The following is a 56,862-nucleotide window of genomic DNA, read 5'->3' as shown; positions in this document are numbered from 1 at the left end:
GGCCTTGACGATGGTGCCCTTGCACACGCCGTTGCAGCCGCACACCTCGGCGTCGTCAGGCATGCCGGCGGCCACGTTGTTACCCTTGTGGCCCACATCGCCCAGGTGGGCGTTGCCGAAAACCAGGTGGTCGCGGATGTCGCTGATGTCCTGCTCGTCCCGCAGCAGCTGGAAGTACCAGGCGCCGTCCTTGGTGTCGCCGTAAAGCACGGCGCCGACCAGCTTGTCGTCCTTCAGCACGATGCGCTTGTAGATGCCCAGGCCCGGGTCGTGGAGCACGATGTCTTCGGCGCCATCGGCCCCGGAGAAGTCGCCGGCCGAGAACACGTCGATACCGGTGACCTTGAGCTTGGTGCTGGTCACCGAGCCCTGATAGCGGCCGATGCCCATTTCGGCCAGGTGGTTGGCGCACACCTTGGCCTGCTCGAACAAGGGCGCCACCAGGCCGTAGGCGGTGCCGCGGTGGTTGGCGCATTCGCCCACGGCGTAAACCCGCGGGTCGTAGGTCTGCAGGGTGTCGTTGACCACGATGCCCCGGTTGCAGTGGATGCCGGCCTTCTCGGCCAGTTCCACGTTGGGGCGGATGCCCGCGGCCACGCACACCAGATCGGCGGGGATGCTGTCGCCGTCCTTGAACTTCACGGCGGCCACGCGCCCCGATTCGCCGGCGACCAGCTCGGCGGTCTGGGCATTCATCCTGAACTGCATGCCCTTCTTTTCCAGCTCGGCCTGGAGCATCTTGCCGGCGGTACGGTCGAGCTGGCGCTCCATGATCCACTCGGAGTTATGCACCACGGTCACGGCCATGCCGCGCAGGGCCAAGCCGTTGGCGGCCTCCAGGCCCAGCAGGCCGGCACCGATGACCACCGCGTGCCGGTAGCGGGCGGCGGCGTCGATCATCTCGTCGGTGTCCTTGATGTCCCGGTAGGAGATCACCCCGGGCAGGTCCTTGCCGGGGAAAGGTGGCATGAAGGGCGTGGAACCGGTGGCAATCAGCAGGCGGTCGTAATCGACGGTGACGGTCTGGCCGTCCCTGTCGGTGGCGATCACCGAGCGGTTGCGGCGGTCGATCTCGGTGACCCGGGCACCCAGGTGCAGGGTGACGCCGTTGTCGGCGTACCACTGCAGGTCGTTCAGGATGATGTCCTGGATGGTCATCTCGCCGGCCAGCACCGGGGAGAGCAGGATACGGTTGTAGTTGGGGTGCGGTTCGGCGCCGAAGACCGTGATGTCGTACATGTCCGGCGCGATCTTCCGCAGCTCTTCGAGGGTGCGGACGCCTGCCATGCCATTGCCGACCATGACCAGTTTGAGTTTGCGCATGATTCCTCCGACGATTGATTCTCCCCGGCCGGTCGCACGGGGCGGCCGAAGCGGGCGGTGAGCCTTGGGCAGGAGAGATCGTCGTTGATCGTGGTCCGGGCCGCCGTTGGCCCGTCCACGTCGCTCCACAGGGGGAGCGCAAACACCTGGATTCAGGTTGTGCGCGGTGCAGCAAACTCTTTATTGCTGGCCGTGCTTTTGATGGAGGTGTTTAAGCAAGCGTTGTGCCATGCGGGGAGTGATGGCGGAAGGCTGGCCGGAGGCGGCTTGCGCGCCCCCTGGCAGGCCACGGGGCGGAGTTTCATGCACCCGGCTGGTGCGGCTTGCCCCGGGGTGGGGCGGTTTTCAGTAACCGGCTTTGCGGCGTTGCAGCAGGTAAACACCCAGGCTGACGAGGATGGTGGCGAAGACCAGGAAAGACCAGTTGGCGATGGTCAGCCCGAACAGGGTCCAGTCGATGGCCGAGCAGTCGCCGGCGCCGCGGAAGATCATCGGCAGGGCGGAGGACAGGGGGAAGCTCTCGAGCATGTACTCAAGCCCCGGACCGCATTCGGAGACGGCAGGCGGATACCACTGCATCCAAGACTGGCGGGCTGCCACGCCGGCCCCGGCAAGTGCCGATACCGCCAGCAGGCCGGAATACACCACCAGGCCCGTGCGCCCCGGATTGTGCAGCCCGGCAATCAGGCCCAGCAGGCCGCACACCAGCATGGCGTAGCGCTGCATGATGCACATGGGGCAAGGCTCGATGCCCTTGATGTGTTGAAGATAGAGGCCGACTGCCAGCAGGGCGGCACAGACGGCAAACAGGGCGAGGCCCAGGGTGCGGACGGGGATACGCGAGAACATCGGTGGACTGCACTGAAACGGAGGAGGCCCATTGTAGCGGGCTGGCTCTGCCTTGGCGGTATCCGCAGGGCTTTGTTTGCGCGATTCGAGAGGCAGGGCAGGGGCTGAAAGCACGAGAGGGCACCGTGTGGGGTGCCCTCTCGTCCGGATCGTACAGCAGCGCTTACTTGCTCTTGATCATCGTGCCGACGCCGTGGTCGGTGAGGATTTCCAGCAGCAGGCAGTGTTCGACGCGGCCATCAATGATGTGCACGCTCTTCACGCCGTTGCGGGCGGCGTCGAGGGCCGAGCCGATCTTGGGCAGCATGCCGCCGGACAGGGTGCCATCGGCAACCAGGTCGTCGATCTGGCGCGGGGTGAGGCCGGTGAGCAGATTGCCGGCCTTGTCGAGCACGCCCGGAGTGTTGGTGAGGAGGACGAGCTTCTCCGCCTTGAGGATCTCGGCCAGCTTGCCGGCCACCACGTCGGCGTTGATGTTGTAGCTTTCGCCCTGCTCGCCGACGCCGATGGGGGCGATCACGGGGATGAAGTCGCCCTTGTCGAGGAAGGAAATCAGGCTCGGATCGATCTGGGTGATGTCACCCACCTGGCCGATGTCGATCAGGTCGCCCGGTACGTCCTTGTTCTCCATCTTCAGCTTGGTGGCGCGGATGAAGCCGGAGTCCTTGCCGGTCAGGCCCACGGCCTTGCCGCCGGCCTGGTTGATCAGGCTGACGATCTCCTTGTTCACCTGGCCGCCCAGCACCATCTCGACCAGCTCCATGGTCTCGGCGTCGGTGACGCGCATGCCCTGGATGAACTCGCCCTTCTTGCCGACACGGGTGAGCATGGTCTCGATCTGCGGACCACCTCCATGGACCACCACCGGGTTGAAGCCCACCAGCTTGAGCAGCACCACGTCGCGGGCGAAGCATTCCTTGAGGCGCGGGTCGGTCATGGCGTTGCCGCCGTACTTGATGACCAGGGTCTTGTCCTGGAAGCGCCGGATGTAGGGCAGGGCCTCGGCGATGATGGCGGCCTTCTGGGCCGGAGAGGGATTTGCGGTGTTGATCGGGTCGCTCATGGTGGGCTTGTCGCGCAGGAGGTTTTGAAGTGTAGGCGCGATTGTAATGACCGGCCATGCAAACCAAAAGCGCGAACACGTTTCAGGCTGTTTGTACGGCCGTAATACACTCTGGCTTCGATAAGGGGGAAGCATGGATCAACAGAAGAACGAGCCAGCGACAAACATCTGCCCGGCCTGCGGGGCGGCATTTACCTGCAGCATGAATGCCGGGCTTGCGGAGTGCTGGTGTGCGAGCCTGCCGCCGGTGCTGGCAGTGCCGGAGGCCCATGTGGGTCAGTGCTATTGCCCTGCCTGCCTCCGGCAGAGGATTGATTCGGTGCTTACGCCGCCGCGATGAGGCGGCGGGCGATCAGCCGGATGGCGTCCCGGTTGGTCCAGGAGAAGACCCGTGCCGCCGCTTCCTGCCAAGGCAGCCAGCAGGCGGCGGTGTGCTCATCGGGGGCCAGGCTGGGGGCGATGGGCGCCGGCAGGCACAGGCTGAAGAGGTGCTCGGTGTTGTGGGTGACGCCCGGGGCGTAGCGCTGGCGCCAGCGGGGCAGGATCAGGAAGCGGTTGCTGAGCTGCCAGTCGGTGAGGTCGGCCGCTGTTGCGGTGATGCCGGTTTCTTCGGCGACTTCACGCAGGGCGGTGGTGACGGGGGCCTCGTCGCCTTCCCGGCTGCCGGTGACGGATTGCCAGAGTCCGGCGCCTCCGGCCCGTTCCATCACCAGGACTTCGAGCCCCGGGGTGTGGATCACCACCAGCACAGAGACAGGCTGCTTCGGGCCCTCACTCATTCCATGTCCTGCAGCCAGTCGGTGTGGGTGCCGCTGGTGCCGACCAGGGTCCAGAAGGGGATGCCGTCCTCGCGCCAGGTGTCGGCGGCGTCCTGGAAAACCGACAGGGCCATGGCGAAGTCGGCGGGGGCCGCTGCGGCGAAGGCGTCGCTGTGTTCAAGAATGATCACGTAACCGTCGGCAGCCATCCACGACAGGTCGGTGAGGCAGTCGGCCAGGGCGTCCCAGTTGTGCCCGTACCAGTCGGGGAAGTTCAAGGCCTTGCCGACGGTGTCGAGGAAGGCTTCCTTGTCGGTGACCTGGGCGAGATTGACCCGATGGAGCGGGTAGTCGAGGCTTTCGGCGGCTTCTTCAAGGGCGAGGTCGGAGGCAAATGGCATGCGATGGAGCCCGGCCTTTTCGGCCCGGGACAGAAGGGTGTGGAACTGGGGGGCGGTCATGCTCAGTCCTGGATCCGCCGGAAGCTGCGGTAGTGATCGTCGGAGTAGTAGAACACCGTGGGCGGCCGTCCGCCGCTGATGATGCGCCGGGCACCCCGGTCGCGGGAGCCGGGGGTGGTCACGGTGTATTCCCGGTAATGGCCGCGCTGGGCGTCGGGCAGACGGCCTTCACGGTTCTGGAAGGTGATGCCGTCCCGCCGGTAGGGAAAAGGGCCGCCCTGGCGGATCAGGGCAAGGGTCTCGCGGGCTTCCGGGGGGAGCGCCGACGCGGCAACGGTGGGGATCTCCGTACGATACCAGTCGAGGAAGTCACGGGCCTGGGCGCCGCCGGAACACAGCAGGAGCAGAAGAAAGGCAAGACGCAGGAAGCGGAGGTGCATGGCGACGCGGGGTGAAGGCAACGCTCGCCAGTTTAGCAGTCTGCCCCTCAGGGCTGAATCCCGTACTTCTTGAGGAGGGTGTAGTAGAAGGCGGTCAGGGCCGGCAGGCGGGCATTGCCGGGATCCTGCTTGCGGGCCCGTTCCATCAGGTCACGGGCCTGGGCGGCAAAACGCTCGTTCCAGCCGCAGCTCTCGATGTATTTGAGCAGGGCGAGGGTGGCGTTGAACAGCACGTGCACGTTGCCGGGCATCTTGCGGACGGCGCTGAGCATGAACTGCACGGCGCCCTCGTAGTCGCCGTCCTGGGCCTTGCGGGCGCCTTCGGCCACGAGGTCCTTGACCTCGGAGTCCATCTGCTTGACCAGTTGTTCACCGAGTTCGGCCTTGCCGGCTTCCTTCAGGAGTGACTGGGTACCGGCCAGGGTGCGTGCATCGGGGGCGTTGCGCATGATGTCGAGGATGACCTCGGCACCGTGGTTGTCGAGATTGGTTGCAAAGCAGGCCCGGGCGAGTTCACTCTTGAGCTTCAGGGACAGGGGCTGAGCATGGTCCTGGTCGGAAAACAGGGCCTTGATGGCTTCGCCGGCCTTCTCGGTATCGCCCTTCTTGACGTGCAGCAGGGCGCTCGACAGGTTGGTGCATGAGCGGGTCTTGGCGAGGCCGGCCATGGAGCGTTCCAGGTCACGGATGGTGGCCTCGGCCTGCGTCGTGTCCCCTTTGCCGAGCTGGGCCTGGAGCAGGCGCACGTGGTCTTCAGGGTCACGAAAGTCGGAGTATTTGCCTTTGCGCACCACCTCGGAAAGGACTTTTTCGGCGCCTTCGTGATCGCCGGTCTCGATGGACAGCTCGCCCAGCCGGCGCAGTCGTCCGACCCGGTGGGGGGAGAGGATGGTTGCGTTGAGCAGGATGCTGCGCGCGGATTCGAGCTCTCCGGCGGCTTCGCGGGTGCGCGACAGCCAGTCGTAGGCGTCCACGAAGAGCTCGTTCTCATTCACCAGGGACTGCAGGGTTTCCTCTGCTTCGGCGTAGCGTCTCTGCATGAACAGGGCCTTGGCCAGGCCCAGGCGGGCCCAGGGAATGCTGCGGCTTTCGAGAATCTTCTCGTAGAGATGGAGGGCTTCGTCGGCATTGCCGCTGGCGATGTGCAGCTCGGCGCGCAGGCGCATGAAATCGGTGGCCCACTGGGGGTGGGCCTCCTGGGCCTTGCTGCAGCTGGCAATGGCGTCGGGAACATTGCCCAGTTCGATCAGGCGATAGATGGGGAGAAAGGCTTCACGCTTGTCGAGGGCGCGCTCGATGCGATCGTGCAGGGTATCGGCAGCGAAGGGCTTGAGGATGTAGTCATTGGGGGCCAGTTCGGCGGCACTGACGACACGTTCGTACTGGCGTTCGCCGGTGACCATGATGAACAGGGTTGCCAGGGGAATGATGCTGTTGTGGCGCAGATCTTCAAGAAGGTGCTGGCCGTCCTGGCCGTCGCCGATGTGGTACTCGCAGAGGATCAGGTCGAAGCGGTTGTCGCGCAGCTTGCGGACCGCCACGCCGGCGGTCACGGCAAACTGGACCTTGCTGATCCCGCTCATGTTGAGCATGTTGCGAAGCTGCGTCCGCATCGACGGATTGGCTTCGACGATGAGGGCGGAGGTGGTGTCGAGATCAATCACGGGTAGCGGGGCGAGTAAGCACGGGAACACTCAGGCAAACGGCGCGGTGGCGGCAATCTTGAGGGGCGGCGTAAAAGAAAAAGGGCGAACGGCCTGGCCGTTCGCCCTGGGTGCGCAGATCCGGGAGGGTCAGCCGGCCGGGGTCTCCGTTGCCTTCTGACGCAGACGGATGTGCAGCTCACGGAGCTGCTTTTCATCCACCGGCGACGGGGCGTCGGTGAGCAGGCACTGGGCGCGCTGGGTCTTGGGGAAGGCGATCACGTCACGGATGGACTCGGCGCCGGTCATCATGGTGACGATGCGGTCGAGACCAAAGGCCAGGCCACCGTGGGGGGGCGCACCGTAGCGGAGGGCGTCGAGCAGGAAGCCGAACTTGGCACGCTGTTCGTCCGGACCGATGTTGAGGGCCGTGAAGACCTTCTCCTGGACCTCGGCACGGTGGATACGCACCGAGCCGCCGCCGATTTCCCAGCCGTTGAGGGCCAGGTCGTAGGCCTTGGCCAGGCACTTGCCGGGGTCGCTGGTGAGCAGCTCCAGGTGCTCGTCCTTGGGGCTGGTGAAGGGGTGGTGACAGGCCGTCCAGCGTTTGTCTTCCTCGTCGTATTCGAACATCGGGAAGTCCACGACCCACAGGGGTTCCCAGGCCTTGCCGTTGACGAAGCCCTTCTCGTGGCCGAGCTTGATGCGCAGGGCACCGAGGGCGTCATTGACCACCTTGGTCTTGTCGGCACCAAAGAAGATCAGGTCGCCCGACTGGGCGCCGGTGCGCTCGAGGATGGTGGAGAGGGCGGCTTCGTTGAGGTTCTTGACGATGGGCGACTGCAGACCGGTCTCGTTGACCTGGGTGACGTCGTTGACCTTGATGTAGGCCAGGCCCCGGGCGCCGTAGATACCCACGAACTTGGTGTATTCGTCGATCTCGCCGCGGGACAAGGTGGCTCCACCCGGGACACGCATCGCGGCCACCCGGCCGCCGGAAGTGGCGGGGCCGCTGAAGACCTTGAAGGCCACGTCCTTGACCGCGTCGGTGACGTCGGTGAGTTCGAGGGTGACACGCAGGTCGGGCTTGTCGGAGCCGAAGCGGTCCATGGCCTCGCCGTAGCTCATGCGCGGGAAGGGGTTGGGCAGCTCGACGGACAGCACTTCCTTGAAGATCGTGCGGATCATCTCCTCCATCATGGCCGTGATCTGGTCTTCGGTCAGGAAAGAGGTTTCGATATCGACCTGGGTGAATTCCGGCTGGCGGTCGGCGCGCAGGTCTTCGTCGCGGAAGCATTTGACGATCTGGTAGTAACGGTCGTAGCCGGCCACCATCAGCATCTGCTTGAAGAGCTGGGGCGACTGGGGCAGGGCGAAGAACTGGCCGTCATGCACGCGGGACGGCACCAGGTAGTCGCGGGCGCCTTCCGGGGTGCTCTTGGTGAGCATCGGGGTCTCGATGTCGATGAAGCCCTGGGCGTCGAGGAAGCGGCGAAAGGCCATGGCCGTGCGGTAGCGCAGGATCATGTTCTTCTGCATCTGCGGACGACGCAGGTCGATGACCCGGTGGGTCAGGCGGGTGGTCTCGGAGAGGTTTTCCTCGTCGAGCTGGAACGGGGGCGTGGCGGAGGTGTTGAGCACCTCGATGTCGTGACACAGGATTTCGATCTCGCCGGACACCAGGTTGGCGTTTTCGGTGCCGGCCGGGCGGCGGCGCACCTTGCCGGTGATCTTCAGCACGAACTCGCTGCGGATGGTCTCGGCCACGTGGAACATGTCGGCACGGTCGGGATCGCAGACCACCTGGACCAGGCCTTCCCGGTCACGCAGGTCGATGAAGATCACGCCACCGTGGTCGCGCCGACGATGGACCCAGCCGCACAGGGTGACGATCTGGTCGAGATAGGCGGCAGAGACAAGGCCGCAGTATTGAGTTCGCATGGTGGGGTCTTTATTCCTGGAAAAAACGGAACGCGGCCGGAAACAACCGCGTTTATTGATTCAGAAGGGCTGCAGCGGGCCGGGGCGCCGTTGTCCGGTGGGGCGGGGGGGCCACGACGCCCATGGAGATGATGTACTTGAGGGCTTCATCGACGCTCATGTCGAGTTCGATGGCGTCCTTGCGGGGCAGCATCAGAAAGAAGCCCGAGGTGGGGTTCGGCGTGGTGGGCACATAGACGCTGACGAAATCGCTGCCCAGGTGATGTGCTGCATCGCCACCCGGCGTGCCGGTCTGGAAGCCGATGGTCCACATGCCTTCCCGCGGGTACTGGATCAGAAGCGCTTTGCGAAAGGCCTGGCCGTTGCTGGACAGCAGGGTGTCTGAGACTTGCTTGACGCTGTAGTAGATCGACTTGACCACCGGGATGCGCGACAGCAGGCTCTCCCAGAAGCGGACCATGCGCTGGCCGACGAAGTTGGCGGCAGCCAGACCGGTGATCAGGATCAGTACCAAGGAGACAAGGACGCCGATTCCGGGGACGTGGAAACCGAAGAAGGCTTCCGGCCGGACTGTGGCCGGGACGAGGAGCAGGATCTGATCAAGGGTATTGACGATCCAGGCCAGCACCACGAAGGTGATGACCAGCGGAATCCAGATCAGCAGTCCGGTTACGAAATATTTTTTCATTCAGCCGATTACGCGCGCGTCGCCCTCAGTGGCACGCACAGCTGCCGCCACAGGGGGTGGCGGCAGGCGCTTCGGCCTTGGCGGGTTCGGAGCGAGGGCTGGCACTGCTGCCACCCTTGAAGTCGGTGGCGTACCAGCCGCTGCCCTTGAGCTGGAAGCCGGCGGCGGACAGCTGCTTGGCGTAGCTCTCGGCGCCACAGGCGGGACAGGTGGTGAGCGCGGGATCGCTCATTTTCTGAAGATGGTCTTTTTGGTGGCCGCAGGCGGCGCAACGATACTCGTAGATGGGCATGACGAGCTCCGGGAAGTCAATGGGACGAAGTTTAGCGCATCGCAACATCGGGCGAAACAGACCCTCTTCCGCGGAGATGGGGGCGGAAGCCGGTGTTTCAAGCGCAGTGGGTCAGAGCATGCCCAGGTAGGCCTCGGTCAGGGAGGGCCCCCAGTAGAGGGCGAGCAGCCCGGCGGCGGCAAGGTAGGGGCCGAAAGGGATGGGGGTCTCGCGTCCATGGCGACGGAAAACGATCAGCGCAATGCCGACAACGGCGCCGACCAGCGACGAGAGCAGGATGGTCAGGGGCAGGACCTGCCAGCCCAGCCAGGCGCCGACCGCGGCCAGCAGCTTGAAGTCGCCATAGCCCATGCCTTCCTTGCCGGTGGTGAGCTTGAACAGCCAGAAAACCGACCACAGGGTGAGATATCCGGCTGCGGCACCGGCCACGGCACTGGAAATGTCGGTGAAGGTGCCGGAAAGATTGAACAGCAGCCCGGCCCACAGCAAGGGCAGGGTGATGCTGTCCGGTAGCAACTGGGTGTCCAGGTCGATGAAGCACAGGGCGATGAGGGCCCACAGGAAGATCAGGGCCGCCGCGCCAGCCAGGCCGAAACCAAAGTGCCATGCGGTAAAGCCGGACAGCGCGGCACAGAGGATCTCGATGAGTGGATAGCGGATGCTGATCGGGCCGCTGCAGTGACGACAGCGTCCCCGCTGCAGCGCGTAGCTCAGGATGGGCAGATTCTCGAGGGCGCCGATGGGGTGGCCGCAGTGGGGGCAGCGTGAGCCCGGTGTGGCCAGATTGAAGCGTGGCGCCTGGGCGTCCGGCTCCTCGCCGCGCAGGGCTGCAGCCTCGGCCTGCCAGTCCCGCTCCATCATCAGCGGCAGGCGATGGATCACCACATTGAGAAAACTGCCCACGAACAGGCCGAGCAGCGTGCAGCCGATCGCGAATACGAGAGGGTCCTTGAATGCTTCCATCGGGCAGGGGGGCAGAGGTTTGTCAGCCGACGACGGCGCCGAGCTTGAAGATGGGGAGGTACATGGCAACCACCAGACCGCCGATCACCACCCCCAGGAAGACCATGATGATGGGCTCCAGCAGCTGGCTCAGGCCGGCGACAGCGTCGTCCACTTCCTGTTCGAAGAAGTCGGCGACCTTGCTGAGCATGGAGTCGAGTTGGCCGGACTCTTCACCGATGGACACCATCTGCACGACCATGGTCGGGAAGACCAACGCGTTTTGCATGGAAACGGTTAGGCTGGTGCCGGTACTGACATCGGCCTGGATCTGTCTCGTTGCGTTTTTATAAACTACGTTGCCTGCTGCCCCCCCTACCGAGTCGAGAGCCTCAACTAGCGGCACACCCGCCGCGAACATGGTGGAGAGGGTACGTGTCCAGCGGGCGATGGTGGCCTTGCGGATAACTTCGCCGATAACGGGGAATTGCAGGATCATCCTATCGACCGTTGCCTGCATGGCTGTTGATCGCCTGTAGGAATACCCGACCCCGATCACCGTACCGGCGATGATTCCGAACGCCAGATACCAGTAGGCGACGAAGAAGTCGGAAATGGCGATGACAAACAGTGTCGGCGCCGGTAGTTCTGCACCGAAGCTGGAGAAAACCTTCTTGAATTCAGGTACCACGAACAGCATCATCACCGACACCACCAAGGCCGCCACGACCACGACTGCGACGGGGTAGAACATGGCCGACTTGATCTTGCCCTTGATGGCAATGATCTTTTCCTTATAGGTCGCCAGGCGGTCGAGCAGAGAGTCGAGGATGCCGGCCTGTTCACCGGCCGCTACCAGGTTGCAGAAGAGGGCATCGAAATGCACCGGATGGCGCCGGAAAGCCTGGGAGAGGCTGCTGCCGGTTTCCACGTTGGCCCGCACGTCGTTGAGGAGACGGGCAAGCGAGGGATTGCCGCAGCCCTTGATGGCAATGTCGAAGGACTGCAGCAACGGGACGCCGGCACGCATCATGGTGGACAGCTGGCGGGTGAACAGCGCGATGTCCTTGTCGGTGATCTTGCGCCCGCGGGAGAAAGTCTGCTTGCGGATCTTCTGGGTCAGGATGCCCTGGCGGCGCAGTACTGTCTGGACGACGGTCTCTGTTGCTGCGCGCATTTCGCCGCGGATGATCTTGCCGGTCTTGTCCTTGCCTTCCCAGACGAACATGTATTCGCGCGCCGTGTTGGCGCTGCGGGACGGGGCTTTCTTGTTGGATGCTGTGGCCATCAGTTGTTTCCGCGTGAAGCAATCACTCGTTGGTGCAGGCGAGGACTTCGGTCAGGGAGGTGATCCCCTGCTTCACCTTGAGCAGACCGGACTGGCGAAGGTCACGGACGCCTTCGAGCTGGGCCTGGGCGGCGATGTCCATCGAGTTGCCGTTCGTCATGATTATACGTGCGATCTCTTCGGAGATCGGCATCACCTGGTAAATGCCTAGGCGTCCCTTGTAGCCACTGCCCTTGCACCGCTCGCAGCCCACCGGACCATAGGGCTGCCAGGTGCCATCCAGGTCGCTTTCGGTGAATCCCGCCGACATCAGGGCTTCGATCGGGATGTCGGTGGGCTTCTTGCACGAGCACAGGCGGCGGGCGAGCCGCTGGGCGGTGATCATGATGACCGATGATGCGATGTTAAACGGCGCCACGCCCATGTTCTTGAGGCGTTCGAGTGTTGAAGGGGCGTCGTTGGTGTGCAGGGTGGACAGTACGAGGTGGCCGGTCTGCGCTGCCTTGACGGAGATCTCGGCGGTTTCCAGGTCGCGGATTTCACCCACCATGATGACGTCCGGATCCTGGCGGAGAAAGGCCCGCAGGGCAAAGGCGAAGGTCAGGCCGGCTTTTTCATTGACGTTGACCTGGTTGATCCCCGGGAGATTGATTTCCGCCGGGTCTTCCGCGGTGCTGATGTTCACGCCCGGCTTGTTGAGGATGTTGAGGCAGGTATAAAGGGACACCGTCTTGCCGCTCCCTGTGGGGCCGGTGACGAGAATCATGCCGTAGGGGCGTTGTACGGCATCCATCAGTGCGGCCCGTTGGTCGGGCTCGTAGCCCAGGGCATCGACACCGAGCATGGCCGATGAGGGGTCGAGAATCCGCATCACGATCTTCTCGCCATACAGCGTTGGTAGCGTGGAGACGCGGAAGTCGATGGCCTTGTTTTTCGACAGCACCAGCTTCATCCGCCCGTCCTGGGGGATGCGCTTCTCGGAAATGTCGAGGCGCGAGATAACCTTGATGCGGGCGGCGATCTTCTCCTTCAGTACCAGCGGCGGCTGGGCGATCTCGCGCAGGATGCCGTCGGTACGGAAGCGGATGCGGTAGTACTTCTCGTAGGGTTCGAAGTGGATGTCCGATGCGCCTTCGTTGATGGCATCGATCAGGAGTTTCTGGATGAAACGCACCACGGGTGCGTCGTCCACTTCCGATGCACCCTCGTCCGGGGTGGCAGCCTGCTCTCCGCCGCTTTCCTGGCCGAGGAGGTCCATGTCGAACTCTTCGCCGGTCAGGTCCTGCAGTGTGGTTGCCGCGGACTCGGACAGCTGCTCGACCAGGGCCATCAGCTTGGGAACCTCGACCACCACCGGGTCGACGGCAAGACCTGTCTGGAAGCGGATCTCGTCGAGGATGCGCAGATTGGACGGGTCGGACAAGGCCAGGCTGAGCCGGTTGCCCCGACGCCCCAGGGCCACGACCTGATGCTTGATCATCAGCTTGCGGTCGATGGCGTCGGTGGGCAGGTGGGCGGTGTCGAAGGCTGCCAGATCGAGGCTGGGGGAACCGAAGGTCTCGGCGGCGAAGAGGGCGATGTCGGACGCGCTCATCAGCCCCCGGTTGATGACCTCGACGAGGAAATCGTTGGGATTGGCCGACGGCGACGAACAGGCGAGCGCCTCAGCCTCAAGGAGCCTGCCATGCTGGACGAAAGCGCGGGCGAGACCGCTCAGGGCGGCTTGGGAGGGAGAGGACATGCCGGAGCGTGGATAGAAGAGGTCGGCCTGAAATGCGTCTGGATCATGCCGTCAGGCGGAGGGCTTGTAAAGCCGCGAAACACTCTGTGGCGTTATCGGGGCGCTGCGGGACGGAAGATGCGAACCGTCTTGATGCGTCGGTCCTCGGCCTGGACCACTTCGATCGGCACGCCGGCGATCTTTACCGAGACCCCCGATTCGGGGATGTCCTGGAGGTGTTCCAGTACGAGACCATTGAGGGTCTTGGGGCCATCGACGGGCAGGTCGAGGCCGAGCTTGCGGTTGAGAGCCCGCAGATGCTGGCTCCCGTCGGCGATCACGCTGTTGTTCTTGTCCCAGCTCAGCTTCTCGGAGGAGTCCGGTGCGCTGGTGGTGAACTTGCCGATGAGTTCCTCGATGATGTCTTCCAGTGTGACCAGGCCCAGGAGTTCGCCGTATTCATCCACCACCAGTCCGAGGCGTTCGCGGTTTTCCTGGAAGAAGTGAAGCTGGGAATAGATCGGCGTGCTGGCCGGAATGAAGTAGGGCTTGGTCAGCATGTCCCGGATATCGGCGCTCTCCAGGCTGCGGTCCAGCGTCTGGGCGAGAATCCGGCGCACATGAAGCAGGCCGATGACTGCGTTCATCTCGCCGTCGAAGACCGGCAGGCGGGTGTGGTAGCAGGTGGCCAGGTGGCCCTGAATCACGTTGATGGGGTCGGAAATGTCGACTGCTTCAATCTGGTTGCGCGGCGTCATCACGTCTTCGACGGTGATGTCCTCGAGCTCAAAGAGATTGAGCAGGATGCTGCGGTGCTTGGGTGGAATGAAGGCCCCGGACTCCAGCACCATGGTGCGGAGCTCTTCGGTGGACAAGCTGTGTGCATCCGGGTTGTTGGAGCGCAGGCGGAGCAGCCTGAGCAGGCCGGCAACGAAGAGATTGACGAACCAGACAACGAAGTACAGCCCCTTGAGCAGCGCCGACAGGGGATAGCTGACGATGCAGGCGAGCCGGTTGGCGTGGTTGGCACCGACGACCTTCGGGGTGATCTCGGAGAACACCAGGATGAGAAAGGTGACGACCAGGGTGCTGACGCCGAGCACCCACTCCTCGCTGCCGAAGAGCTGGATGGTGATGACGCTCACCAGGGTGGCTGCGGCCGCGTTCACCAGGTTGTTGCACAGCAGGATGATGCCGAGCAGCTTGTCCGTCTTGCCGAGAAGCTCCAGGGCCAGGCGCGCGCCGCGTGACCCGAGATTGGCGGCAGAGCGGAGACGGTAGCGGTTCGCCGCCATCATGGATGTCTCGGCCATGGAGAAGAAGCCGGACAAGGCCAGCAGCGTGACGAGGACTGCCAGCTGGGCGGAGAGGGGGATGCTGTTCAAGTGATGTGGAGCGGGTAGCGTCGAACCAGTATTCAGTCCGGGTTCGGGCTTGTCAAGCTGGCCGGGAAAGCAGGACTTCCGCCACGAAGCGGCTGCCCACGTAGGCCAGCATCAGGGCCACAAAGCCGGAGAGCGTCCAGTACAGGGCCTTCTTGCCCCGCCAGCCCCAGGCGTGGCGCCCCACCAGCAGGCTGGCGAAGATGCACCACGAAATCAGGGCGAACACTGTTTTGTGGTCCAGCCGGAAGGCCTTGCCGAAGAGCGCCTCGGAAAACAGGATGCCCGAACCCACGGTGAGCGTGAGCAGCACGAAGGCAATCCCGATCAGCCGGAACAGCAGAGTCTCCATGGTCAGCAGCGGTGGCAGGGAGGCGAACGCGCGGGTCAGCCGGGCGCCGTGCAGGCGCCGTTCGGCCACGGCCATCAGGGTGGCGTGGAGCGCCGCCAGGGTGAACAGACTGTAGGCCAGCATGGCTACCACGAAGTGGGCACGGAACAGCGGCGAGTTGGCGTTGGTCAGCAGGTGCTGGTCTGGAAAGAAGGCCGGCAGCAGTGCGCAGATGGTGGCGGCGGGCATCGCCAGGGTCTGCAGGCCTTCGAGCCGGGCGTACAGGCTTTCGATCCAGTAGAACAGCATGGCCAGCCACAGCATCAGCGACAGGGCCAGGCTGAAACCGAAGTGAATGCCGTCGGAAGAGAAGAACACCCCATGCAGGGCGAAGCCGTGGGCCACCAGGGCCGCCAGCATCACGAGCCGTTCCCAGGGCAGCAGACCCTGGCGGGGTGCCCGGGTTGGCGCCAGCCAGCGGCTATGCCAGAAATGCACGCCGAGGATGGCATACAGGGAGGCGGGGAGGAGATGAAGTAGAATCGCGGCCATTCCTCAAGTTTACTCCAAGGCCTCGGTCCCGAACCATCATGCTGGATAACCTCACAACCCGCCTGGCTAAAGTCGTCAAGACCCTTCGGGGTCAGGCGCGCCTTACCGAAGAAAACATTCAGGACGCCCTGCGCGAAGTCCGCATGGCCCTCCTCGAAGCCGACGTGGCCCTGCCGGTGGTCAAGGACCTCATCGCCCGCGTCAAGGAAAAGGCGGTCGGCACCGAGGTGCTGAGCTCCCTGACCCCGGGCCAGACCCTGGTGGGCGTGGTGCACCAGGAACTGACCGAGCTGATGGGCGGCGCCCACAGCGGCCTCAACCTGGCCACCCAGCCGCCGGCCATCATCCTCATGGCGGGCCTGCAGGGCGCCGGCAAGACCACCACCACCGGCAAGCTCGGCAAGATGCTGGTCGAGCGGATGAAAAAGAAGGTGCTGGCCGTCTCCACCGACGTCTATCGCCCGGCCGCCATCGCTCAGCTGCAGACCGTGTCCCAGCAGGCCGGGATCGAGTTCTTCCCGTCCACGCCCGATCAGAAGCCGGTTGATATCGCCCGTGCCGCAGTGGATTACGCCCGTCGTCACTACATGGACGTGCTGCTGGTGGATACGGCGGGCCGGCTGGCCATCGATCAGGCCATGATGGAAGAGATCCAGGCCCTGCATGCGGCGGTCAATCCCATCGAAACCCTGTTCGTCGTCGACGCGATGCTCGGCCAGGATGCGGTCAACACCGCCCGGGCCTTCAACGAGGCCCTGCCCCTGACTGGCGTCGTCCTGACCAAGCTCGACGGCGATGCCCGTGGCGGTGCGGCGCTGTCGGTACGTCACGTCACCGGAAAGCCCCTCAAATTTGCTGGTGTCGGCGAAAAACTCGGTGGCCTCGAAGAGTTTCATCCCGAGCGGATGGCCAGCCGCATCCTCGGCATGGGCGACATCCTGTCCCTGGTCGAGGACGCCCGGCGTGGCGTGGATGAAGAGAAGGCCAAGGAGTTTGCCCAGAAGCTCAAGAGCGGCAAGGGCTTCGACCTCAACGACTTCAAGGAACAGCTAGGCCAGATGAAGAAGATGGGCGGGCTGTCCAGCCTGATGGACAAGCTCCCCGCCCAGTTTGCCCAGGCGGCGGGTCAGCTCCAGGGCGGGGTCGAGGAGAAGGCCGTCAAGCGGATCGAAGGCATCATCAACTCCATGACCCCCGCCGAGCGGGCCAAGCCGGAGATTCTCAAGGCCTCCCGCAAGCGCCGTATTGCGGCCGGCGCAGGGGTGACGGTACAGGAGGTCAACCGCCTGCTCGGCCAGTTTGAACAGACCCAGAAGATGATGAAGCAGTTCTCCAAGGGCGGCATGCAGAAGATGATGCGCGCCATGAAGGGCCTGATGCCCGGTGGCGGCCTGCGTTGAGTCAGCGGGGGGTGGGCCGCAGGGCCTGATACCCTCCGCTCCCATGGCGAAAACACAAGCTCCGGATCTTCAAACCCGTGCCCTTGAGGCGCTGATGGCCTGCGAGCCCGCCGTCAAGGCGGCGAAGGCCGACGCCCTGCTGGCCGACTGGCGGGCCGGGGCGTTTGACCTTCCTGTTGCCGGGCTGCAGTCCCCGGCGCTTGTCGACCCGGGGCGCCCGCCTCGCCCTGAACTCGTTCCCCACACCACGCTGCCACGGCGCAAGCCCGCCTCTCCGGAGGGGCATGCGGCGCTGCTGCACGCCATCGCCCATATCGAGTTCAATGCCATCAACCTGGCTCTCGATTGCGTCTACCGCTTCGCCGGCCTGCCTGGGGACTACTACACCGGCTGGCTCGAAGTGGCCGCCGAGGAGGCCTATCACTTCTCCCTCGTCGAGGCCCGGCTGCGTGATCTGGGCTATGCCTACGGCGATTTTCAGGCCCACAACGGCCTCTGGGAGATGGCCGTCAAGACGGCCGATGACCCCCTGGCCCGCATGGCCCTCGTGCCCCGGGTGCTCGAGGCGCGGGGGCTGGATGCCACTCCGCCCATCGTCGCAGCCCTGCGCCGCATCGGTGATGAGGCGACCATCGGCGTGCTGGACATCATCCTGCGCGACGAGATCGGGCACGTGGCCCTGGGCGACCGCTGGTTCCGGTATTTCTGCGCCGGGCGCGGGTTGGAGCCGGAAGCCACCTATCTGGCCCTGATGGCGCGCTTCGACGCCCCCTGGCCGCCGCGCCCCCTGAATGTCGAAGCCCGCCGGAAGGCGGGCTTCAGTGATGCGGAGATTGCCCGCCTGGAGGCCGGCAAGGCCGCCTTCCGGGCGGCCCGGCCGGATCAGAGCGAGCCGTAGGAGTGCAGGCCTGACAGGAACATGTTGACCCCGACAAACGCAAAGGCCGTGACCACCAGCCCGACAATCGCCCACCAGGCCAGCATGGGCCCGCGCAGGCCCTTGGTCAGGCGGATGTGCAGCCAGGTGGCGTAGTTGAGCCACACGATGAAGGCCCAGGTTTCTTTCGGGTCCCACTGCCAGTAGGTGCCCCAGGCCTCGGCTGCCCACAGGGCGCCCAGGATGGTGGCGATGGTGAAGAAGGCAAAGCCGATGGCGATGGCCTTGTACATCACGTCGTCCAGCACCTCGGCGGGCGGCAGACGGCTGGCCAGGATGCCCTTGCGCACCATCAGGTCGGCCACGCCGACCATTGCCGCCAGCGCGAAGGCGCCATAGCCGATGAAGTTGGCCGGTACATGCACCTTCATCCAGTAGCTCTGCAGGGCCGGGATCAGGGGCTGGATTTCCTGGGCCTCGCGGCTGAAGGTGTACCACAGCAAAAAGGCCACCGCCGCCGAGATCACCAGCAGCACGAAGGCGCCCATCCGGCGGGTGGCGTAGCGGCCCTCGTAGTACAGGTAGAGCAGGCCGGTCATCAGCGCAAACAGCACGAAGACTTCGTACAGATTGCTCAGGGGGATGTGGCCCACATCGGTGCCGATCAGGTAGCTCTCGTACCAGCGCACCATCAGCCCCGTGGTGCCCATGGTCACGGCGCACCAGGTGAGCGCCGAACCGGTGGCGTCGGCAAAGTCGGAGCGCGCCGCCAGGCCCAGTAGGAAGGCGCCGGTGGCGATGAAGAACAGGGCGCTCATCCACATGATCGCCGTCTGGCTGGATATCAGGTACTTCAGGAAGAACACCTGCTCGGCCCGGGCCAGGTCACCCTGGTAGAGGGCAATGCTGGCCAGTGCCAGGGCCGTGGCGGCCGCCAGGAAAACCCGGAAGGGCTTCCATGCAAACCCCATCGCAGCCAGGCCCGGCACCGTGAACAGCAGGATGGCCTTGTCGTAGATGTCCATGAAGCCCCCGTACTGGCGCAGGGCAAACAGGGCGCCGCCGGCAAGCGCCAGGGCGTACAGCCAGTCACCGGGGTTGAGGCGGCGCAGAAGGGCGGCGCTGTCCTTGTGGGCGATTTCCATGGCGAGACCTCGGGTCAGGGGCGGGGGGCGGGATTGAGCAGGGTGGCGAGGGCGTCCCGGTGGCGCCGGAAGCTCTCGTCCACATCCATCGATTTGCGATTTGAACTGAGAGCCACCAGGGCTTCTCCGGAATCTTTGATCAGCACGAAGAGGCGACGTTCGCGGATGTACAGCATGGCAAACACGCCCAGCACCAGGAACAGGGACCCCAGGTAAACGATGGGTTTGCCGGGAGAGCGGGTGACCTGCAGCACGGTGGCGCGGACCTCATCGAAGCCCGTGGGCTGGAAATACACCGGTGCGCCATAGTGCAGGCTGTCGTTGGTGGCGTTGAGGGTGTCGCGCAGCAGGCGGGCATGTTGCGCCGCCGGTGCGATGGCCGGCTGGCCTGCGTCGGTGCGGGCCATCTTCCAGGCCTCCCAGGCCGAGCCTTCGAGGATCTTGATGAAGACGTCGGCAGCCTTGTCCCGCTCGGCTTCGGGGATCGTGCTCTCGATGAACTTGCCCAGGCTCTCGAAGCCCCCTTTGGCGAACAGCTCCAGGGTGCGTGCCGTGGTCTCCTGCATGCGCCCAAGCACCTCGGGGCCGGCTTCCGCACCGAGGGCGGTGGCCGTGAAGCGCCGGGCGATTTCCGGGTGGCGGGCCGTGTCGAGCAGCACCCGGCGGATGGCAAACCAGCTGTCCGGGCGGCCATCGTCGTCCATAGGGATGCGCATGAAGCGGAAGGGCGCCGACGGATCGTTGCGCATGCCCGTCAGCAGATACCAGGCCCCGTCCTGCAGGATGGGCTGCATGAAGTTCTGGTATTCCCGCGCCTGACCGGCGGAATCGCGCAGCTTGTACTGGATGCTCGGGCCGACATTCTGCATGTCCTTGTCCGCCGGCGAGCGGGCGCCGCTACCAAGGTGCTTGTCGAGGCGGGCGAGGCTGCCGGCCTCGGCTTCCGGCTTGTCGACGGCCATGTTCTCGATGTTGAAGGCGCGGAAGCTGCCGAGCTCAAGGGTGTAGTCGAGCCCCGCCTCCTTGAGCGCCACCGCTTCACCCACCACCGCCTCGGCGGGGAAGGGCGGGCGGCTGCCGCCGCGCAGATCATGACCAAGCAGGCGCAGGCGCGAACCCCCGTCCTCAAAGCTGGCCTGGTACATCATCACGCCGGCGAACTCGAAGGGCTTGTTCACCTCGATGGTCTTCTCCACCGACTTGCCGCTGGCGTTGTCGGTGATCAGGATGTCGCTGGCAAAGCGCTTGGGCATCCCGCTCTCGTAGTGCTCCAGGTGAAACTTGCGCAGGGATACGGTGAAGGGCAGGTCCTGCAGCAGGATGCCGTCCTGCACGTTGAGCACGGCCGTGTTGGCGCTCTTGCCTTCGGGGATGAAGACGTTGCCGCGGAAGCTCCAGTTGTCCACCCCCAGCCGGCTTTCGGGCGGGATCTGTGCGATCAGCTGGTTGCCCGTGGTGAGCTGCTTGCCGCCCAGGGCCATCTGGATCTTGAGGGGCAGGTTGCCGTCGAGCAGCCCGCCGATGCAGATCAGCACGATGGCGCCATGGGCCAGGAAGTAGCCGACACGTGTCCAGCTGCCTTGTTTGGCCGCCAGCAGGACGCTATCTTCCCGAGTGTTTTCGCGGGTGGTGAAGCCGTTGGCTGTCAGGTAGGCCAGGGTTGCGGCCCGGGCCTCGGCCGCCGGCCGGCTCACCGGCAGCCGGGCCTGATGGGCAAAGCTGGCCAGGGAGCTCTCCCGGGCATGTTCCCGGAAGCCCTTCATGTCCTTCACCATCGGCCGCGCCTGGCGCACGATGCAGGCGCTGGTGGACAGCACCAGAAATCCCAGGATGGTGAGAAACCAGAAGGAGTTGTAGACCGAGTAGAGGCCCAGCTTCTCGAAGATCGGAAACCAGAAGGGGCCGAACTGGTTGAGGTAGTTGTTGTAGGGCTCGTTCTGCTTGACCACCGTACCGATGATGGACGCGACGCCGAGCAGGGTCAGCAGGCTGATCGCAAAACGCATTGAGCTGAGCAGCTCGTACAGGGCGCGGGAGGTGCTGCGGTGTCGCATGACGGGCTTCGCGGCGAGGGCGGTTGATCCGGTGGAGCAGGGGGCGGGAAATGAAAAAGGGTGGCCTCGAGACCACCCCTTCTTTCTAGCCGATTGGCGCCCGGGGGCGCCTTGACTCAGCGCAAGCCGGCTGCGTAGTCGGCGACCGCCTTGATTTCCGGGTCGGTCATCTTCAGGGCGATGGTGCGCATCATCTTGGCCGGATCGTTGGCACGTTCGCCGGCACGGAAGGCCTTCAGCTGGGCTTCGGTGTAGTCGGCAAACTGGCCGGACAGGCGCGGGTACTGGGCGGGCAGGCCGGCGCCGGCGGGGCCGTGGCAGGCTGCACAGGCGGGGATGCCGCGCTTCAGGTCACCGGCACGCCAGAGCTTCTGGCCGAGCTCGATGGACGCTTTGTTCTTGGCGGATTCGGGCTTCAGGGTCTGGCTGGCAAAGTAGCTGGACAGGCCCTTCATGTCGGCGTCGGAGAGGCCGGCAGCCATGCCGCCCATGACCGGGTTGGCACGCTCGGCGGGGACGCCGCCTTCACTCTTGAAATTCTTCAGCTGCTTGTAGAGGTATTCCGCATGCTGGCCCGCGAGTTTCGGGTTGACGGGAATCTGACTGTTGCCGTCGGTGCCGTGGCAGGCGCCGCAAACCTGTTCTGCAGTCTGTTTCGCCTTGGCCAGGTCGGGTTGGGCGGCGGCCTTGTCTTGAGCCTGAACCGCGCCGGTGGCCAGAAGCAGTGAAAGCAGCAGGGAACGCTTGATCATGATGTCCTCGGAAGCCAAGAATGTGGATGTCTCAAACCTGCTATTCTATAGCAATTCCAGTCATTTGCGCGATGCAATAGCGTGCGCCGCGCATGCCGAAGCCTCCTCATGTCCCTGTTCCGTAACGCCCAGTTCGAGATTTCCGTTGCCAAGCCCAACGGCCTGCCGCCCCCGGCTGGTCCCGAGGTTGCCTTCGCCGGCCGCTCCAATGCCGGCAAATCCAGCGCCATCAACACCCTGTGCGACCATGTCCGGCTGGCCTTCGTGTCGAAGACGCCCGGGCGCACCCAGCTGATCAACTTCTTCCGCCTGCGCAATGGCGCGGTGCTGGTGGATCTGCCTGGTTACGGCTATGCCGAGGTGCCCGAGGCCATCCGCCTCCAGTGGCAGCGTCTGCTGGAGGACTACCTCACCCGCCGTCCGAATCTCGTCGGGCTGGTCCTGATCATGGATTCCCGTCATCCCCTGAAGGATCGTGACCGGGTCATGATCGGCTGGTTTGCCCCCAGCGGCAGGCCCATCCACGTGCTGCTCACCAAGAGCGACAAGCTCACCCGTTCCGAGCAGGCGGCCACGCTGGCTGCGGTGCGCAAGGAGCTCGCCCCTCTGGGAGAGCAGGTCACCGTGCAGCTGTTCTCCAGCCTCAAGAAAACCGGCATTGAGGAGGCCGAGCGGGTGGTCGGCGCCTGGCTTTCCCCGTCCGACGGTGCCGAAACGGTCACGGCCTGACCCCATGACGACGGTTTGAATCCCGTGGGTTTGTGGTAAAAAGAAGTCATTGTGCACTGCACGCACCAAACCTCTTTTTACGCTTTCAATCCGACCCATCATGGAACTCCAGCCCGTCATTCTTTCCGGCGGCTCCGGCACGCGCCTGTGGCCCCTGTCCCGCGAACAGTACCCCAAGCAGCTCCTCGCCCTGGTGGGGGAGGAGACCATGCTGCAGGCCACGGCCGGCCGTCTCGCCGGTTTTGGCGGGCGTCTGCCGGTGGCGGCGGCGCCCATCGTCGTGTGCAACGAGGAATACCGCTTCGTTACCGCCGAGCAGCTCCGTGCCGTCGGGCGTGCCAGCCGTGACATCGTCCTCGAGCCCATCGGCCGCAACACCGCCCCGGCCCTGACTCTGGCGGCCCTGGCCGCGCGGGAGGCCGACCCGGTGCTGCTGGTAATGCCCGCCGATCACGTGATTCCGGACCTGGCAGGTTTTCAGAAGGCCATCGATGCGGGCATCCCGGCGGCGCTGGAAGGCGGCATCGTCACCTTCGGCATCGTGCCGACCCATGCCGAGACCGGCTATGGCTACATCCGCTGCGGCGCCGAGCGTGCCGATGGCAGCAAGGCCATTGCCGCCTTTGTCGAAAAGCCCGATGCGGCCACCGCCCAGCGCTACCTCGATAGCGGCGAATATCTTTGGAACAGCGGCCTGTTCATGGTGCGGGCGAGCGTCTGGCTGAAGGCCATGGCGCAGCTCCAGCCAGCCATGTCCCAGGCCTGCCTGGCGGCCTGGGAAGGCGGCTCGCGGGACGCCGATTTCGTGCGTGTGGACAAGGCCCTCTTCCAGTCCTGCCCGTCGGATTCCATCGACTATGCGGTGATGGAAAAACTGTCGGCCGCCGAAGGGCTGGGCATTGCCGGCTGCGTCGTGCCGATGGCGGCCGGCTGGTCCGACGTCGGAGCCTGGGATGCCCTGTGGCAGATCGCCGACAAGGACGCCAGCGGCAACGTGGCCCGGGGGGACGTGCTCTTCGAGGACAGCCGCAACACCCTCGTCTATGCCCAGGACCGCATGGTGGCCTGCGTCGGCCTCGACGACGCGGTGATCGTCGAAACCCCCGACGCCGTGCTGGTGGCCCGCAAGGACAAGACCCAGAACGTCAAGCAGATCGTTGCCGCCCTCAAGGCCGGCAGTCGCAGTCAGGCCTCGGCCCACCGCAAGATCCATCGTCCGTGGGGTTGGTATGACTCCATCGACAGCGGGGCGCGCTTCCAGGTCAAGCGTATCGTCGTCAATCCGGGCGCCCGCCTGAGCCTGCAGATGCACCACCACCGGGCCGAGCACTGGATCGTCGTGAAGGGTACGGCTGAAGTCACCAACGGCGAGAAGACCTTCCTGCTGGGCGAAAACGAGTCCACCTACATCCCGCTGGGGCACGTCCATCGCCTCGCCAACCCCGGAAAGCTGCCCCTCGAGATCATCGAAGTGCAGTCGGGCGGCTATCTGGGCGAGGATGACATCGTCCGCTTCGAAGACAAATACGGGCGGGGCTGAGCGTCGCCTGCCGGATCATCCGACGGGTGAGACGGAGGGGCGAGTCAATTGCACCGAATGTGACTGGAAAACCCGTGGGGTCGAATGAATCCGACCCCACGGAGACGCCGTGATGGCCGTTGAACTTCTGAGCCTCAGAGGCTCGGCTCAGGGATGAACCCGAAGCGGCTTGCTACATCGGCCCGGGCAATCCGCCCCACCGGAATACGGCAGCCTGCCCAGTTCAGGCTCACGGGGGCGTCCGGCGTTTCCAGATCCCCTTCCAGCCGGGTGCAGAAGGCGGCCAGATCCCGGTCGTCGAGCAGTGCGATCCCGTGTTCGCTGCCCAGCAGAAGGCTGCCATCCTCATCCAGCCAGGCTTCGCTCACGGTGTCTGCCGGTAGGCCGGTGTGGGTTTCAAGCTGCGTGTCGTTGGCCAGGCGCAGGATCACGGGCGTGTAGTCGAGGCTCACGAATACCTGCTGCGGCCCGTTCTGGAAGAACCAGCGTCCGTCTGCCGTGGCCAGGTAATTGCGCCCGATGAACGCGTTCAGCCCGGCATGGCGGATCGGCCCTTCCGGCACCCGCCACTCACCCCGGCGGCTGAGGCGCAGCCAGCCGGTACATGAGGGCACGTTCGGCCATTTGGCCAGGGCCAGGCGAACGGCCTCATCCATGATCGTGGGGCTCGCTTACCAGAGCTTCCACCAGGCGGCCTTGCGCTCGGTGGGGGCGCCTGCCGTCAGATAGGTGCTCTTCGGGAAATTGGTGCGCAGCACCCGCTCGGCGTCATCCCGCAGCTCGGTGAGCTTGAGGGCGTCGTAGCTCTGGATCATCAGGAACAGGGCTTCCTCGGTGGCCGGCGACTGGGGGAAATCCTTGATCACCGTCTGGGCCCGGTTGGCCGCGGCCAGGTAGGCGCCGCGCCGCTGGTAGTAACGCGCCACATGCACTTCGTGGGATGCCAGCGCATTCACGAGGTAGCGCATGCGCAGGGTTGCGTCGGGGGCGTACTTGCTCTCCGGGAAGCGCTGCACCAGTTCCTTGAAGGTGTTGAACGACGCGTGGGCCGCCTTGGTGTCCCGCTCGGAGAGATCCTGGTTGGCCAGGGAACCGAGCAGGCCCAGGTCTTCGTTGAAGTTGGCCAGGCCCTTCAGGTAGAAGGCGTAGTCGACGTTCGGATGGTTCGGGTGCAGCTTGATGAAGCGCTCGCACGCCGCGATGGCCGAGGCCGGCTCGTTGGACTTGTAGTACGCGTAAGCCACTTCGAGCTGGGACTGCTGGGCGTAGCGACCGTAGGGGTAGCGCGCCTCCAGCTTCTCGAACATCTTGATGGCCCGGTCCCAGGCGCCATCCGACATGGACTCCTTGGCTTCCGAGTAGAGCTTCTGGGCGCTCCAGCCGTTCGTTTCGTCGATCTGGTCGGGCAGGCCGCTACAGCCAGCGAGCAGAAGGAAGCCGGCAAGCGTTAAACTACGCAGGGTGAAATGCGCCATTGAAAACTCTTTGGAAGAAGACTGGAGCGATTATAGCCCAGCCGTCCCTTCCCCTTCTCCGCAGCGCGAGTCTATTCCTGACGACTGTGCCGGCCTTCGTGCCGACCAGGCCCTCGCTCGCCTGTTTCCCGAACATTCCCGCAGTCGCCTGCAGGCCTGGCTGAAGTCCGGGCGGATCCTCATCAACGGGGCCTCGCCGGATTCCAAGGCCAAGGTATGGGGGGGCGAAACCGTGCTGGTCAGCCCCGAGCCCTCCGAGGCCATGCTGGCCGAGCAGGCCGAGGACATCCCGCTCCGGGTGATCCACGAGGACGACACCGTGCTGGTCATCGACAAGCCGGTGGGGCTGGTGGTGCATCCGGGCAGCGGCAACTGGTCCGGCACCCTGCTCAATGCCCTGCTGTTCCGCCACAAGGGCTTCCGTGAGCTGCCCCGGGCCGGCATCGTCCATCGTCTCGACAAGGACACCAGCGGCCTCCTGGTGGTGGCCCGGACGCTTGAAGCCCAGACCGATCTGGTCCGCCAGCTCCAGGCCCGCAGCGTCAAGCGCCACTATCTGGCCCTCGTCCATGGTCAGCCCGGGGAGAGCGGCGAGGTGAACGCCCCCATCGGCCGTCACCCGGTGCAGCGCACAAAAATGGCCGTCGTTCCCGGCGGTCGCGAGGCTCTGACCCGCTACCGCGTCATCGAGCGCTTTGCCCGTGCCACCCTGGTCGAATGCGAGCTCGCCACCGGTCGCACCCACCAGATCCGGGTGCACATGGCCCACATTGGCCATCCCCTGATCGGCGACGCCACCTATGGCAAGGCCCGCAGCGCCGATCCGCGTCTCGACGCCTTTCCGCGCCAGGCCCTGCACGCCTGGCAGCTGGGCCTCATCCACCCCCGTACCGGCGAGCAATGTCGCTGGGAAACCGCCTTGCCCGAAGATTTTGAAGGCCTGCTGGCTCTTTTGCGCAGCAGCTCCACCCCATGAGCGATTCCTGGATCCATCCCGACTGGCCCGCCCCAGCCCGCGTCCGCACCCTGTCCACCACCCGCGCAGGCGGGCTTGGCACGGCACCCTACGACACCCTCAATCTCGGCACCCATGTGGGTGACGACCCCGCCCGGGTCGCCGCCAATCGGGCCATCCTGCGCCAGGCCCTGCCTGCCGAGCCGTGCTGGCTCAATCAGGTGCATGGAACCACGGTGGTGGACGCCGTTGCAGGGGAAGGCGTGCCCGATGCCGATGCCGCCTTCACCCGCGAAACGGGGCGGGTCTGTGTGGTCATGACCGCCGACTGCCTGCCCGTCCTGCTCTGCGACCGGGCGGGGACGGTTGTGGCGGCCGCCCATGCCGGCTGGCGGGGTCTCTTTGAAGGCGTGGTCGAAGCGACCGTGGAGGCGATGGGCGTGCCGCCAGGCCAGTTGATGGCCTGGCTCGGCCCGGCCATCGGTCCCGCGGCCTTCGAGGTCGGGGGTGAGGTCCGGGCGGCCTTCATGGGGCATGATCCGGCAGCCGAAGCGGCGTTTCGGCCTTCCGCCAATCAGCACAAATGGCTGGCCGACATCTACCTGCTGGCCCGCCAGCGCCTGGCACGTGCCGGCGTGACGAGCATTCACGGTGGCGATGCATGCACGGTGGCCGATCCGGTGCGCTTCTTCTCCTACCGTCGCGACGGCGTAACGGGCCGCATGGCCTCCCTCATCTGGCTGGACTGACCGGCCCTGGCGAGTCTCCGGCGTTATACTGCGCGGCCCTTTTGATCATCAAATGCCCATGACCCCCCTTGCCTGGATTGTCGTAATGAGTTTTGCCGGGGGGCTGCTCAGTGTGCTGGTGGCTGCGGCGCTGTCCTGGGCCGCCCGCCCCACCTGGGTGCCAACCCTCATCAGCTACGCCATCGGCGCCCTGCTGGGCGCAGCCTTCCTGGAAGTCCTGCCCCACGCCATCGAAGCCGCCGAAAGCCCCGAGCGTGCCGCCATGAACATCCTGGCCGGCATTCTCATTTTCTTCGTGCTGGAAAAGCTCGTTCTATGGCGTCACTGCCATGACGAGGGGTGTCACGGGCATGGTCACGACCACCACGGGCACGCTCAGGGCCATCATGGGCATGCGGAAGCCGCCGGGCACGACCACGGCCGCAGTGGCCTGCTCATCCTCGTGGGGGACACCTTCCACAACTTCGTCGATGGCGTGCTCATTGCCGCCGCCTTCGTAGAAAGCACGCCTCTGGGCATCGTCACCGCGATGGCCATCATCGCCCATGAAATCCCCCAGGAAGCCGGTGATTTCCTGATCCTGCTGCACTCCGGCTACAGCCGCACCAAGGCCCTGGTCTTCAACCTGCTGTCCAGCCTGGCCACCCTGGTCGGGGGCATCCTCGCCTACTTCGCGCTGTCCCACGTGCAGTCCTTGGTGCCGGTGTTTCTCGCCCTGGCCGCCGCGAGTATGATTTATGTCGCCGTGGCCGATCTCATTCCGGGTTTGCATAAACGGACTGAATTGCGTGCCACCGCCCAACAGGTATTATTGATCGCCGCCGGTATCGCTTCCATCGTTCTGGCCCATCCCCTCGCGGAGCGAGCGCTGGGCTGAGCGACGACGACGGGCCGGCGTGCCGAAAAGCCATAAAAACAGGGAGAGCGGCGCAAGGCCATACAACAAAAAAGTCAGAATCCCGCCGACCACCGTAGTTTCGGCTACCGTGGCGAGCAGGGCGACATAAATCCAAGCGATAGCAACGATATACATTCCCCGGATTCTACAAGGCCGCAAGGCGGGCCGGGGAAAGGTGTCGGTCCGAGTCGTCCGCACCGCATCGTTGCAAGAGGCACACTACAAGGAGAGGTGGATGTCTGTAACACCGGAGCAGTCTGCAGAGGCACTACAGGGCATGTTCAAGTTCGGCCAGTCGTTGGCTGAAGGTTTCTTTGATTTCCTCGGCAAGCAGAACGCTGCCATCCAGCAGGTGGCACCCGCCACGGCGCCGCAGATTCCCCTGCCGGAAACCCAGGAGCTCGCCCGGCTTCAAAAGGAGCTCGCCGAAGCCCACGCCCGCCTATGGACGACCATGGCCCAGGCCCGGCCCGGCGAAGCCGTCGAGCCGCTGGTCCAGCCCCAGCCCGGTGACCGCCGCTTTGCCGCGCCCGAATGGTCGTCCAGCCCGGTGTACGACTACATCCGCCAGGCCTACCTGCTCAACGCCGACTACCTCGCCAAGGTGTCCGATGCCCTGCCAGTGGCCGACGGCCGCAGCAAGGCACGCATGCAGTTCCTGACCCGCCAGTACATCGATGCCCTGGCCCCGTCCAACTTCGCGGCCACCAACCCCGAGTTCATCCAGACGGCCCTCGCCACCAAGGGCGAGAGCATCACCCAGGGCATCAAGAACCTGATCGGTGACATGGAGAAGGGGCGCATCTCCATGACCGACGACTCGGCCTTCGAGATCGGCCGCAATCTGGCCACCACGCCCGGTTCCGTCATCTACGAAAACGAGCTCATCCAGCTGATCCAGTACGCACCGCTCACCGAGAAGGTCTACAAGACCCCGCTGCTGATCGTGCCGCCCTGCATCAACAAGTTCTACATCATGGATCTGCAGCCGGCCAACTCGCTGGTGCGCTTCATCGTCGAACAGGGCTTCACCGTCTTCCTCGTCTCCTGGAAGAACGCCAAGGCAGAAGAAGCCCACTTCGGCTGGGACGACTACCTCGAGAAAGGCCCCATCACCGCCCTGCAGGTGGTCCGCGAAGTCACCAAGGTGGACAAGCCCAACGTCCTCGGCTTCTGCGTCGGCGGCACCATCCTTTCGTCCTCGCTGGCGGTGCTCCGCGCCAAGGGTGAAGACCCGGCCGAGAGCCTCACCCTCATGACCACCCTGCTCGATTTCGCCGACGCCGGCGAGATCGGCTGCCTGGTGGACGAAGCCTCCGTCGCCGCCCGCGAAGCCGCCATCGGCAAGGGTGGCCTGCTGATGGGCCGCGAGCTGGCCCAAGTCTTCTCCAGCCTGCGCGCCAACGACCTCATCTGGCAATACGTGGTGGGCAACTACCTCAAGGGCAAGCAGCCCGAGGCTTTCGATCTGCTCTACTGGAACTCCGACAGCACCAACCTCTCCGGCCCCTTCCTCGCCTGGTACCTGCGCAACATGTACCTCGAGAACAACCTGCGGGTGCCCGGCAAGCTCGAAATGCTCGGCGTCAAGGTGGACATGGGCAAGGTCGACCTGCCTGCCTACCTGCTCGCCACCCGCGAAGATCACATCGTCCCCTGGACCAGCGCCTACCTGGTGCGTCAGATCCTCGGCGGCGAAACCACCTTTGTGCTCGGCGCCAGCGGTCACATTGCCGGCGCCATCAACCCGGCCTCCAAGAACCGCCGCAGCTACTGGACCAGCGACTCCCAGGCATCCGTGCCCGAGGAGTGGCTTGAAACCGCCGCCGAGCAAAAGGGCAGCTGGTGGCTGCACTGGATCGAATGGCTCAAGACGCGCAGCGGCACCCAGGTGGCTGCCCGCAACAAGCCCGGCAACACCAAATACAAGGTCATCGAAGCGGCGCCTGGCCGCTACGTCAAGGAAAAGGCCTGAGTTGCACCCTCCGGCGCAGCCTGGACTGCGCCGGAAAGCACACCATAAACAAGAAGAAACGCGCTGGCGGCGAGACAACAACGGGGGCGCTGCCGGCGTTCAAGTCACCCCCGCATAAATCACGAACAAGGAGGGAGAAACATGGCACGTGTAGCACTGGTAACTGGTGGTATGGGCGGTCTCGGCGAGTCCATCTGCATCAAGCTGGCCGCACTCGGCTACAAGGTGGTCACCACCCACTCGCCCGGCAATCAAAAGGCAGCCGAATGGCTGCAGGCCATGAACAACATGGGCTACGGCTTCAAGGCCTACCCCTGTGACGTGGGTGATTTCGACTCCGCCAAGGCCTGCGTCGAGCAGGTCACCGCAGAGATCGGCCCCGTGGATGTGCTGGTCAACAACGCCGGCATCACCCGCGACATGACCTTCAAGCGCATGACCAAGGCCGACTGGGACGCCGTCATGCACACCAACCTCGACAGCGTCTTCAACATGACCAAGCAGGTCATGGACGGCATGGTCGAACGCAAGTGGGGCCGCATCATCAACGTGTCCTCCCTCAACGGCATCAAGGGCGCCTTCGGTCAGACCAACTATGCGGCTGCCAAGGCCGGCATGCACGGTTTCACCAAGTCCCTGGCCCTCGAAGTGGCCAAGTCCGGCGTGACGGTCAACACCATCTCCCCGGGCTACATCGGCACCAAGATGGTTCTCGCCATTCCGCAGGAAGTCCTTGAAAGCAAGATCCTTCCGCAGATCCCGATGAGCCGTCTCGGCAAGCCCGAAGAAATCGCCGGCCTGATTGCCTACCTTTCGTCCGACGAGGCTGCCTTCGTGACTGGCGCCAACATCTCTATCAACGGCGGTCAGCATATGTTCTAATCGCCACTCTCTCTGGCACTGCAACAAAAGGAAAGTGAAATGACTCAACGCATCGCTCTTGTTACTGGCGCAGTTGGTGGTCTCGGCACTGCGATCTGCAAATCCCTCGCTGCCGCAGGTGTCCGCGTGGTGGGCAACTTCTTCCCGGGCGATCCCGCCAAGGACGCATGGGTTGAAGCCCGCAAGGCGGAAGGCCTCGATATCCCGCTGTACGGGTTCGACGTCTCCGACTACGAGCAGTGCAAGGCAGCCGTTGAGGCCATCGCCGCCGAAGTCGGCCCGATCGACATCCTGGTGAACAACGCCGGCATCACCCGCGACAAGTTCTTCCCGAAGATGGAAAAGGGTCAGTGGGACGCGGTCATCGCGACCAACCTCACCAGCCTGTTCAACGTCACCCACTCCATCTCTCCCAAGATGGCAGAGCGTGGCTTTGGCCGCATCATCAACATCTCCTCGGTGAACGGCGTCAAGGGTCAAGCTGGTCAGACCAACTACTCCGCCGCCAAGGCCGGTGTCATCGGCTTCACCAAGGCCCTGGCCGCCGAGCTGGCCACCAAGGGCGTTACCTGTAACGCCATTGCCCCGGGCTACATCGGCACCGACATGGTCATGGCCATCAAGGAAGAAGTCCGCAACGCCATCATCGACACCGTGCCCGTCAAGCGTCTTGGCAAGCCGGAAGAAATCGGCGCTGCCGTCGTCTACCTGTCCTCCGATCTGGCTGGCTACGTCACTGGCGCCACCCTGAACGTGAACGGCGGTCTGTACTACCAGTAATTGCAGCTGCAGCACGCATCACGCAAAACCCCGCTCCGGCGGGGTTTTGTTTTTGGGGTAGGCAGGGGAGGGCGACTGAAGTCGCCCCTACAAACCCTGACAACCCTGGATGGCATTCAGCCATCGCACCACCTGTAGGGGTGACTTCAGCCGCCCTCTCGGCCCAACAGTCCGCGGCCCCCTGCATCATCCTGCAACACCTGTCACGCTAAGCCCGTAGCGGGACAGGGTTTTTTTTTGCGCACCGCAGTATAATCCCCGGCGGCGAACTCCATCGCCGAGGAGAAGACACGAATGGCCGATCAGATTCGCCTGATAAAAAAGTACCCGAACCGCCGCCTTTACGACACCCAGACCAGCTCCTACATCACGCTCGCAGACGTGAAGGAACTCGTCCTTGAACACGGTATCTTCCAGGTCGTCGACGCCAAGAGCGGCGAAGACCTCACCCGCAACATCCTGCTGCAGATCATCCTCGAAGAGGAAGCTGGCGGCGCCCCGATGTTCACCAGCGACCTCCTTTCCCAGATGATCCGCTTCTATGGCAATGCCATGCAGGGGATGATGGGCAAGTATCTCGAGAACAACATCAAGGCCTTCACCGACATGCAGGCCAAGCTCCAGGATCAGGTCCGCTCGGTGTACGGCGAAAACGCCACCGTCAACCAAGACCTGTGGGCCCAGTTTCTGAACTTCCAGGGTCCCGCCATGCAGAGCATGATGGGTGCCTACATGGAGCAGAGCAAGAAGATGTACACCCAGATGCAGGAGCAGCTGGACAGCCAGACCCGCAATCTCTTCTCGGGCTTCACCTTCCCCGGTTTTCCGCCGGGCATGGGCGGCGAAAAGAGTTCTGTGGCGGATCCCGACTCGGAACCGCCAGTCACTCCCAAGAAATAAAATAGACTCACGGGGCCGCGCAAACGACGCGGCCCTTGCACTTTATCCCCACAGGTTTTGAACGCATGACCCAATCCAAGCTCGCCGCGGCCCCCAAGGTCGGATTCGTCAGCCTAGGTTGCCCGAAGGCCCTCGTCGACTCCGAGCACATCCTCACCCGCCTGCGCTCCGAAGGCTACGAGATCTCTCCCTCCTACGAAGGCTCCGACCTCGTGGTCGTCAACACCTGCGGCTTCATCGACGCCGCGGTTGAAGAGTCCCTCGACGCCATCGGCGAAGCCCTCGCCGAAAACGGCAAAGTCATCGTTACCGGCTGTCTGGGCGCCAAGGACGACGTGGTCATGGCCGCGCACCCCCAGGTGCTCGCCGTCACTGGCCCCCACGCCACCGAGCAGGTCATGCAGGAGGTGCACAAGCACCTGCCCAAGCCCCACGACCCGTTCATCGACCTGATCCCGCCCCAGGGCATCAAGCTCACCCCCGACCACTACGCTTATCTCAAGATCTCCGAAGGCTGCAACCACCGCTGCACCTTCTGCATCATCCCGTCGATGCGCGGCGACCTGGTCAGCCGGCCCATCGGCGACGTGATGCGTGAGGCCGAAAACCTCGTCAAGGCGGGCGTCAAGGAACTGCTGGTCGTCTCCCAGGACACCTCCGCCTACGGCGTCGACACCAAGTACCGCACCGGCTTCTGGGGCGGCAAGCCCATGCGCACCAAGCTCTACGACCTGTGCAAGGGCCTCAGCGAGCTCGGCGTGTGGGTGCGCCTGCACTACGTGTATCCCTACCCCAGCGTGGACGACATCATCCCGCTGATGGCCGACGGCAAGATCCTGCCCTACCTCGACGTGCCCTTCCAGCACGCCAGCCCGCGCATCCTCAAGGCCATGAAGCGCCCCGCCAGTGCCGAGAACAACCTCGAGCGCGTGCGCCGCTGGCGCGAGATCTGTCCCGACCTCACCATCCGCTCCACCTTCATCACCGGCTTCCCCGGCGAGACCGACCAGGATTTCGAAGAACTCCTGCAGTTCCTCGAAGAAGCCAAGCTCGACCGCGTGGGCGCCTTTGCTTACTCGCCCGTCGAGGGTGCCACCGCCAACGAACTGCCCGGTGCCGTGCCCGAGGAGATCCGCGAAGAGCGTCGCATCCAGCTCATGGAGTTCCAGGAAGACATCTCCACCGAACGCCTCGAACGTTTCATCGGTCGCGAGATGACCGTGCTGGTGGACGAGATCGACGAGGAGGGCGCCCTGGCCCGTTCCCCGGGCGACGCCCCCGAGATCGACGGCCTGGTCATCATCCCCGCCGGCGAAAACCTCGAGCCCGGCGAATTCGCCCGCGTCCGCATCACCGACTGCGACGTGCACGACCTCTACGCCGAGCCGCTGTAAGCGCGACTGCCAGGGATGTGCGAACCCGTAGGGGCGACTTTAGTCGCCCGCAGACTCCGATCAACGGTATGTCTGTGATCGACGCGTATTGGGCGACTGAAGTCGCCCCTACGAGCCGCCCCTGCAGTCCTTGTCCCTGCGGCGAGCGTGAAGTCGATCTCACAGTAGAGCCATGACCCACACCAAACGCCCCCCTCGCATCGGCATTGCCCTCGGCAGTGGCTCTGCCCGCGGGTGGGCGCATATCGGTGTTCTGCGGGCCCTGGCGCGGGAGGGCATCGAGCCGCAGATCATCAGCGGCTGTTCCATCGGCGCCTTTGTCGGTGCCGTTGCCGCTGCCGGCGATGTGGAAAAGCTCGGCGCCTGGGTCGAAACCCTCGGCTGGCAGGATGTGGTCGGCCTGATGGACATGGGGCTGCGCGGAGGTCTGCTCAAGGGCGACAAGCTCATGGCCTTCTTCCAGCGCCAGTTCGTCGACCGCGACTTCACCGCCTTGCCCCACCTCTTCGGCTGCGTGGCCACCGACCTGCATACCGGCCACGAAGTCTGGCTGCGGGATGGCAGCATCGCCAACGCCGTGCGCGCCTCCATCGCCCTGCCCGGATTGATGGCCCCGGTCTGGCAGGACAGCCGGCTGCTGGTGGATGGGGGCCTGGTCAACCCCGTGCCCGTCTCCCTCGCCCGGGCCATGGGCGCCGACGTGGTCATCGCCGTCGAGCTCAACTCCGATGCGGTCGGCTGGACCTGGCGCAACCGTCACCCCGTCGAAGCCCAGGCCGAGAACGCCAGCGGCTGGTCCCGCCGCCTGCTTGCCCGCTTCGGGCGCAATGGCAAGTCGGGGGCGGCGGACGAGGAGGGCGCCGACGAAAGCCTGCCCTCCATGCTCAATGTCATGCAGAGCAGCATCGCCATCATGTCCGTGCGTATCGCCCGCAGCCGCCTCGCCGGCGAGCCCGCCGACGTCCTCATCTCTCCCCGCCTCGCCCAGCTCGGGCTGATGGATTTTCATCGCGGCGCCGAAGCCATCGCCGAAGGCGAGGCCGCCGTCGAAGCCGCCATGCCCGCCATCCTCCGGGCGCTGGGCCGCTAGGCTGCGCCTTGTAGGGGCGACTTCAGTCGCCCATCCGTGCGTTGACCACCGGCACACCCTTGATCGAAGTCCGCGGGCGACTGAAGTCGCCCCCACCAATCCCCCCCACACAGATCACCGCCCCGCAAAGGCAGCCTTGCCGCGCGTTTTCCTGTAGGGTCGAATTCATTCGACCTCTTCACCGCAGTCCGCCATGACCCCGCTCCTCGACACCCTCCGCAACCTCGTCGGTGCCAGTCACTGCCTCACCGACGCATCCGCCACCGCGTCCTACCTCACCGACTGGCGCGGCCGCTACACCGGTGCCGCGCAGGCCGTCGTCCTGCCGGCCGACACCGCCCAGGTCGCTGCCGTGGTCCAGGCCTGCGCTGCTGCCGGTGTGCCCATCGTGCCCCAGGGCGGCAACACCGGCCTCTGCGGCGGCGCCACGCCCCTGGCGGACGGCCGGGCGGTGGTGATCAATCTCTCCCGCCTGCGCCAGATCCGCCACATCGACCCCGCCAACAACGCCATCACCGTCGAGGCCGGCGTAACCCTGGCCCAGGTGCAGGCCGCGGCCGACGGGGCAGGGCGCCTGTTTCCCCTGTCCCTCGCCAGCGAAGGCACCTGCGAAGTCGGCGGTGTCATCTCCACCAACGCTGGCGGCGTGCAGGTGCTGCGCTACGGCAATACCCGCGAGCTGGTTCTCGGGCTGGAGGTCGTCCTTCCCGACGGCCAGATCTGGAACGGCCTGCGCGCCCTGCGCAAAGACAACACCGGCTACGACCTCAAGCACCTGTTCATCGGTGCCGAGGGCACCCTGGGCATCGTCACCGCCGCCACCCTCAAGCTCTTCGCCAAGCCCCGGCAGACGGTCACCGCCTGGCTGGCCGTGGCCGGGCCTGCGGCGGCGGTCGAACTGCTCGCCCGTCTGCGCGGCGTGGCCGGCGACCGGGTAACCGCCTTCGAGCTCATCAGCCGCCCCTCCCTCGATCTCGTCCTCCAGCACATCCCCGGTGCCCGCGACCCCCTGGCCCAGGCACAGCCCTGGTACGTACTGGTCGAACTCACCGACACCCTGACCGTCATCGACCTGCCCGCCATCCTCGAGGCCGAGCTCGCCACCGCCATCGCCGACGGCGCCGTGCTCGATGGCACCATCGCCACCAGCCAGGCCCAGGCCGCCGCCCTGTGGAGCCTGCGCGAGAACATCTCCGAAGCCCAGAAGCGCGAAGGCGTCAGCATCAAGCACGACATTTCCGTGCCGGTCAGCGCCATCCCCGAGTTTCTCGACCGTGCCGGCGCCGCCCTCGAAGCCTGCTACCCCGGCCTGCGCATCGTCGCCTTCGGCCATGTGGGCGACGGCAACCTCCACTACAACCAGAGCCGTCCCCGCCACGACGAAAACGCTGCCTTCATCGCCCGCACCGAAGAGGTCGGGCGCGTCGTTCATGGCCTGGTGCACGAACTGGGCGGTTCCATCTCCGCCGAACACGGTATCGGCCAGCTCAAGCGCGGCATCCTTCCCGGCTACAAGCAGCCGCTTGAGCTGGAGCTCATGCAGCGCATCAAGGCCACCCTCGACCCGCAAGGTCTGATGAACCCAGGAAAGGTGCTTTAGCACCCACCCCTACGAAACCGTTCACCACTCGCGGTAGCAGCCTTAACAAAAATCCCAAAAAGAGGTTTACATCGGGCAATGTCCTCTCTATAATGCGTTTCTCGTTGCACGGGGGTATAGCTCAGCTGGGAGAGCGCTTGCATGGCATGCAAGAGGTCATCGGTTCGATCCCGTTTACCTCCACCAAGAATTTGCAGTACCGGGTCCCCATCGTCTAGAGGCCTAGGACACCGCCCTTTCACGGCGATAACCGGGGTTCGAATCCCCGTGGGGACGCCAGGATCAAAGAGTCCTGTGCAGTAATGTGCAGGCAGTTGCAGCCCGGTTGGCTTGCAATGGCAGTTAAAGCGGAGTGGTAGTTCAGTTGGTTAGAATACCGGCCTGTCACGCCGGGGGTCGCGGGTTCGAGTCCCGTCCACTCCGCCACAGATTTAAAGCAGGGGAGCCCCAGCTTCCTTGATGACGGTTCAGGTCCCCATCGTCTAGAGGCCTAGGACACCGCCCTTTCACGGCGATAACCGGGGTTCGAATCCCCGTGGGGACGCCAGGATTTGGCGGGTTCGCAGCGATGGAGTCCGTAGCAGTTTCGTGGGGGTATAGCTCAGCTGGGAGAGCGCTTGCATGGCATGCAAGAGGTCATCGGTTCGATCCCGTTTACCTCCACCACTTTTAAGTTGTACCGGGTCCCCATCGTCTAGAGGCCTAGGACACCGCCCTTTCACGGCGATAACCGGGGTTCGAATCCCCGTGGGGACGCCAGGATCAAAGAGTCCTGTGCAGCAATGTGCAGGCAGTTGCAGCCCGAATCGGGCGCAGCGGCAGGTTAGCGCGGAGTGGTAGTTCAGTTGGTTAGAATACCGGCCTGTCACGCCGGGGGTCGCGGGTTCGAGTCCCGTCCACTCCGCCACAAACAACAAAGGGAAGCTTCGGCTTCCCTTTGTTTTTTTGCGCCTCGCGTTTTGCATCTCCCAATGCGCATTAATTAAGCCAATTGGCAATTCCGCAAATTTTATCATAATGACTTTTGAATTATTTGTGTCGGTCATTTTTACAATCTCTAAGGCAGGGCAGGGGGCGTCTTTTTAAATTATTGAAATAAAAGGAAAAATATCGTTGGCCCATTTATTGCTAAATTATTCCTGCGAGTGTTTTTTGCCGTCGTTTTTGCCCGTTTTGGGGTGAGGTGATGTGTGAAAAGTGCGAAATAAATAAGCCCATCCTTTAATTGAATTTCTGCTTTCAGGAGTGTGTAACGTGATCAACAAGTTCAAGACCGGCGCCATCATCGCCCTTGCCCTCGGCGCAGCTGCTTCTTCCTCTGCTTACGCCGCCATCTACACTCTCGACAACGCTGTTACCAATGGCCTGATCACCAAGTGGGCTGAAGGCCCGGTTGGCACCCTGTCCGTCAACCCGGCTGCCACCCTGCCCAGCCTGCTGGCCGGCGATGCTGCAGCCCCTGGCGGTAACGTTGAGCTGAGCAAGTTCGCCGGCTCTGTTTCCACCCTTACCGGCACCATCAACGGTCACGCCATCACCCTGTCGAGCCTCACCAAGGCCGACTGGTTCACCGGCAACAGCTTTGGCACCTACACTTCCCTGACCGAGCAGTACATCAGCGCCGCCTACCAGGCCGCTTTCGGTTCTGCCATCTCTGCCGCCGACCTGCAGACCGCAATCCAGGGTTTCTACAACCCCAGCGCTGTGCTGGGCGGTCTGTCCCCCTTCCAGTTCGTGTCTGACCCCAACATCTCCTACGTCTTCCAGGACGGCGGTGAGCTCAAGGTGGGTCTGGCTGGCCTCTACGATGCCACCAACTTCCTGCGCCTCCTGAGCCCGCTGGCTCCGGCCGGTTCCCAGGCCAGTGAAGTGGTCAAGATCACCTACGGCGGCGTCACCTCCTACCTCTACACCTTCGACGCCACCGCCTCCGGCGTTTCCGCCAACGATCAGTTCCGTTCCTACTCCGGCAACTACGAAGTCACCACCAGCGCCGTGCCCCTGCCCGGCACCCTGGCCCTCTTTGGCCTGGGCGTAGCGGGTCTGGCTGCCCTGCGTCGTCGCAAGGCCTGATCAGGACAGGGCGGGGTTTCTTCCCGCCCGTCTTATAACCAAAGCCTCCTTCCGCTTGGCGGGGGGTTTTGGTTAGCAGTGCATTTTCCCTGCTCGGGAGCGAGCGGGGTTTTTTGCGCGCCTGGAATGGTGCACTGCGGTCCCGTAGCGGCTATGCTTGCTGGGTAAGTGTAATATTCTGTAATATCTTGGGCTTATGATTACGGCGTGCGATGGTTACAATCCGCATGCCGTGTGCCTTCTGCTTTCGTCATAAGCAGGTGGTATGCATCGTCGAGGCCCGGGGGCTTCGCGTTTTCGGGCTAAATATCAAGCCTTTGCCGGGTCCAGATGCAACCCGGGTTCGCGTGGGTCGATTAAGGGTCTAGTCAAATGCTGTCTGCGGCACTTTTTCTGCTGGGCGTGGTTTTATCCGTTGTCGCAATACGGTACGGCATCGTTGCGTCGCACAAACTGGGCATCGTCGATCAGCCCGGTGGTCACAAGGCGCACGACACGGTCACCCCATTTGTAGGCGGTGTTGGCGTGTTGGCGGCCACCCTCTGCGCCGTTGGCATCGTTGCCCATTTCTTCCCCCAGTTCAGTGTCCGGGTGCCTGCTTTTCTGTTTGGCGTGCTGGCCATGTTCATCACCGGCTTTGCCGATGATGTGCTGCAGCTCGGCTACAAGATCCGCTTCATGGTTCAGGCGGCCGTGGGCCTGGTCATGGTCTTTTGGGGTGGGGTTTCGATTGTCGATCTGGGCGATTTGGGCATGGGCGTGGTGCAGCTCGGGCCCTTTGGCGTGGTCCTCACTGTCATTGCCACCATTGGTGCCATCAACTCCCTCAACATGATCGACGGCATCGACGGCCTGTCGGGCTCCCTGTCTACGGTCTGCCTGCTGCTCATTGCCTTTGTGTTGTTCCAGGCCCGTGACTTTGCCTACTTCACCATGGTCATCACCATCATGGGCGGCGTGGTGGGCTTCCTGTATTTCAATCTGCGTTTCTTCAAGCAGCGCCGTGCCCGCTGTTTCCTGGGTGACAACGGCAGCATGCAGCTGGGCTTCATCTTCGCCTGGTTGCTGGCCGATCTCTCCCAGGCGCTCCCCGCCCAGCGTTTTGTCTCGCCCGTGACGACCCTTTGGCTGTTTGCTGTGCCCCTCATCGACACCCTCAGCGTCATGCTGCGTCGCCTGTGGATGAAGCGTTCGCCATTCCGTCCCGACCGCAACCACCTGCATCATCTCTTCCTGCGCGCGGGCTTCCGCGTACAAGACACGGTGGCCGTGCTGGCCCTGGCGCAGCTGGTCTTTGGCGCAATCGGCCTGGCGGGGCTGTATGCCGATGTCGCCGAGCTCGACATGCTGATTGGCTTTGTGTGTGCTTTTGCGCTGTGTTTCTATGTGCTGCTGCGGCCGTGGCGCTTTGTGCCCCTGTTGCGGCGCATTCATCGGGTATTCGGGTTCACGTCGGCCCATGCCGTGGGCGTGCATGTCTCGGGCCTGGCCATCGACAAGACGAACGAGTTCGTCAATATGCTCAACAACCGCATCGGTCCGCACTACGACTTCCGGTTCAGCGTCTTCCGGCCCGAAGGGGGCGCCACCCGCGGTTATGGCGTCATTGAGCTGCTCTGCGACGAGCAGGATGTATCTCACCGCGAGATCCGCGACGTGATGGCCGTCATCCGCCGCCAGTACCGGCGCGACCGCCGGCTCAAGATGCGGCCCTTTGTGGAGCGCTGCGAAAGCAACGACCGCCGCGTGGGCAGCAAGGCCCGCAGTTCCGATCGTCGCCTCGAAGACCGGCGTGGTGCCGGCAAGGGCCGCCTTGTATTCAGTGTGCTCAGCTCGGCAGGCGAGTCCAGCGTCCTGCAGACCAGCCAAGTCTGATTGGGGGCTGAACATTGTATGAGCGCATCCTGGTTGTCTGTACGGGCAACATATGCCGAAGCCCTGTGGGGGAGTTCCTTCTCCGCAGCACGCTAAACGCCGCCAGCCGCAAGGCCGACGTACGTTCGGCCGGTGTCGGTGCGCTGGTGGGTGACCCCGCCCACGACACCGCCATCGCCATGATGGCCCCCCGGGGGCTCGACCTTTCTGCGCATCGTGCCCAGCAAGCCACGCCCGAGCTGTGCCGCTGGGCCCAGCTGGTGCTGGTCATGGAATCCCATCACCGCGAAGCCCTTACCCAAATCGACGCCACCGTGCGTGGCAAGACCTTTCTGCTGGGCCACTGGAGCAAGCAGGAAATCCCCGACCCCTACAAGCGCAACCAGCAAGCCTGGGACGAAGCCGTAGCCCTGATCGATGCCGGGGTGGATGCCTGGAGCAAGCGGCTATGACCGACAGCTCCCCAATCCACTCCAACCGTGTCCTGTGCCCCGCGTTGCAAAACCAGGCTCCGTTATCATTCAGGGTGTCGTTCACCTCTTCGGAATTCGTGAATCCATGAAGACACAATTCACTCGCCTCGCCAAGCCGCGCGGGCATCTGCGCAGCATCCTTCTGGCTACCCTCTGTGCATCCCTGGGCGCCTGTGCCATCGTCCCCGGTGACAGGGCCTATTCGCTGCGCGATCAAAAGTCTGCCGTCAAGCTGCCGGTCAAGCAAAACGACGCTGCCGAGCCCGTGCCCGACAACATCGCCATCAAGCCCATCACCGCCGAGCTGATCATCGATCAACTCAAGGCAACGGCTCAGCCGCAGCGCCCCACCGCCACCAACGACAACCTCACCGCCAACAGCGGCAAGGGCATCAAGGAAAACCTGGCCGCCCCCGACTACAAGATCGGCCCCGGCGACGTACTCACCATCATCGTTTGGGACCACCCCGAGCTCACCACCCCCGCCGGTCAATATCGTTCTGCCGACCAGGCAGGCACCGTGGTGAATGAAGATGGCACCATCTTCTACCCCTACGTAGGCACCCTTAACGTCGCCGGCAAAACCACCCGCCAGGTGCGTGACATGCTCGCCAAGGGCCTGGCCAAGTACATCGAAAAGGTCCAACTGGACGTGCGCATGGCCGCGTTTCGCAGCAAGCGCGTGTACGTGGTGGGTGAGGTGTCCAAGCCCGGCCTGCTCGAAGTCACCGACATCCCCCTGACCGTGCTCGAGGCCGTAAACCGTGCCGGCGGCTTCGCCCCCGAGGCCGACCACAGCCGCGTGCTGCTCACCCGGAAGGGCGCCACCTACCGGGTGGACATCCAGGCCATGTACGAAAACGGTGCCACCGAGCAAAACGCACTGCTCGAGCCCGGCGACATCCTCAACGTGCAAGACCGCAGCTTCAACAAGATCTTTGTGCTGGGCGAAGTCACCAAGCCCGGCTCCATGGTCATGACCAAAAAGCGCTCCACCCTGGCCGAAGCCCTGGCCGACGCGGGTTACATCACTCAAGACCGCTCCAACCCCAAGTGGATCTACGTGATGCGCGGCGAAAGCGAAACCCCGCAGCTCTTCCACCTGGATGGCTCATCGCCTGATGCCATGCTGCTGGCCGACCGCTTCCCCCTGCGCCCGCGGGACATCGTGTATGTGGATGCGGCCGACGTGGTGCGCTGGAACCGTGTGGTCTCCAACATCCTGCCCACCGCCCAGACGCTCTTCCAGGTCAGCGGAACCCAGTACCCCCTGTTTGGTGGTCGTCAGCCCTGATCGCCTGACAGCCTGAACTTCCCTCCTGTGGGGTCGAATCCATTCGACCAAAGCCATGCCGCAATAAAGCCCGTGACCGCCGCCTCTGGTCCGGGCTTTGGCTAGCCAAACCACACAACCCGACGAAACCATGGACAACGACAAGCTTCCCCTCAATCAAGGCCAGCAGATCCAGCGTGCCGACGACGCCGACGAAGGCCTCGCCATTGGCGAGATCATTGCCGTGCTCATGGAGCATCGCTGGCTCATCGCCGCCGTCACCGCCCTGTTTCTCCTGCTCGGTTTCGCCTGGACGTTTGTGAGCAAGCCCGTGTATCGGGCGGATGGCCTGCTCCAGGTCGAAGAGAAATCCACCGGCATGTCTGCCCTCAAAGACCTGCAACCGCTGTTGGGCGACAGCACCACCGTATCGGCTGAGCTCGAAATCCTCACGTCGCGCATGGTGCTGGGCCGCGTCATCGACAAGCTCAAGCTCGACATCGAGGCCAGCCCCAAAACCCTCCCGCTGCTGGGCGGTGCCATGGCCCGGCGCCACAAGGGCGACGAACTGGCCCCTGCCTTCATGGGCCTGGGCAGCTATGCCTGGGGGGGCGAAAAGATCCAGGTGGACTCTCTGCGGGTGCCGCGCAGCCTGCTGGACAAGCCGCTCAGCCTTGTGGCCGGCGAAGGCGGTGCATTTGACCTGCTGGACGAAGAAGGCAACCTGATCCTAAAGGGGCAGGTGGGCACCCGCGTTGAAGAGCAGCAGTTTGCCGTGTTCGTATCGCGCCTTGTGGCTCGCCCTGGCACCCGCTTCGTGCTCGTCAAGCGTTCGTCCGAGATGGCGGTAAAGGCGCTTCGTGCCCAATTCGCCGTCAAGGAGCGCGGCAAGAAATCCGGCATTCTCGAAGCCAGCTTTACCGGCCCGGACACCGAAAAGATCGTGGCCGTGCTGGACGACATCCTGAACACCTATGTGCGCCAGAACGTGGAGCAGCGTTCGGCCGAAGCCGAAAATACCCTCAAATTCCTCGAAACCCAGCTGCCCGCCCTTAAAAAGGAGATGGACGCCGCCGAGGCCGCCTACAACAACTACCGCCAGAGCCGCGGCTCGCTCGACCTGAACATCGAAACCCAGAGCGTGCTGCAGTCTTTGGTGGAGGTGGACAACCAGATCGTTGCCCTGCGGCAAGAGCGCGATGAACTGCGCCAGAGCTTTACTGCCGAGCACCCCCGCGTGCAGGCCGTAGACCAGCGCCTGGAGCGCCTGCGCGAACGCCGCAAGCAGTTTGACAGCGACGTTAACAAGCTGCCCGATACGCAGCAAAGGGTGCTGCAGCTAGCGCGGGATGTGGAGGTGTCCACCACCCTGTACACCAACCTGGTCAATACATCCCAGCAGCTCCGCGTGTCCAAGGCGGGTACCACGGGCGATGTGAGAGTCATCGATAGTGCTGTGGCATCACGCGACCCAATTGGCACGAAGAAATCGGTTGTTGTCGTGACATCTCTTCTTCTTGGATTCCTGTGTGGCGTCGTTTTGGTCTGGATCAAGCGATCACTGCGTGTGGTGATTGAACAGCCTGAAACGATTGAAGCGCGGATGGGGCTACCGGTCTACGCAACTATTCCTCACAGTCGACAAGAGGTCGAAATTCAGAAGCGCTCACATGGGAAAAATGGCGCTAACGAGTTACTTGCGATCTCAAACCCCGAGGATGATGCTGTTGAAAGTCTGAGGGGGCTGAGAACAACAATACACTTTGCTCTTCTCGATACACAGCACAAGTCGTTGTTGATAACGGGCTCTAGTCCTGGTTTGGGAAAAAGTTTCATCTCCAAGAATCTTGGTGCTGTTCTGGCACAGGCGGGCCAGCGTGTGGTGATTGTTGATGCGGATTTGAGAAAAGGCCATATCAACAAAGAGTTTGGACTCCGGCGCGAGACAGGGATAAGCGAGTATGTGGCGGGAGCTGCTGAGTTTGAGCACGTTGTAAAGCCGACAAGTGTTCCGAATCTTTGGGTCGTGACTACAGGACAAATCCCTCCCAATCCATCAGAGTTGCTCATGCACCTCCGCTTTGAGGGGTTGCTGGAAAAGCTAAGTGAGCAGTTCGATACGCTAATCGTCGATGCTCCGCCGATTCTTGCTGTGTCCGATGCCGCAATCATTGGTCGTCACACAGGTGCGACCCTGATGGTTGCTCGTGCAGGCCGTCATCCGATTGCCGAACTGGAACAGGCGGTGAAGCGTCTTAATCATGCTGGTGTGCAGGTTAAAGGCTTTGTCTTCAATGATCTTGATACTGATCGGCAGCGATACCGCTATGGCTATAAAGGCTATGTCTATCGTTATCAGTACAAGAAGAGCTGATGCTTTTTATCCCTGATGCCGCGGTTTGATGTTGAATAGATTGAGAGCCGGTGCCAGTTTGTTTTAGATACCCATGAAGAAAAGCCACGACAGGGGCACGATGAGTCAACCCGTTAATCACTGTGTAGGTCTTTTGGCTTCCGAAATGGCCACTCGGGGCGGTATCCAGTCATTTATGTTCAGGGTCGCAGAAGTCATCGAGCGACTTCGCCTGGAGAAGAGGATTTCCCACGGCTATTGCATAAGCCTTAACGACTCATCGGTTTCCCTTCGTGAGCATCCATCGATGCCTTTGGGGCTAACCGTATGGGGGGGGGAGAGATCCAAACTCGCCCTGATCTGGCACATGCTCACCTCAGGAAAGCGCGCAGATGTGCTGTTCGTAGGGCATGTGGGTTTGGGGCCGGTTGCGCGCGTTCTTAAAACGCTTGGAAAAATCAAGGCTTACTACATCATCCTTCACGGTATTGAGGTCTGGAGACGTGTTTCGTGGGAAGACCGTATTGGGCTTATGGGAGCAGATTGTCTTATCGCTACCACCCAATATACCGCGGACGAATGCGCTCACCTTAATGGTATTCCGCTAGATAAATTTCGTGTAACGCCTCTCTGTGCTGATGTTCGGGTCGAAACCGGAGATACGCACTTTAAGTTGAGTGGTGGCTTCAAGCTCCTGTGTGTTGCCCGCCAAAGTGTGTCTGAACGCCTAAAAGGGTTTGATCACATCATCGAGGCCGTTTCTGTCTTGCGCGAAGAGTGCCCTGATATCCATCTGAGCATGGTTGGAAAGGGGGATGATCAGGATCGCTTGAAAGAGCTTTCCGCCACGCTAGGGGTTTCAAATCAGGTTAGCTTCCTTGGTGGAGTTGGCGACGAGGAGCTCGTCGCTGCGTATCAGGACTGTGATGTCTTTGTAATGCCCAGCAAAAAAGAAGGCTTTGGAATTGTGTTTCTTGAAGCGATGCGATTTGGAAAGCCATGTATTGGTGGAAATCATGGAGGTACGCCAGATGTTATTTCGCATGGCGAAACTGGATTTCTCGTTGAGTACGGTGATGTAGCTGCTTTGGTTGCGCGCATTCGTACCCTGTATATGGATCGAGAGGCGTCTAAGAGAATGGGCGTGGCGGGAAGGGCTATGGTCGACGGGAAGTTCAGTCCTGAAGCCTTCTTTCGGAGTTATATGGCCTATGCAACAGCTGTGCAGATAAATGATTAAGTCCCGCTCCTTGCTTACGGATGGTGCTTGGATTGCTGCCCTGCAGGGTCTGTCTGCGGTTGGGCAACTGCTGGGGATGCGTCTTCTGACCGAGGTCGTCCCGCCCTCGGTTTTTGGTGAGGTGAGTTTGTGGGTGGGGGCTATTGCGCTGGTGTCGGCGGCCATGGCTAACCCGACAATGCAGGCATTGCTCCGTTTTTATCCCGAGTTTCATGAGAATGGGAAAGGAAGAATAGTTAAGGATGTTGTGATCTCACAGCTTCTGAGATTAGGTGGGTTTGCTCTCCCCGTATTGGGTCTTGTTGCTCTCTATTTTTTCTTAAAGGGAGATGCCTCTGCGTCAGATCTATTGATCTTGTTCCTGCTCGCGATTGTCGATGTCGCGAGAATGAGCAGTCTTGCGTATCTGAATGCCCTGAGAGCCTTTAAGCCAGCAGGTGTTTGGGCCTTGCTTGAAGCTTGGGGGCGTCCATTGCTAGCCTATCTCCTTATTGGCTCGCTTGGGGCGGATACGACATGGGTGTTGCTCGCTTATTTGTTTGCCTCAATCGCTGCGTGGCTAATTATGCACAAGCGCGTTCCTGTAGAGCCGGCGCTAAGTCGAACCGCTGAAGCTACAGCTGCACACTCCGATTTAAGTTCAAGGTTTTGGAGGTATTCGATCCCCTTGCTGCCCCTGGGTCTGATCGGATGGGTTTCTGGAATGGCCGATAGATATCTGATTGGCGTCATGTTGACGCCGGCTGATGTTGGTCTATATGTTGCCGTTTACGGGTTGGCTAGTCGCCCCATGGCAATGTTCGGCGGGGTAATCGAAACCACAATTAGACCTGCTTATCAGCATGCCGTGGCTAGAGGTGATGATTCTTTAGCCAAGAATTACATAGTCAAATGGATTCTCTTGGTTTGTGGTGGTTCTTTGTGCGCTGTTGCTATTGCCTCAATCTGTCATGTTTGGTTGGCTGGGCTGCTTCTTGGCGCTGGATATAGGTCCGCTTCTGGTCTTTTGCCCTATGTGGTTGCCGGATATTCGCTGCTTATTTTGTCTCATGTGGCGAATCGAATTTGTTATGCACATGAGGCTACAAAGCGTGTTCTGTTGATTGAGGTCGGTGGTGCATTTTCTGCTGTTGTTGTCGGTTTTTTTTGTATCCGTAATTTCGGGCTCCAAGGGGCTGCGATTGCAGTTCCCGTTTACTGCGGCGTGCAACTTGTCTTGGCCTTCAGCTTGGCCGCTCCCTGGATTCGTTTTAGCCCCGGTCAGCGCTAGGTGTCACGAAATTTTGGGCTCTTTACCTCTCCCCCTATTTGGAAGCGCTAAGTGATTAGTGGATTTCAATTGTTGACTTTTGTATGGTCAACTCTGGCTCTTGTTGTCGTGATTGTTTTTCCTGTCGATGACTGGAGGGCGACTGTTGGGGTGCTGATGCTCGGGCAAGCGTTCTGCGCTGCTTTGGTCCGAAAGCGACTCAAGGAAACCGCCTCTTCGCCGCTGCCGGATTTCTTGACAATTATGCTGCTAATGCAGCTGTTCAGTAAGACTTTAACTGCGTTAGGCCTTGCTGTTTCGGGTAATGCGGGCTCTGCCGGCCGAGTTGGGGATGTGCTAGCCGCGCGGGAAATTGTGCCTTTGCAGTATCAGTTTCAAGCTGAGGTTGTCTTCCTCAGCGCTGCCGTTGTATTTACTTTTGTGTGGATACTTTTGGAGGGAAGGCGGCCCCTGTGTATTCAGGGAGAGCCTCCTCCTCGTGTGCTGTTCGGTACTTACGGAGTATCTCTCGGTTCGTATTTGGCGCTGCACACATTGGGTTTGTCGGCATCGCTTGGGATGGGGGTGGAGTTATTGCGACTGTTTTCTATAGGCGCAGTTGCGGTTCTTCTCGGAGGGGGCTCTATCTTTGCTTTGGGGAGAAAGAAGTCTTGGGTTGCCCTTGCGGCTTTGTTGCCTCTTTATGTGATTGCGCTGCAGACAGGGATGAAGGCGGAGGCGGCTCTCGTGTCCTTGCCAATACTGCTTCCTATTGTTCGGAAGATAACAATTGCACGTGTGGCACTTTTGGGGTGTTGTGTGATGGTTATTGTTCTCTTTCTTTTTCCCTTTACTCAGGAGTGGCGAGTCCTAAATTGGGAGCATGCAGGAGGGAGTGCAACGGAGAAGGCGACAATCGCAGATGTGGCTGAGCGCGTGTTTGAGCTGTGGGATAAGGAGGGGGTGCTTGAGACCGCCTCTGACGGCGCGGCTAAGTGGCTTACTCGAGGAGCCTCTGCTGAGCAGGGGGGGCTTGTAATGCTTATAGCGGAGCGTGACGGATTTATTGGTCCGGTCTTGATTGAAGGTCTTGCTACGATCTTTGTGCCCCGATTCCTGTGGCCGGATAAGCCGCTTTATATGCCTGGCGCCTGGTTCACTTGGTATCTTGGCAATGCAGATAGCCCCGAGACAGCAACAAGTGCAACTGCCATGATGTTGCCCACGGAGTTGTATTGGATGTTTGGTGTCCCTGGGGTTGTTATTGGAATGGGTCTGTTGGGATGGATCTATTTTTCCTCATCTCGGTTCCTGATTAAAAAAGCAGAGTTTGGGATTGTGCCTCTGGTGGGGTATTTTGCATTTCTGTCTAGGGCGAGCGGTTTGCAGGAGATTCACACGATCTATGCTGTGTCGTCTCCGCTTATTTTTATTGTTTACGTGGTCGCATTTGATCGAATTCAGAGGGTTTTCTTTCGACCTCGGTCGGCGGGCACTCGATAGCGCATGTGCATATTGGTGGCAAAATGATTGAGCCCTCTCTGAGCGTTTTGGTGGTAGGTAAGTTTTATGCAGAAGGATTTGCTGTCCATATTTCCGAGACGCTAGAAGTTCTTGGTTGCAAGACTTCACGCTTTGAACCCGGGTTTAGGTCCGGGAGGCGGAAGGGGCGTGTTTGGCACAGAATTGACCAGATAAAGGGCGTGTTGTATTCCGCCACAGATGGCATTCCTGCGGTCCGCGCTCATCGCATGAATGATCTTTGGGATGTTGTCGGCAGTGGAGTTTTTGACGTTGTTATTGTTTGTCATGATTTTCTTTGGCCGAGAGAGGTTGAAGAACTCAAGCGTTTGAGTAAAGCTAAAGTCGCGATGTGGTTCCCCGATGCGATGGTTAATTTCCACCGGGGGTTCTTCATGAATTCGAGCTACGACGGATTGTTTTTTAAAGATCCATTTATACGCCATGCCCTCGGTGATGTTTTAAAAAGCCCAGTGCACTATCTTCCAGAGTGCTTTAATCGACGGAGGCATTGGCTTCCCGAGAGTGATCTAGGCGATCTTTCTGAGTATGAGTGCGATGTGACAACCGCGGGAAATCAACATTCTTGGCGTGTTGCATGCTTGAAGCATCTGGCGGACTATGATGTGAAGTTGTGGGGTAATCCAGCTCCCCTTTGGATGATGCCAGGTGCAGTTTCCAGCATGCATCAGGGGCGAGGTGTTTATGATCACGAGAAAGTTAGAGCGTTTCGCGGAGCGAAGGTTGTAATTAATAATCTTCATTACGGCGAAGTGTGGGGCGTCAATGTCCGTTGCTTTGAGGTTGCTGGTGCCGGAGCGTTTCAAATGGTTGATTGGAGGCCCGGGGTTGAGCAGCTATTTGAAGATGGTAGAGAGCTTGTGACCTTTCGAGGTATGGCTGACCTGAAGGAAAAGTTGGAGTACTGGTTGCCCCGCGCAGAGGAGCGAAAGTGTATTGGGGAGGCGGCTTTGCGGCGCGCGCACGCGGAGCATACTTACGAGCATAGGTTAAGCCTTCTTTTGAACACACTTTCGGGGAAAGAAAGCGGCTTCCCAATGCCACGGCTGGCTTGGTGATGTGTGCCGTTTTTCGCATTTTCTTTGTGTTTCCTAACTGCGCTTGCTCTAAGTAAAGGTCCTTAGTTTGAAGATAATTCATTCCATGCCGGACATAGATAAGGAGGCTTCTGGGCCGAGTTACTCTGTCGTTCGGTTGTGTGAGTCGCTCATCCAGCTTGCTGTAGATTCCAATATCGCGCTTGTTGGTGGTGAAGGTCATAAATCGTATGTCCATTCTTTTCCGAAAGGGGTCGGGCCTGCGAGACTTGGGCGGTCTCCGTTAATGAGGAGGTGGCTTCGTGAGCAGGTCGTCTCCGGAAAAGCCGATATTGTTCACAACCACAGCCTTTGGATGATGCCTAATGTGTATCCTGGCTGGGCTACCAAGCGTAGTACGGTTCCCTATATTGTGTCCCCCCGAGGAACGTTGTCTTCTTGGGCTCTTTCAAGCGGATCGAAGGTCAAGCGTTTTTTCTGGCCGTTGGTTCAGAAGCCATCGATGACACATGTGACTTGTTTTCATGCGACAGCGGATGCTGAGTATGAGGATATTCGGCGTATGGGATATAGGCAGCCTGTGGCTGTTATTCCGAATGGGATAGACCTTCCCGATCTTCAGCCAGGGAAGGTCGCGTCTGCGCGCACTTTGCTTTTTCTGGGGCGGCTTCACCCAGTGAAGGGTGTCGATTTCTTGTTGAAGGCTTGGAGAACTTTGGCGAGGGAGTTTCCGGATTGGAGTCTTAAAATCGTTGGTCCGGATAACAATGAAACCGCGAGATCTCTTGTAGCACTTGCAAATAATCTGACGCTGCCGCGTGTCGAATTTGCAGGCCCTGTTTATGGGGCTGAGAAGCTAAACGTCTATCAGGCCTCGGATCTCTATGTTCTTCCGACTCACTCAGAGAATTTCGCAATGACGGTGGCGGAGGCGCTTGCATGTGGAGTCCCTGTTGTTGTGAGCCAAGGCGCGCCGTGGTCTGGTGTTCTTGGCAAGGGGGCTGGGTGGTGGCCAGAAATTGGTGAAGAGCCATTGTTGGCTGCGTTGCGGCAGGCGATGGCATGTCCTAGAGAGGAACTCTCGCTGATGGGGAGCGCTGGTCGGCAGTGGATGAATGATGAGTTTTCATGGAGTAGCGTGGCAGAGAGAATGTTGGCTACATATTCTTGGGTTTTGGGACGTGGAGATCGACCTGCGTGCGTTCGACTGGATTAGTTTTGAGGGAGACGATTGTGAGTGCGAACGTTAGTCCGATTGGTGTTTTCATTCTTGCGAAGAACGAAGAAGAGAACATATCCCGTTCAGTTGGTGCGTTTGATGGCACGGGTTGGCCCGTTCATGTCCTTGATTCGGGGTCGTCAGACAAGACAGTTGAAATCGTCTCAAGATTTTCGTTCGCTGAAGTACAGGCGTATACCTACTCCAATCACTGCAATGCCTATAACGAAATCGTTGAGACCATTGGCGCTGCCTATCGGTTTGTTATAGTTCTTGATTCAGATATGGTTGTTTCCCGTGCATTGCAGAATGAAATTGGAGAGCTTTTAAGAGGGGCTGATCAGGATTGGCGAATCCTTGATGCAGTCGTGGAGATGTACTCGGAGGGCGTCGCGTTGCAGCGCGCTTCATTGTGCCCGCCGAAAGTTTTTCTGTTTCGAACGGGAAAGGCCTGTTTCGTTAGTACTGGTCACGCCGAGAAGGTGGCGGATGGGGTCAAGGTTGGCCGGGTAAAAAACAAGCTTATCCATGATGACCGAAAGAGCTATAGCAGCTACCTTCAGTCTCAGTTTCGTTATGCCAATAACCTCGTTGCTAGATATGTCGAAGGGAAAGTGTCCTCTCGGGATAAATTGAGGGTGCGGTGGCCTCTGCTTATATTCGCAGTTCCGTTCGTCAGCTTTTTCTGGCGTCGCGGCTTTATGGATGGGAGAGCTGGCGTCATTTATGCACTCGATCGACTGATAGCAGAGGCCATTATGTATCGACAAGCGGTGGCGAGTCGGCTGCATAAGTCCAGTGCAAAGAAGAATTGATAAACTAGTTTTGTGAGCTCATCATGAATTTTGAAGGCAAGGTTTTGTTGATTACCGGCGGCACCGGTTCCTTCGGTAACGCCGTCCTCCGCCGTTTCCTCAACACCGATATCGGTGAGATCCGCATCTTCTCCCGCGACGAGAAGAAGCAGGACGACATGCGGAAGCTCTACAACAACAACAAGCTGAAGTTCTACATTGGCGATGTGCGTGACCCGCACTCGGTCAATACTGCCATGCGGGGTGTGGACTACGTGTTTCACGCGGCAGCCCTCAAGCAGGTGCCGTCGTGCGAATTCCACCCCATGCAGGCGGTGCGCACCAATGTGCTCGGCACCGAGAACATGATTGAGGCGGCCATTGCCAACAAGGTGAAGCGCGTGGTCTGCCTTTCCACCGACAAGGCGGTGTACCCCATCAACGCCATGGGTATCAGCAAGGCGATGATGGAAAAGGTGATGGTGGCTGCGTCCCGCAACCTCGAAGGCACCGGGACGGTGATTTGCGGTACGCGCTACGGCAACGTCATGGCGTCGCGTGGTTCGGTGATTCCGCTGTTTGTGGATCAGGTGCGCAATGGCAAGCCGATCACCATTACCGACCCCAACATGACCCGCTTCATGATGACGCTGGATGATGCGGTGGATCTGGTGCTGTATGCCTTCGAGCATGGCAACAATGGCGATATCTTTGTGCAAAAGGCGCCGGCGGCCACGGTGGATGTGCTCACCCAGTCGATCCTGGGCCTGATGAAGAAGCCCGAGCATGAGGTGCGCGTGATTGGCACCCGCCATGGCGAAAAGCTCTATGAGGCTCTGTTGAGCCGCGAAGAGCGTGCTGGTGCCGAGGATCTGCCGGGGTATTTCCGTGTTCCGGCGGATGGCCGCGATCTCAACTACGACAAGTACTTTGTCGAAGGCGAGCAGAAGATCAGCGAGGCGGTGGAGTACACGTCCCACAACACCGAGCGTCTGGATGTGGAAGGCATGACCAAGCTGCTGCTCAAGCTCGACTTCATGCAAAAGATCGCTCGTGGCGAGCACGCCGAAGCCCAGGACTGATTGGCCATGCGTATTGTCATTACCGGGGCCGACGGGTTTATCGGCCGCAACCTCTCGGTTCGCCTTGGCGAGCTGGGCCACACCGACATTGCACGCATCACCCTCGAGTCGTCCGACGACGACTTGCGCGAGGCGCTCAAGGGGGCCGACTTTGTGTTTCATCTGGCGGGAATCAATCGCCCCAAGGATGTAAGCGAGTTTGCGACCGGCAATGCCGGGCTCACCGAAGCGGTGTGTGCGCTGTTGGCCGAATCGGGCAACAAGGCGCCCGTGGTGCTGTCGTCGTCCACCCAGGCTGCACTCGACAACCCTTATGGCCAGAGCAAGCGCGCGGCCGAAGAGGCCGTGCTGCAGCATGGCCAGCGTACGGGGGCGCCTGCCTATGTGTTTCGGCTGACCAATGTGTTTGGCAAGTGGTCGCAGCCCAATTACAACTCGGCGGTGGCTACCTTTTGCCACAACGTCGCACGTGGGCTGGAGATCAAGGTTAACGACCCCGCCGCACCGCTCAAGCTGGTGTATATCGACGACGTGGTGGAGGCCTTTGTGGCCCTGCTTGCGCCGGGCACGCCCAGCGGGTTTGTGGCGGCAGGCCCTGAGTACGACACCACCGTGGGTCAGGTGGCGGACACCATCCGCGGTTTTCCGTCCAGTCGTGATTCGATGATTACCGACCGCGTGGGCACGGGCCTGGTGCGGGCGCTGTATTCCACCTACCTGAGCTTTCTGCCGCCCGAGGCGTTTGCTTACAGCGTGGTCAAGCATTCCGACCCGCGTGGCGATTTTGTCGAGATGCTCAAGACGCCGGACTGCGGCCAGTTTTCGTATTTCACGTCACATCCGGGTGTAACCCGTGGCGAGCACTATCACCACACCAAGACCGAAAAGTTCATGGTGCTCAAGGGCACGGCGCATTTTGGTTTCCGGCACATCGTGACTGGCGAGCACTACGAGCTGGTCACCAAGGGTGGCGAGGGCCGCATTGTTGAGACCGTGCCTGGCTGGACGCACAACATTACCAATATTGGCGACGATGAAATGATCGTCATGCTGTGGGCCAACGAGATCTTTGATCGTGAGAAGCCCGATACCGTTGGCAGGAAGGTGAATCCGTGAAGAAGTTGAAGGTTGTCAGCGTTGTAGGGACGCGCCCCGAGATCATCCGTCTGTCCCGCGTGCTGGCGCGGCTGGATGACTATTGCGAGCACGTGCTGGTGCATACCGGGCAAAACTACGACTACGAGCTTAACCAGATCTTTTTTGACGATCTGGGTGTGCGCAAGCCCGACCACTTTTTGAATGCGGCGGGGGCCACCGGCGCCGAGACCATCGGCAACGTGATCATTGCCGTGGATAAGGTGCTGGCGGATGAAAAGCCCGATGCCCTGCTGGTGCTGGGCGATACCAACAGCTGCATAGCCGTGCTGCCGGCCAAGCGCCGCAAGATCCCCACCTTTCACATGGAAGCCGGCAACCGCTGCTTTGACATGCGGGTGCCCGAGGAGATCAACCGCCGCATCGTTGATCACACCGCCGACATCAACCTCACCTACAGCACTATCGCCCGCGATTACCTGCTGCGTGAGGGCTTGCCCCCCGATATGGTCATCAAGACCGGCAGCCCGATGTTTGAAGTGCTCAACTTCTACCGTGAAGGTATCGATGCGTCGGACGTGCTCCAGCGCCTGGAGCTCAAGGAGCGCGAGTTCTTTGTGGTGAGCGCCCATCGGGAAGAGAACATCGATTCCGACAAGAACTTCACCAATCTGGTGGCCAGCCTCAATGCCATCGCCGAGAAGTACCAGATGCCGGTGATCGTCTCGACGCACCCTCGCACCCAGAAGCGCGTGGATGCCATGGGCGCCAGGTTCCATCCGCTCGTCCGGCTGCTCAAGCCTCTGGGCTTCAAGGACTACAACAAGCTGCAGGTCACCGCCAAGGCGGTGCTGTCGGACAGCGGCACGATCAACGAAGAGTCGTCGATCATGAACTTCCCGGCGCTCAATCTGCGTGATGCCCACGAGCGCCCCGAAGGCATGGAAGAGGCGGCAGTGATGATGACGGGCATGAACACCGAACGCATCATGCAGGGGCTGACCATCCTTGAAGACCAGCCTTCGGGCGATACCCGCATCCTGCGGCAGGTGGGCGATTACAGCATGCCCAACGTGTCCGACAAGGTGGTGCGGATCATTCACAGCTACACCGACTACGTGAATCGCGTGGTTTGGAAGAAGTACTGACAGGGTTGTTTGTCGATGCGTATTGCCTTGATTGCGGACGTTTATCCGCCTATGCGTTCTTCGGGTGCGGTGCAGCTGAGGGATCTTTCCCAGGAGTTTTTGCGGCAGGGGCACGATATGACCGTGATCGTGCCCGATGCAGGTCTGGACTGCCCCTGGAAGCTTGACCGGCTGGAGGGCGTGGAGGTGCTCCGCGTCAAGGCAATGCAAACCCGCGATACCGGGTATGTGCGGCGCACGCTGGGCGAGCTGCTCTTGTCCCATTTTGTGCGCCGTGGGCTGACGGCCAGCACCCTGCGGGACGTGAAATGGGATGCGGTGATCTGGTATTCACCCACCATCTTTTTTGGCAGCGTTGTGGCGTGGCTCAAGAAGAAGGCCGGGTGCCCGAGCTATCTGATCATCCGCGACATCTTTCCTGAATGGGCGGTAGATCTGGGCTTGATGGGGCGGGGGGCGGTTTATCGCTTCTTCAAATACTTCGAGCAGATCCAGTATTCGGCGGCAGACATCATCGGGGTCCAGTCTCATGCGGGCCTGCCTTATTTCAAGGCATGGGCTGGGCTGCCGGGGCGTCGGCTGGAAGTGCTGCAGAACTGGCTGGCACCGGCCACCAACGCGGGCTGCTCGTTTCAGGTTTCCAGCAGTCCTCTCGCCGGACGCCGCATCTTTGTCTACGCCGGAAACATGGGGGCAGCCCAGGGCATGGATATGGTGCTGGGGCTGGCCGAGGGCATGCAGGCTCGTTCCGATATCGGCTTTTTGTTTGTAGGGCGCGGTAGCGACGTGGCGCGGCTCAAGGCGCTGGCGGCCGAAAAGGCCCTGACCAACGTGGTCTTTCACGACGAGATCGAACCCCGGGAGGTGCCGGGTTTGCTCGCCCAGTGTCACGTCGGGCTGGTCATGCTCGACCCTCGTCACAAAACCCATAATGTGCCTGGCAAGTTTCTGACCTACATGCAGGCGGGCCTGCCGGTTTTGGCAAGAATCAACGCGGGGAACGATCTGGCCGAGCTGATTGCCCAGGAGCAGGTGGGCGAGGCCTATGTGGGGGATTCGGTGGCAGAGTTTCAGGCGCTCGCCGAGGCCGTGTGTGAGCTTGATCCCGTCGCTACCGCAAATCGGGCAACGGCTTTGTCAGATCGTTTGTATTCGTCGCGGGCGGCTGTCGAGCAGATTGTGCGGGCGTTGTCGCGTTGAGAGGTTCAAATGAAGGGGGCCTGCCAGACCTTCTTCACGGCACAGGGGCTTTAATGCTCGCAGGGTAGTGAAATGGCTGGGATAATGGCCGGAGAGTGATCCAAGTCGTTATTTTTAATCATTTTTTACAAGCCTATGACTACCATTGCAGTAATCGGCCTCGGCTACGTTGGCCTGCCCCTCGCCGTTGAATTCGGCAAGAAGATGAAGACCGTCGGTTTCGACCTGTCCGTGGAGAAGGTGGAGTCCTACGGCCGTTTCATCGACCCGACCGGCGAGGTGAGCACCGAAGACCTGAAGGCCGCCACGCAGCTCACCTGCAGCACCGACCCGAAGATCATCAGTGAGGCCGACTTCATCATCGTGGCCGTGCCGACCCCGGTGGATGACGCCCACCAGCC

The 56,862-nt window shown here is 61.9% G+C and carries 50 protein-coding genes, 7 tRNA genes and 1 pseudogene (1 of these 58 only partly in view); 38 read left to right on the top strand and 20 right to left on the bottom strand.

What is annotated here, in order from left to right:
• From nirB to argB, 3 genes are all read right to left on the bottom strand, one after another.
• Positions 1 to 1,323, bottom strand: partial view of a nitrite reductase large subunit NirB gene (nirB, locus tag L6Q67_RS19590; protein WP_296573565.1) — the 5' portion only. 1,140 nt of this gene lie to the left of the window's left edge; 1,323 of the gene's 2,463 nt are visible here — the first part of the coding sequence; its start codon is at positions 1,321 to 1,323; its stop codon lies beyond the left edge, outside the window.
• A gap of 345 nt (positions 1,324 to 1,668) precedes the next feature.
• Positions 1,669 to 2,172, bottom strand: a complete 504-nt coding sequence (locus L6Q67_RS19585; RefSeq protein WP_296573562.1) for a disulfide bond formation protein B — start codon at positions 2,170 to 2,172, stop codon at positions 1,669 to 1,671.
• Positions 2,173 to 2,335: 163 nt separating this feature from the next.
• Entirely contained in the window at positions 2,336 to 3,235 is a 900-nt protein-coding gene (gene argB, locus L6Q67_RS19580; RefSeq protein ID WP_296573559.1) for an acetylglutamate kinase, read from the bottom strand.
• Positions 3,236 to 3,368: 133 nt separating this feature from the next.
• Between argB and L6Q67_RS19575 the strand changes: the two genes are divergently transcribed.
• Positions 3,369 to 3,575 (top strand): cysteine-rich CWC family protein, encoded by a 207-nt coding sequence (locus L6Q67_RS19575; RefSeq protein WP_296573556.1) that lies wholly within the window; start codon positions 3,369 to 3,371, stop codon positions 3,573 to 3,575.
• On the opposite strand, the gene nudB is transcribed toward L6Q67_RS19575, so the two are convergent.
• From nudB to L6Q67_RS19515, 12 genes are all read right to left on the bottom strand, one after another.
• A complete protein-coding gene (gene nudB / locus L6Q67_RS19570) occupies positions 3,559 to 4,014 on the bottom strand; it encodes a dihydroneopterin triphosphate diphosphatase (protein ID WP_296573551.1) in 456 nt (151 codons plus the stop codon). The genes L6Q67_RS19575 and nudB overlap by 17 nt on opposite strands.
• A complete protein-coding gene (locus L6Q67_RS19565) occupies positions 4,011 to 4,454 on the bottom strand; it encodes a barstar family protein (protein ID WP_296573549.1) in 444 nt (147 codons plus the stop codon). Before L6Q67_RS19565 ends, nudB begins: the two co-directional genes overlap by 4 nt.
• Positions 4,455 to 4,456: 2 nt before the next feature.
• Complete coding sequence (locus L6Q67_RS19560) at positions 4,457 to 4,834, bottom strand: ribonuclease domain-containing protein (RefSeq protein WP_296573546.1); 378 nt, start codon at positions 4,832 to 4,834, stop codon at positions 4,457 to 4,459.
• Between the two features lie 47 nt (positions 4,835 to 4,881).
• A complete protein-coding gene (locus L6Q67_RS19555) occupies positions 4,882 to 6,498 on the bottom strand; it encodes a tetratricopeptide repeat-containing response regulator (protein WP_296573543.1) in 1,617 nt (538 codons plus the stop codon).
• 129 nt (positions 6,499 to 6,627) lie between these two features.
• A complete protein-coding gene (aspS, locus tag L6Q67_RS19550; RefSeq protein WP_296573540.1) occupies positions 6,628 to 8,418 on the bottom strand; it encodes an aspartate--tRNA ligase in 1,791 nt (596 codons plus the stop codon).
• Positions 8,419 to 8,470: 52 nt separating this feature from the next.
• Entirely contained in the window at positions 8,471 to 9,106 is a 636-nt protein-coding gene (locus L6Q67_RS19545; protein WP_296573538.1) for a DUF502 domain-containing protein, read from the bottom strand.
• A 25-nt stretch (positions 9,107 to 9,131) separates the two neighbouring features.
• Positions 9,132 to 9,398: a zinc ribbon domain-containing protein gene (locus L6Q67_RS19540; RefSeq protein WP_296573535.1), complete on the bottom strand. Its 267-nt coding sequence runs from the start codon at positions 9,396 to 9,398 to the stop codon at positions 9,132 to 9,134.
• Positions 9,399 to 9,509: 111 nt separating this feature from the next.
• Positions 9,510 to 10,361, bottom strand: a complete 852-nt coding sequence (locus L6Q67_RS19535; protein WP_296573532.1) for an A24 family peptidase — start codon at positions 10,359 to 10,361, stop codon at positions 9,510 to 9,512.
• Between the two features lie 22 nt (positions 10,362 to 10,383).
• The gene (locus L6Q67_RS19530) at positions 10,384 to 11,628 is read right to left on the bottom strand and encodes a type II secretion system F family protein (RefSeq protein WP_296573527.1); all 1,245 of its coding nucleotides are present in this window, start codon (positions 11,626 to 11,628) and stop codon (positions 10,384 to 10,386) included.
• A 22-nt stretch (positions 11,629 to 11,650) separates the two neighbouring features.
• Complete coding sequence (gene pilB / locus L6Q67_RS19525) at positions 11,651 to 13,369, bottom strand: type IV-A pilus assembly ATPase PilB (RefSeq protein ID WP_296573525.1); 1,719 nt, start codon at positions 13,367 to 13,369, stop codon at positions 11,651 to 11,653.
• Between the two features lie 92 nt (positions 13,370 to 13,461).
• Positions 13,462 to 14,733, bottom strand: coding sequence for a CNNM domain-containing protein (locus tag L6Q67_RS19520; protein ID WP_296573522.1), 1,272 nt, complete (start codon positions 14,731 to 14,733; stop codon positions 13,462 to 13,464).
• Between the two features lie 52 nt (positions 14,734 to 14,785).
• Complete coding sequence (locus L6Q67_RS19515) at positions 14,786 to 15,613, bottom strand: inner membrane protein YpjD (RefSeq protein WP_296573520.1); 828 nt, start codon at positions 15,611 to 15,613, stop codon at positions 14,786 to 14,788.
• 38 nt (positions 15,614 to 15,651) lie between these two features.
• On the opposite strand from L6Q67_RS19515, the gene ffh reads away from it, so the two are divergent.
• Both ffh and L6Q67_RS19505 read left to right on the top strand, forming a co-directional pair.
• Positions 15,652 to 17,013, top strand: a complete 1,362-nt coding sequence (ffh, locus tag L6Q67_RS19510) for a signal recognition particle protein (protein ID WP_296573515.1) — start codon at positions 15,652 to 15,654, stop codon at positions 17,011 to 17,013.
• 43 nt (positions 17,014 to 17,056) lie between these two features.
• Positions 17,057 to 17,911, top strand: coding sequence for a ferritin-like domain-containing protein (locus L6Q67_RS19505; protein ID WP_296573513.1), 855 nt, complete (start codon positions 17,057 to 17,059; stop codon positions 17,909 to 17,911).
• Here L6Q67_RS19505 and ccsB read toward each other — a convergent pair.
• From ccsB to L6Q67_RS19490, 3 genes are all read right to left on the bottom strand, one after another.
• Complete coding sequence (ccsB, locus tag L6Q67_RS19500; protein WP_296573510.1) at positions 17,896 to 19,035, bottom strand: c-type cytochrome biogenesis protein CcsB; 1,140 nt, start codon at positions 19,033 to 19,035, stop codon at positions 17,896 to 17,898. The genes L6Q67_RS19505 and ccsB overlap by 16 nt on opposite strands.
• Positions 19,036 to 19,049: 14 nt before the next feature.
• Entirely contained in the window at positions 19,050 to 21,089 is a 2,040-nt protein-coding gene (locus tag L6Q67_RS19495) for a cytochrome c biogenesis protein ResB (RefSeq protein WP_296573507.1), read from the bottom strand.
• A 116-nt stretch (positions 21,090 to 21,205) separates the two neighbouring features.
• Positions 21,206 to 21,841, bottom strand: a complete 636-nt coding sequence (locus L6Q67_RS19490) for a c-type cytochrome (RefSeq protein ID WP_296573503.1) — start codon at positions 21,839 to 21,841, stop codon at positions 21,206 to 21,208.
• 108 nt (positions 21,842 to 21,949) lie between these two features.
• On the opposite strand from L6Q67_RS19490, the gene yihA reads away from it, so the two are divergent.
• Together yihA and L6Q67_RS19480 are read left to right on the top strand one after the other, a co-directional pair.
• On the top strand, positions 21,950 to 22,570 hold the full coding sequence (yihA, locus tag L6Q67_RS19485; protein WP_296573500.1) for a ribosome biogenesis GTP-binding protein YihA/YsxC: 621 nt from the start codon (positions 21,950 to 21,952) through the stop codon (positions 22,568 to 22,570).
• Between the two features lie 100 nt (positions 22,571 to 22,670).
• Positions 22,671 to 24,110 carry a mannose-1-phosphate guanylyltransferase/mannose-6-phosphate isomerase gene (locus tag L6Q67_RS19480; RefSeq protein WP_296573496.1) on the top strand — a complete coding sequence of 480 codons (1,440 nt, stop codon included), beginning with the start codon at positions 22,671 to 22,673 and terminating at the stop codon, positions 24,108 to 24,110.
• Between the two features lie 134 nt (positions 24,111 to 24,244).
• On the opposite strand, the gene L6Q67_RS19475 is transcribed toward L6Q67_RS19480, so the two are convergent.
• Both L6Q67_RS19475 and L6Q67_RS19470 read right to left on the bottom strand, forming a co-directional pair.
• Entirely contained in the window at positions 24,245 to 24,766 is a 522-nt protein-coding gene (locus L6Q67_RS19475) for a DUF2946 family protein (protein WP_296573495.1), read from the bottom strand.
• A gap of 15 nt (positions 24,767 to 24,781) precedes the next feature.
• A complete protein-coding gene (locus tag L6Q67_RS19470; protein WP_296573492.1) occupies positions 24,782 to 25,585 on the bottom strand; it encodes an outer membrane protein assembly factor BamD in 804 nt (267 codons plus the stop codon).
• 10 nt (positions 25,586 to 25,595) lie between these two features.
• Here L6Q67_RS19470 and L6Q67_RS19465 point away from each other — a divergent pair, with 10 nt between their 5' ends.
• The 33 genes and pseudogenes from L6Q67_RS19465 to L6Q67_RS19300 all read left to right on the top strand — a co-directional run.
• Positions 25,596 to 26,561: an RluA family pseudouridine synthase gene (locus L6Q67_RS19465; RefSeq protein WP_296573489.1), complete on the top strand. Its 966-nt coding sequence runs from the start codon at positions 25,596 to 25,598 to the stop codon at positions 26,559 to 26,561.
• Positions 26,558 to 27,289: a peptidoglycan editing factor PgeF gene (gene pgeF, locus L6Q67_RS19460; protein ID WP_296573486.1), complete on the top strand. Its 732-nt coding sequence runs from the start codon at positions 26,558 to 26,560 to the stop codon at positions 27,287 to 27,289. Before L6Q67_RS19465 ends, pgeF begins: the two co-directional genes overlap by 4 nt.
• A gap of 58 nt (positions 27,290 to 27,347) precedes the next feature.
• Positions 27,348 to 28,166, top strand: a complete 819-nt coding sequence (locus L6Q67_RS19455) for a ZIP family metal transporter (protein WP_296573483.1) — start codon at positions 27,348 to 27,350, stop codon at positions 28,164 to 28,166.
• A gap of 256 nt (positions 28,167 to 28,422) precedes the next feature.
• The gene (locus L6Q67_RS19445) at positions 28,423 to 30,162 is read left to right on the top strand and encodes a class I poly(R)-hydroxyalkanoic acid synthase (protein ID WP_296573479.1); all 1,740 of its coding nucleotides are present in this window, start codon (positions 28,423 to 28,425) and stop codon (positions 30,160 to 30,162) included.
• A 141-nt stretch (positions 30,163 to 30,303) separates the two neighbouring features.
• Positions 30,304 to 31,044 (top strand): acetoacetyl-CoA reductase, encoded by a 741-nt coding sequence (gene phbB, locus L6Q67_RS19440; protein WP_296573475.1) that lies wholly within the window; start codon positions 30,304 to 30,306, stop codon positions 31,042 to 31,044.
• 39 nt (positions 31,045 to 31,083) lie between these two features.
• On the top strand, positions 31,084 to 31,824 hold the full coding sequence (gene phbB, locus L6Q67_RS19435) for an acetoacetyl-CoA reductase (RefSeq protein WP_296573466.1): 741 nt from the start codon (positions 31,084 to 31,086) through the stop codon (positions 31,822 to 31,824).
• Positions 31,825 to 32,118: 294 nt separating this feature from the next.
• Positions 32,119 to 32,724 carry a polyhydroxyalkanoate synthesis repressor PhaR gene (gene phaR, locus L6Q67_RS19430; RefSeq protein ID WP_296573464.1) on the top strand — a complete coding sequence of 202 codons (606 nt, stop codon included), beginning with the start codon at positions 32,119 to 32,121 and terminating at the stop codon, positions 32,722 to 32,724.
• Positions 32,725 to 32,789: 65 nt separating this feature from the next.
• Positions 32,790 to 34,118 carry a 30S ribosomal protein S12 methylthiotransferase RimO gene (gene rimO / locus L6Q67_RS19425; RefSeq protein ID WP_296573461.1) on the top strand — a complete coding sequence of 443 codons (1,329 nt, stop codon included), beginning with the start codon at positions 32,790 to 32,792 and terminating at the stop codon, positions 34,116 to 34,118.
• Between the two features lie 172 nt (positions 34,119 to 34,290).
• On the top strand, positions 34,291 to 35,208 hold the full coding sequence (gene rssA, locus L6Q67_RS19420) for a patatin-like phospholipase RssA (RefSeq protein WP_296573457.1): 918 nt from the start codon (positions 34,291 to 34,293) through the stop codon (positions 35,206 to 35,208).
• Positions 35,209 to 35,401: 193 nt separating this feature from the next.
• A complete protein-coding gene (locus L6Q67_RS19415; protein ID WP_296573455.1) occupies positions 35,402 to 36,808 on the top strand; it encodes an FAD-binding oxidoreductase in 1,407 nt (468 codons plus the stop codon).
• A 110-nt stretch (positions 36,809 to 36,918) separates the two neighbouring features.
• Positions 36,919 to 36,994: transfer RNA gene (locus L6Q67_RS19410), tRNA-Ala, on the top strand.
• Positions 36,995 to 37,011: 17 nt separating this feature from the next.
• Positions 37,012 to 37,087 (top strand) — tRNA-Glu (locus L6Q67_RS19405).
• 70 nt (positions 37,088 to 37,157) lie between these two features.
• Positions 37,158 to 37,234, top strand: a tRNA-Asp gene (locus L6Q67_RS19400).
• Positions 37,235 to 37,279: 45 nt separating this feature from the next.
• Positions 37,280 to 37,355: transfer RNA gene (locus L6Q67_RS19395), tRNA-Glu, on the top strand.
• Positions 37,356 to 37,398: 43 nt separating this feature from the next.
• Positions 37,399 to 37,474 (top strand) — tRNA-Ala (locus L6Q67_RS19390).
• Positions 37,475 to 37,491: 17 nt separating this feature from the next.
• Positions 37,492 to 37,567 (top strand) — tRNA-Glu (locus L6Q67_RS19385).
• A 71-nt stretch (positions 37,568 to 37,638) separates the two neighbouring features.
• A tRNA-Asp gene (locus L6Q67_RS19380) sits at positions 37,639 to 37,715 on the top strand.
• A 347-nt stretch (positions 37,716 to 38,062) separates the two neighbouring features.
• A complete protein-coding gene (locus L6Q67_RS19375) occupies positions 38,063 to 38,881 on the top strand; it encodes an NF038130 family PEP-CTERM protein (RefSeq protein ID WP_296573453.1) in 819 nt (272 codons plus the stop codon).
• 372 nt (positions 38,882 to 39,253) lie between these two features.
• Positions 39,254 to 40,756, top strand: a complete 1,503-nt coding sequence (locus L6Q67_RS19370) for an MraY family glycosyltransferase (protein WP_296573451.1) — start codon at positions 39,254 to 39,256, stop codon at positions 40,754 to 40,756.
• A gap of 14 nt (positions 40,757 to 40,770) precedes the next feature.
• Positions 40,771 to 41,208 (top strand): low molecular weight protein-tyrosine-phosphatase, encoded by a 438-nt coding sequence (locus tag L6Q67_RS19365; RefSeq protein ID WP_296573448.1) that lies wholly within the window; start codon positions 40,771 to 40,773, stop codon positions 41,206 to 41,208.
• A gap of 106 nt (positions 41,209 to 41,314) precedes the next feature.
• Entirely contained in the window at positions 41,315 to 42,523 is a 1,209-nt protein-coding gene (locus tag L6Q67_RS19360; RefSeq protein ID WP_296573445.1) for a polysaccharide export protein, read from the top strand.
• 130 nt (positions 42,524 to 42,653) lie between these two features.
• Positions 42,654 to 44,876 (top strand): polysaccharide biosynthesis tyrosine autokinase, encoded by a 2,223-nt coding sequence (locus L6Q67_RS19355; RefSeq protein WP_296573444.1) that lies wholly within the window; start codon positions 42,654 to 42,656, stop codon positions 44,874 to 44,876.
• Positions 44,877 to 44,949: 73 nt separating this feature from the next.
• Complete coding sequence (locus tag L6Q67_RS19350; protein ID WP_296573442.1) at positions 44,950 to 46,095, top strand: glycosyltransferase family 4 protein; 1,146 nt, start codon at positions 44,950 to 44,952, stop codon at positions 46,093 to 46,095.
• On the top strand, positions 46,088 to 47,365 hold the full coding sequence (locus L6Q67_RS19345) for a lipopolysaccharide biosynthesis protein (protein WP_296573439.1): 1,278 nt from the start codon (positions 46,088 to 46,090) through the stop codon (positions 47,363 to 47,365). The genes L6Q67_RS19350 and L6Q67_RS19345 overlap by 8 nt, the downstream gene beginning before the upstream one ends.
• Positions 47,366 to 47,416: 51 nt before the next feature.
• The gene (locus tag L6Q67_RS19340; RefSeq protein WP_296573436.1) at positions 47,417 to 48,847 is read left to right on the top strand and encodes a hypothetical protein; all 1,431 of its coding nucleotides are present in this window, start codon (positions 47,417 to 47,419) and stop codon (positions 48,845 to 48,847) included.
• Positions 48,848 to 48,870: 23 nt separating this feature from the next.
• Entirely contained in the window at positions 48,871 to 49,944 is a 1,074-nt protein-coding gene (locus L6Q67_RS19335; RefSeq protein WP_296573433.1) for a glycosyltransferase, read from the top strand.
• A 67-nt stretch (positions 49,945 to 50,011) separates the two neighbouring features.
• Positions 50,012 to 51,139, top strand: coding sequence for a glycosyltransferase (locus tag L6Q67_RS19330; RefSeq protein ID WP_296573430.1), 1,128 nt, complete (start codon positions 50,012 to 50,014; stop codon positions 51,137 to 51,139).
• 17 nt (positions 51,140 to 51,156) lie between these two features.
• Positions 51,157 to 51,957 (top strand): hypothetical protein, encoded by an 801-nt coding sequence (locus L6Q67_RS19325; RefSeq protein ID WP_296573427.1) that lies wholly within the window; start codon positions 51,157 to 51,159, stop codon positions 51,955 to 51,957.
• Positions 51,958 to 51,980: 23 nt separating this feature from the next.
• On the top strand, positions 51,981 to 53,018 hold the full coding sequence (locus tag L6Q67_RS19320) for a polysaccharide biosynthesis protein (protein WP_296573424.1): 1,038 nt from the start codon (positions 51,981 to 51,983) through the stop codon (positions 53,016 to 53,018).
• 6 nt (positions 53,019 to 53,024) lie between these two features.
• Complete coding sequence (locus L6Q67_RS19315) at positions 53,025 to 54,134, top strand: capsular polysaccharide biosynthesis protein CapF (RefSeq protein ID WP_296573591.1); 1,110 nt, start codon at positions 53,025 to 53,027, stop codon at positions 54,132 to 54,134.
• Positions 54,131 to 55,261, top strand: a complete 1,131-nt coding sequence (gene wecB, locus L6Q67_RS19310; protein WP_296573421.1) for a non-hydrolyzing UDP-N-acetylglucosamine 2-epimerase — start codon at positions 54,131 to 54,133, stop codon at positions 55,259 to 55,261. Before L6Q67_RS19315 ends, wecB begins: the two co-directional genes overlap by 4 nt.
• A gap of 15 nt (positions 55,262 to 55,276) precedes the next feature.
• A complete protein-coding gene (locus tag L6Q67_RS19305) occupies positions 55,277 to 56,461 on the top strand; it encodes a glycosyltransferase family 4 protein (RefSeq protein WP_296573418.1) in 1,185 nt (394 codons plus the stop codon).
• 135 nt (positions 56,462 to 56,596) lie between these two features.
• Positions 56,597 to 56,862: pseudogene (locus tag L6Q67_RS19300) on the top strand (nucleotide sugar dehydrogenase); the annotation flags it as partial.

It is taken from the genome of Zoogloea sp. (genome assembly GCF_023150065.1).
Taxonomy (GTDB): Bacteria; Pseudomonadota; Gammaproteobacteria; order Burkholderiales; family Rhodocyclaceae; genus Zoogloea.
This window is presented reverse-complemented; position numbering and strand designations above follow the sequence as displayed.

Excerpts from the sequence above, each read along its gene's own strand:
- L6Q67_RS19585 (WP_296573562.1), bottom strand. The coding sequence starts at position 2,172 with ATGTTCTCGCGTATCCCCGTCCGCACCCTGGGCCTCGCCCTGTTTGCC.
- argB (WP_296573559.1), bottom strand. The coding sequence starts at position 3,235 with ATGAGCGACCCGATCAACACCGCAAATCCCTCTCCGGCCCAGAAGGCC.
- L6Q67_RS19575 (WP_296573556.1), top strand. The coding sequence starts at position 3,369 with ATGGATCAACAGAAGAACGAGCCAGCGACAAACATCTGCCCGGCCTGC.
- nudB (WP_296573551.1), bottom strand. The coding sequence starts at position 4,014 with ATGAGTGAGGGCCCGAAGCAGCCTGTCTCTGTGCTGGTGGTGATCCAC.
- L6Q67_RS19565 (WP_296573549.1), bottom strand. The coding sequence starts at position 4,454 with ATGACCGCCCCCCAGTTCCACACCCTTCTGTCCCGGGCCGAAAAGGCC.
- L6Q67_RS19560 (WP_296573546.1), bottom strand. The coding sequence starts at position 4,834 with ATGCACCTCCGCTTCCTGCGTCTTGCCTTTCTTCTGCTCCTGCTGTGT.
- aspS (WP_296573540.1), bottom strand. The coding sequence starts at position 8,418 with ATGCGAACTCAATACTGCGGCCTTGTCTCTGCCGCCTATCTCGACCAG.
- L6Q67_RS19545 (WP_296573538.1), bottom strand. The coding sequence starts at position 9,106 with ATGAAAAAATATTTCGTAACCGGACTGCTGATCTGGATTCCGCTGGTC.
- L6Q67_RS19540 (WP_296573535.1), bottom strand. The coding sequence starts at position 9,398 with ATGCCCATCTACGAGTATCGTTGCGCCGCCTGCGGCCACCAAAAAGAC.
- L6Q67_RS19535 (WP_296573532.1), bottom strand. The coding sequence starts at position 10,361 with ATGGAAGCATTCAAGGACCCTCTCGTATTCGCGATCGGCTGCACGCTG.
- L6Q67_RS19530 (WP_296573527.1), bottom strand. The coding sequence starts at position 11,628 with ATGGCCACAGCATCCAACAAGAAAGCCCCGTCCCGCAGCGCCAACACG.
- pilB (WP_296573525.1), bottom strand. The coding sequence starts at position 13,369 with ATGTCCTCTCCCTCCCAAGCCGCCCTGAGCGGTCTCGCCCGCGCTTTC.
- L6Q67_RS19515 (WP_296573520.1), bottom strand. The coding sequence starts at position 15,613 with ATGGCCGCGATTCTACTTCATCTCCTCCCCGCCTCCCTGTATGCCATC.
- ffh (WP_296573515.1), top strand. The coding sequence starts at position 15,652 with ATGCTGGATAACCTCACAACCCGCCTGGCTAAAGTCGTCAAGACCCTT.
- L6Q67_RS19505 (WP_296573513.1), top strand. The coding sequence starts at position 17,057 with ATGGCGAAAACACAAGCTCCGGATCTTCAAACCCGTGCCCTTGAGGCG.
- ccsB (WP_296573510.1), bottom strand. The coding sequence starts at position 19,035 with ATGGAAATCGCCCACAAGGACAGCGCCGCCCTTCTGCGCCGCCTCAAC.
- L6Q67_RS19495 (WP_296573507.1), bottom strand. The coding sequence starts at position 21,089 with ATGCGACACCGCAGCACCTCCCGCGCCCTGTACGAGCTGCTCAGCTCA.
- L6Q67_RS19490 (WP_296573503.1), bottom strand. The coding sequence starts at position 21,841 with ATGATCAAGCGTTCCCTGCTGCTTTCACTGCTTCTGGCCACCGGCGCG.
- yihA (WP_296573500.1), top strand. The coding sequence starts at position 21,950 with ATGTCCCTGTTCCGTAACGCCCAGTTCGAGATTTCCGTTGCCAAGCCC.
- L6Q67_RS19480 (WP_296573496.1), top strand. The coding sequence starts at position 22,671 with ATGGAACTCCAGCCCGTCATTCTTTCCGGCGGCTCCGGCACGCGCCTG.
- L6Q67_RS19475 (WP_296573495.1), bottom strand. The coding sequence starts at position 24,766 with ATGGATGAGGCCGTTCGCCTGGCCCTGGCCAAATGGCCGAACGTGCCC.
- L6Q67_RS19470 (WP_296573492.1), bottom strand. The coding sequence starts at position 25,585 with ATGGCGCATTTCACCCTGCGTAGTTTAACGCTTGCCGGCTTCCTTCTG.
- pgeF (WP_296573486.1), top strand. The coding sequence starts at position 26,558 with ATGAGCGATTCCTGGATCCATCCCGACTGGCCCGCCCCAGCCCGCGTC.
- L6Q67_RS19455 (WP_296573483.1), top strand. The coding sequence starts at position 27,348 with ATGACCCCCCTTGCCTGGATTGTCGTAATGAGTTTTGCCGGGGGGCTG.
- L6Q67_RS19445 (WP_296573479.1), top strand. The coding sequence starts at position 28,423 with ATGTCTGTAACACCGGAGCAGTCTGCAGAGGCACTACAGGGCATGTTC.
- phbB (WP_296573475.1), top strand. The coding sequence starts at position 30,304 with ATGGCACGTGTAGCACTGGTAACTGGTGGTATGGGCGGTCTCGGCGAG.
- phbB (WP_296573466.1), top strand. The coding sequence starts at position 31,084 with ATGACTCAACGCATCGCTCTTGTTACTGGCGCAGTTGGTGGTCTCGGC.
- phaR (WP_296573464.1), top strand. The coding sequence starts at position 32,119 with ATGGCCGATCAGATTCGCCTGATAAAAAAGTACCCGAACCGCCGCCTT.
- rimO (WP_296573461.1), top strand. The coding sequence starts at position 32,790 with ATGACCCAATCCAAGCTCGCCGCGGCCCCCAAGGTCGGATTCGTCAGC.
- rssA (WP_296573457.1), top strand. The coding sequence starts at position 34,291 with ATGACCCACACCAAACGCCCCCCTCGCATCGGCATTGCCCTCGGCAGT.
- L6Q67_RS19415 (WP_296573455.1), top strand. The coding sequence starts at position 35,402 with ATGACCCCGCTCCTCGACACCCTCCGCAACCTCGTCGGTGCCAGTCAC.
- L6Q67_RS19370 (WP_296573451.1), top strand. The coding sequence starts at position 39,254 with ATGCTGTCTGCGGCACTTTTTCTGCTGGGCGTGGTTTTATCCGTTGTC.
- L6Q67_RS19360 (WP_296573445.1), top strand. The coding sequence starts at position 41,315 with ATGAAGACACAATTCACTCGCCTCGCCAAGCCGCGCGGGCATCTGCGC.
- L6Q67_RS19355 (WP_296573444.1), top strand. The coding sequence starts at position 42,654 with ATGGACAACGACAAGCTTCCCCTCAATCAAGGCCAGCAGATCCAGCGT.
- L6Q67_RS19350 (WP_296573442.1), top strand. The coding sequence starts at position 44,950 with ATGAAGAAAAGCCACGACAGGGGCACGATGAGTCAACCCGTTAATCAC.
- L6Q67_RS19345 (WP_296573439.1), top strand. The coding sequence starts at position 46,088 with ATGATTAAGTCCCGCTCCTTGCTTACGGATGGTGCTTGGATTGCTGCC.
- L6Q67_RS19335 (WP_296573433.1), top strand. The coding sequence starts at position 48,871 with ATGATTGAGCCCTCTCTGAGCGTTTTGGTGGTAGGTAAGTTTTATGCA.
- L6Q67_RS19320 (WP_296573424.1), top strand. The coding sequence starts at position 51,981 with ATGAATTTTGAAGGCAAGGTTTTGTTGATTACCGGCGGCACCGGTTCC.
- L6Q67_RS19315 (WP_296573591.1), top strand. The coding sequence starts at position 53,025 with ATGCGTATTGTCATTACCGGGGCCGACGGGTTTATCGGCCGCAACCTC.
- L6Q67_RS19305 (WP_296573418.1), top strand. The coding sequence starts at position 55,277 with ATGCGTATTGCCTTGATTGCGGACGTTTATCCGCCTATGCGTTCTTCG.